Here is a 56,588-nt window from a genome sequence, read left to right on the forward strand (position 1 = left end):
CTCGTGGACCTTGTTTTCGTGCAGCAGCGTCTCGACCGTGATGCGGTGCTGCTGAAGAAAATGGTCACGCAGTCGCTCGGTGGCGCTGACGGCGCGTTTGGCATTCTCCCAGGCAACGGCTCGGCTCGCCTCGAGCATGCGGTTGGCAAGCGCCTTGTGGATCTCGGATTTCGACCCGAAGAACCGGTAGATATTGGCCGGCGACATGCCGAGATCCTTGGCGATGTCGGCCACTGTCGTCTTGGCGTAACCGTAATGCTTGAACAGTCGCTCGGCGGCTTCGAGGATGCGGACCACGTTTTCCTGGCGTGTATCCTCGGGAGTGCTGACGGGAACGTCCATAACGGAATGGCTTTCAATTAACGACTGACGAATTTCATTTTTCGTCACTATTCATCTTTAACCTCATTGTGTCAAGGCACTCGTATTTTTCTGCAATGCAAGGCATGGTGGACCCACTGGCGCCTCGAGACGTAAGCTCGGGGTACATCGCATATTGAGTTTGGGCGGTGGGAAAGTTGAAGACCGTGCAGGAAGGCCATCAGGTATCCCCGTTTAACGAGGAGCGGTATCGGCTTCTGATTGATTCCATCACGGATTACGCGATCTACATGCTGGATCCGAAAGGCCACATTGCCAGCTGGAATCCGGGCGCCCGGCGCTTCAAGGGGTTCGAGGAATCCGAAATCCTCGGCCAGCATTTCTCCAGATTCTATACGGAAGAAGATCGGCTCGACCATCTGCCGGAACGCGCACTGAGGATTGCTGGGGCGGAAGGCCGGTTCGAGAACGAAGGCTGGAGGGTTCGCAAGGACGGCAGCCGTTTCTGGGCGCATGTCATCATCGATCCTATCCGCGACGGCGATGGCCAGCTCCTCGGCTTTGCCAAGGTCACCCGCGATCTCACCGAGCGCAGGAATGCCGAAGCAGACCTGAAACGCAGCGAGCGGCAGTTCGAAGTCCTGGTGCAAGGGGTCAGCGACTACGCGCTCTACATGCTCGATGGCAAGGGCAATGTCAGCAACTGGAACCACGGTGCCGAACGCATCAAGGGCTACCGCGCCGAGGAGATCGTCGGCGAGCATTTCTCGACGTTCTACACGGTAGACGACCGCGCCGCCGGCGAACCGACAAAAAATCTTGCAACGGCTCTGCGGGACGGCCGCTTCGAGGGCGAGGGTTGGCGCCACCGCAAGGACGGCACCCGTTTCTGGGCGCATGTGATCATTGACGCGATCCGCGACGAGACTGGAGAGCTGAAAGGGTTCGCCAAGATCACCCGCGACATCACGGAAAAGGTCGAGGCGCAGAAGGCGCTGACCGTCGCCCGTGAGGACCTGTTCCAGGCGCAGAAACTGGAAGCGATCGGCCAACTGACTGGCGGCATCGCCCATGACTTCAACAACCTGCTGATGGCAGTGCTGGGAAGCCTCGAAATCCTCAAGAAGAGATTGCCGGACGACCCGTCGCTGATGCCGCTTCTGCAAAACGCCATTCAGGGCGCCGAGCGCGGTGCAGCGCTGACGCAGCGCATGCTGGCCTTTTCGAGGCGGCAGGAACTCCACATGGCCCCGATCGGCGTTGCCGGTCTGATCGATGGCATGATGAATTTCTTCGAGCGTTCGCTGAGATCGGACCTCACAATCAGAACCGACATTCCCGACAGCCTGCCCCCGGTTCTAAGTGACGCTGTGCAGCTCGAGAGCGCGCTTCTGAACCTCGTCGTCAATGCCCGTGACGCGATGACAACAGGCGGAACCGTGACGATCACCGCCATTGAAGTGCACTTCGCGCAAGGCGACGACAAGCTCCAGCCGGGTCACTACGTCAAGATCAGCGTTTCCGATACGGGCGAAGGCATGGATCCGGAAACGCTTGCCCGCGCTACCACACCGTTCTTCACCACCAAGGGCGTCGGCAAGGGAACGGGTCTCGGCCTGCCCATGGTGCAGGGCCTGACCGAGCAGTCGGGCGGCCGGCTTTCGATCGACAGCGAAGAGGGCAAGGGAACCACGGTTTCCCTGTTTCTGCCCGTTGCCCGTCTTGAAGACTGCCCGGAGGAGAAGAAGCCCGCCTCGGATCTCTCTGCGGCGCGACCGAAGGAGAGGCTGACGGTGCTGGCCGTCGACGACGACGCGCTGGTGCTGATGAACACATCCCTGATGCTGGAGGATCTCGGCCACACGGTGATCGAAGCTTATAACGGCCGCGAAGCGCTGGCTGCGCTAGCCCGCACGGATACGATCGATCTCGTCGTCACGGACCATTCCATGCCGGGAATGACCGGCAGCGAACTCGCGTCGGAGATCAACCGCCAGTGGCCGGGCCTGCCGGTGGTGCTGGCCACCGGCTATGCCGAACTGCCGCCCGGCGAGGACGACCGCCTGCAACTGCCGCGATTGCCGAAGCCGTTCTCCCAGAACCAGCTGGCGGACGTGATCGCCACCATGCTCGGAAGCGCGAGCTGAACCAACGGCTGTGCGCCGCGTTGTATCTCCTGATGATCCGCAGGTGCCGCTCGAGGGTCGTTTCGCCCTCATCTCCTGCTGGACGCGACGACATCAGGGAGAACGTCACATGGTATTCAAACATCCGCAGTTTAACGAAACCGCGCCGGAGATCGAAGTCGAGTTCCCGGCTTACGCCCAGCTGGAAGGCAAGGTCGCCGACGCGCTTGCCTCGGCGGGCGGCATTGATGCAAGCGAAGTGACCGTCACCGTCACCGGAACCTCCATTGCCCTCGCAGGCCGGGTCGCCGACGCCCGCGAGATCGCCCGCGCCGAGGAAGTGGTCCGCAGCGTTGAAGGCGTGACCGAGGTGCGCAACAGCATCACCGCCGAAGCCGGCAGCCATCTCACCTGAGGGTTCGAAAGCCTTCAATGCAAAAAGCCCGGAAGCTGACGCTTCCGGGCTTTTTTGTTGGCTGAGAGCAGGCCGCCTGAGCGACTGCCGCTTAACGCGGCAGCGCGTAGGCGATGACGTAGTCGCCGGGTGTGGTGCCGACCGAGCCGTGGCCGCCAGCGACCATGACGACGAACTGGCGTCCGTCCTCGACCGCGTAGGTCATCGGCGTCGCCTGACCGCCGGCCGGAAGCCGGGCTTCCCAAAGCGTCTTGCCGTTCTTCAGGTCATAGGCACGCAGGTAGTTGTCGACGGCGGCACCGAGGAAGGCAACGCCACCCTTGGTGATCATCGGGCCACCGATGCCGGGAACGCCAACCTTGAACGGCAGCGGCAGCGGGGTCATGTCGTGGACAGTACCGTTGCGATGCTTGTAGGCGGTCTTGCCGGTGCGAAGATCGACGCCGGCGACATAACCCCATGGCGGTGCCTGGCAAGGAATGTTCAACGGACCGAGGAACGGACCCATCAACACGCCGTAAGGTGCGCCGTCATTGCGGTTGAGGCCCTGTTCCGAACCCTTTTCGTCCTGACCCTTCGCCGGGATATCCGCACGCGGAACCAGCTTGGAGGTAAAGGCGAGATAGGTCGGCATGCCGAACATCACCTGGCGTTCCGGATCGACTGCGACGGAGCCCCAGTTGAACGTGCCGAAATTGCCGGGATAGATGATCGAGCCGTTGAGCGACGGCGGGGTATAGCGACCCTCGTAGTTATACTGGTGGTACCAGATGCGGCACACCATCTGGTCGAGCATCGAAACGCCCCACATGTCGCTTTCCTTCAGCGGCTCCGGCTTGAAGGAGACGGCCGAGGTGGGCTGGGTCGGGGCCGTGAAATCTTCCGGAATGGCACCCTTCGGAGCAGGCTCTTCGGTGATCGGGAAGATCGGCTCGCCGGTGCGACGGTCGAGAACGTAGATGTCGCCCTGCTTGGTGGGGCCAACCAGCGCCGGCACCACGGAATTATCCGGGCGCGACAGGTCGATCAGCACCGGCTGGGCCGGCACGTCCATGTCCCAGAGATCGTGATGCACCGTCTGGCGGACCCAACGGTCGGCACCGGTGTTGATGTCGAGTGCGACGATCGAGGACGAGTATTTCTCGACGCTTTCCGAACGGTTCATGCCGAGCTGGTCGGGCACCTGGTTGCCGAGCGGAATGTAGACGAGGCCGAGTTCCTCATCGACCGAGAACACCGACCAGCTGTTGGGCGAATTGGTCGTGTAGGTCTGGCCCTCGGCAATCGGCTGGGTCTGGCTCGGATTGCCCGAATCCCAGTTCCAGATCAGTGCGCCGGTGTTGACGTCGAAGGCGCGGATGACGCCGGACTGTTCCTGCGTCGAGTAGTTGTCGTTGACGGCGCCGCCGATGATGATCTTGTTGCCGACGATCGCAGGCGGCGATGTGGAATAGTAGTAGCCGGCCGGATTGTGCTGCATGCCGGTTTCCAGACGCAGCGTGCCGTTCTGCGCAAAGGCCGGGCAGACCTGACCGTTGGCCGCATCAAGCGCGATCAAACGGGCATCGGATGTCGGGAGATAGACGCGCTCGGCGCATGCGGAACCGGCAGCGGCCGCCTGGTCCTTGTAATAACTGACGCCGCGGCAGGTCTGGTGCTGGCGGTCCGGGTTCATGCCGGAATTCGGGTCGTAGCGCCACTTCTCCTTGCCGGTCGTCGCATCGAGCGCGATGGCGAGATTGTGCGGCGTGCAGAGATAAAGCGAGCTGCCGACCTTGAGCGGCGTGACCTGATAGGTCGTCTCGCCCACGTCGTCCGGCCGCTTCACGTCACCGGTCTGGTAGCGCCAGACTTCCGTGAGGTTGGCAACGTTGTCCACATTGACCTGGTCGAGCGGCGAATAGCGCTGGCCATAGGGCGTGCGGCCATACTGGTGCCATTCGCCATCCGGCACATCACCGCCGAGCTTCGGGGCGGCTGCGACCGACTGGTCCGGTAGCTCACCGCTCTGGTCGTAGGGGTCAAAGAACATCGAGGCGACGGCGACGACCACGGCAATGACCGAGGCGATGGCCAGCGGTACGGCACTGGCGCTGTATTGCATGCCGGATGGGCTGAGAAAGCCGAGCGGCTTGCGGATCCACGGTGTCAGCAGCCAGAAGCCGAGGACGATGATGAGACCGCCGCGCGGGCCGAGCTGCCACCAGTCGAAACCGACTTCCCAAAGCGCCCAGACGAGCGAAACGATGACAATACCGGCATAGACATGCAGTGCCGCGCGTTTCTTAAGGAAAAGCAGAATGGCGGTCAGCACAAAGGCAAGGCCGCAGATGAGATAATAAACACTACCCCCCAGCATGACGAGCTGTCCGCCGCCGATGGCGAGAGCGAGCCCGAGCAGGGTGAAGATGATGGCGGTGATCTTGAGAGCCATGGTGGTTTCCGTTCCGAACTGAAGACGGGCATTATAGGTGGCAAGCCGGACATTCAGCCGGTGTCGCGTGGTAATCTAGCGCTCTCCGGAGATGTTCAAGATACGATACGGAATGCCAGCCGTGCAGAAGTGCGAGAACAAACGGGCGCTCTGCTCGTTCGGAAAGAGAACGCCGCAGCGATCGACGGCGACCCACTCAAACAGGGATTGCAAGCACAGCCATGGCATATGAACTCTACTACTGGGACGGCCTGCAGGGTCGCGGCGAATTCGTCAGACTGGCGCTGGAAGACGCCGGTGCGGACTATCTCGACGTGGCGAGAACCACGGACGGGTCCGAAAAGATGATGAATTACCTGAAGGGCAGCCAAGCCTATCCCGACCTGCCATTCGCTCCGCCGTTTCTGAGAGACGGCGAGATCGTCGTCTCGCATGTCGCCAACATCCTGCACTATCTCGGCCCGAAGCTCGGGCTTGCTCCCGATGACGAACGGTTGCGTGTTTTTGCGCAGGGTCTGCAGCTGACGATCACCGACTTCGTGGCCGAGGTTCACGACACCCACCATCCGATCAGCACCGGGGACTATTACGAGGATCAGAAGCCGGAGGCCAAGGCGCGCACAAAGGCGTTTCTTGCGCAGCGGATGCCAAAGTTTCTCGGTTATTTCGACGGCGTGATCGGATCAAACCCGACCGGCGAAGGCTGGGCTGTCGGCGGCGCCATCACCTATGTGGACCTGTCGCTCTTCCAGATCGCCGAAGGGTTGACCTACGCTTTCCCGCGAGCGATGGCATCGCTGGACAGCCGGTATCCGAACGTGGCCAGACTTCGCGACGCCGTTGGGAAAAGGCCGAGGGTCGCTGCCTATCTCAAATCGAAGCGCCGCATCGCTTTCAACGAGAGCGGCATCTTTCGACACTATCCCGAACTCGACGAGGATCCGGCGTAGGCGCTTTGGCGCCTTGACGTTTCTGCCTAGATAAATGCGAAGACAGGAGCGACCGTAGCAATCATGATCGCGGTCGCGATCAGTACAAACTTCATGTCCTTGCGCTCCTGGGCATTGATGGCTGCCTCTTCGGGCAGCCGCGTTTGGATGACGAGCGGGGTTATCTTGCTTCCTCCCCCAGTTCCTGAAGGATCTGGTGCCGTGCGCGATTGAGACGGCTCTTTACAGTTCCAACAGCGCAGCCGCAGATTTCGGCTGTTGCCTCGTAGCTCTCACCGAGAATGGCAACCAGCGTCAGTACCTCGCGGTAATGGGGAGGCAGCTTTACGAGAGCGTCGCGAACTTCCTTCGCCCTGATTGCCATTTCCTGCGAAGCAGCTATCGGCGTATCGCCCGACACGTTTTCTTCGAGCCCTGGAGCCTCGCGGCCTAAAATCTTGGATCGGGTATAGAACGTGTTGCGCATGATGGTGAAGAGCCAGGACTTCAGCCGCGTGCCGCGCTCGAACTTGTCGAGGTTGGCCAGCGCCTTCATCAGTGTTTCCTGCACGAGATCGTCGGCATCCGTCGTATTGCGGCAGAACGTACGCGCGAAGGCACGAAGCGCCGGTATAAGCTTCACGATATCTGCCCGCGCAGGATCGCCATTCAACTGTGATTCAGACACCGTTGCCTACCTCTCCCAAGTCTCGACGGCCGGATTGACTTCTGCAAACGCGTGCCCCTTCATTTTGGTTCCGCCCTCTCAACCCCACCCGGAGATTGCCGGCAGATCACCTTGAAAATATGGGGCTCTTGCCGGCCTGCCGGAACAAACTGAAGCAGCAAGCCGTTTTTTCAGCATCATCGGCAACGCCAAGGAGGGAATGTCATGAGCTTTACCGACAAAACCAACGACAACGACCAGAACAGCGCACAGAGCGACGAGTGGAAGGCCAAGAAGGCTGAGCAGTCGGCGCGCGAAAAGGGCAGCGACGCTGACCTCGAACAGCAGCTCGACGAGGGCCTGGAAGATACGTTTCCGGCGAGCGATCCGGTCGCCGCAACAATAACGTCCATTCCGGCCGGCACCCCGGAGCCGCCGAAGAACTGATACCGACCCGGACCATTGGAACAAAGTGGGCGGCCTCCGAATAGGAGGTCGCCCTTTTTCATTCTTCGCTGTGACTTTTTCGGGATATCCGAAATTAATCTTATTGGTATAAGAGGTTTCTAAAGGGCTCGGGAATGCGGGCGAAAGCGTCCGGCAGAGGGTGTTTTCGGTGGCGGTGACGTCAGAGGTCGGAATGAAGAAGCAGAGCAAGCCGGTGGAAGAAAAAGACGCGAGTTTCGGACGCAGCGTCAACCGCAAGGTTTCCGTTCTGTTGGCGGAGATCGAGAAGGAAGACGTGCCCGATCGCCTGCTCGGTCTTGCCCTGCAGCTTCAGAAGGAATTGTCCGAAAAGCTCGACGGTAAAGGCAGCTGACCGCCTGACCTCGAGATGAGCGCCCGCCGGCGCATGCGCGAACATCTGATCTGCGGACCAACCGCAAGCTGTCGCCCCATCTCAACCTTTTTCACAAATATGTGAGGAACTTTCAGCTTCTGCTTTGGTTCATTGGGTGCGAATTCGACTCTCAAGGAGATCCACCATGGCTAAAGACAAAACCCTCGAAGACCTGTTCTACGAAACGCTGAAGGACATCTACTACGCCGAGCGCCAGATCGTGAAAGCGCTGCCGAAAATGGCCCGCGGTGCCCAGGATCCGAAGCTGAAGGCCGCTTTCGAGACCCATAAGGAAGAGACCGAAGGCCAGATCGAACGCTTGAAGCAGGTTTTCGAACTGATCGGCAAGCGCGCTCAGGGCAAGACCTGCGACGCGATCGAAGGCATCCTGTCCGAAGGCGAGGAAATCCTCGAAGAATTCAAGGGCACATCGGCTCTCGACGCCGGCCTTCTGGCCGCTGCGCAGGCAGTCGAACACTATGAGATCAGCCGTTACGGCACGCTGCGCACATGGGCGACCGAACTCGGCCTGAAGGACGTAGCAAAGCTTCTCGACGAGACGCTTGCCGAAGAAAGCAAGACCGACGAAGCGCTGTCTGCACTGGCACAGTCCACCGTCAACGCCGCTGCCAAGAAGGCAGCCTGATCGCCACAGCGACAAACGCCCGGTCACCAGATCGGGCGCTTCTTCGCGAACGTGACGCCAGAAAAACGAAAAGGTCCGGCACATGCCGGACTTTTTTGGATTGAGTTGCGACCAGCGACATCGGCGCCCGGACTATCGCCAAAACAAAACGCTCCGCAGTCCCACAGGATTGCGAAGACGTATGAATGACGTGGCAGCTAGAAAATGGTGTCAATCAACTATGGTAAGCGGCTTTCGGAATGCCGGATTTCGGCAGCATTTCGATCGGAGCCATCTTTCCATCCACACCAAGCCTGCGGAAAACTCCGGCATGGAATCGTCCACGCCGCAGCAGTTGGACCTTCGCCGCCTCCACGGCAAGTTCCACTGTATGGAAGTACGAAGTTGAATGTACCCCGTCAATTACATAGACCCAGCCCGTTGCGTCTGGAACAATATCGCAGTAGTTTTGCATTGCAGCGTCTCCTCCCGGCGGTCTCGAACGCGTAACTCCTCGAATAGTTCCGTCCGGTCGGTTGTTTGTGCCAACACGATTTGAATCAATCGAATTTCTGTCGTGAAATCCATGGAACTTATTCCCAACAAGGTCGTTTCGGCTTTTGGGTGAATGGAGACAAAGATGGCTGATTCCGAACAAGACTGGATCAAGCACCGCGCGTATGCGCTCTGGGAGGAAGAGGGGTATCCTTCAGGCAAAGATACGGAGCACTGGGAGCGCGCCAAACTGGAGTTTGCGACGCTGAAGCCGACTGCGTCGGCACCGGCCGCCCACGAACAGCCTGCAGCATCCGCGCCGAAACTGCCCACCGCAAATGCCAAGGAATCCACCGCCAAAGCAGCTAAGCCTGCCAAGTCAGCGGCGGCGGGGTCCGAAAAATCGAAAAAAGCGCTCGCCTCCGAGGCCTCAAGCGAAAAGAAGTCCGTGCCGGTTTCTCCGGCCCCGGTTCCCGCGGGCAAACAGCCTGCCAAGAAGCGGTCCCGATAGGCCGGGCTGGCCTTTGACGCCAGCCGGGTCACGCAGACAAGAGCGGACATGACGGGCCGCGGCAGTCTCTGCCGCGGGGTAATCATTACATCTGAAAGACGGCAATGGCTTTTGCGTATTCGTGTATTTCTCTGACTGGTTTTCCCATTTCGGCGGTCGCTGACACAGGTCTCCCCTCCGGCACTGATGTGAAATGGCATGGACAAGGGTGGGAGTTGGCATGATGGACGCGTACGGCCCCTTGGATGGCCCCATCGAAATAGCATCAGTTGATGACCCGGTTGCCAGTCAGAGTACTGACCGTTCGCACTCGTCGGACGCCGTTCCCGGGCGTAGCACGCAGCGGAGCCTTGGGGGACGCAGTGGGGAAAATTTCGCGATGAAAGTATTGTCGGTCACCTCGGAAATCTTCCCGCTGGTCAAGACCGGCGGATTGGCCGATGTGACAGGATCGCTGCCGAAGGCGCTTGCTGCCCTCGGGATCGATACCATAACGCTCATTCCGGGTTATCCGAAAGTGATGGCCCAGGTAAGCTCCGGCGTGACGCCGCTTGCTCTGTTCGACGACCTGCTCGGTACCCGCGCGTCGCTGCTGCATGTGAAAATCGAAGGCCTGAACCTGTTCGTGCTCGACGCGCCGGAACTCTATGACCGGCTTGGCGGACCTTATGTCGACGAGCATGGCAACGACCACCACGACAACTGGCGGCGCTTCGCAGCTCTGTCGAAGGCTGCGGCGGAAATCGCCGGTGGGCTTCTCCCGGGTTTCGTACCCGATGTCGTTCATACCCATGACTGGCAATCGGCGATGACGTCGGTCTACATGCGCGAAATGGGCTGCGCCATTCCGAGCGTGATCACCATCCACAACATCGCGTTCCAGGGCCAGTATTCCGCAGACATCCTTCCCGCGATCGGCCTTCCCAGCTCGCTGTTTTCAATCAACGGGATCGAATATTTCGGTGGCATCAGCTACCTGAAGGGCGGATTGCTGACGGCCGACGCGATCACCACGGTCAGCCCCACCTATGCCAGGGAGATCCTCACGCCGCGTTTCGGCATGGGCCTTGACGGTGTCCTGAACGAGCGCGTGACCGTGTTGCGCGGCATCGTCAACGGCACAGACCTCGACATCTGGGACCCGGCAACGGATCCGCATATTCCGCGCAATTACGATGTCTCCTCGCTGAAGCGCAAGCGCGACAACAAGACCGTATTGATGGAAAAGTTCGGGCTCGACCCTGAAGGCAACGGACCGATCTTTTCCGCCGTCAGCCGCCTCACCTGGCAAAAGGGTTTCGACATGTTCGCCGATACGGCGGACGAGGTCATCCACAATGGCGGCCATATCATCGTGTTCGGCCAGGGTGACAAGGATATCGAACAGGCGCTGCTGGATACGGCTGCGCGCTATCCCGGCAAGATGGCCGTCCACATCGGCTACGACGAACCGACCGCGCATCTCATCCATGCCGGTTCGGACGCGATCGTGCAGCCATCGCGGTTCGAGCCCTGCGGCCTGACGCAACTCTACGCGCTTCGCTACGGCACCGTGCCCGTCGTCTCGCGCACCGGCGGGCTGTCGGAAACCATCATCGATGCGAATGATGCGGCGATGTCGGCACGGGTTGCGACCGGCTTCCAGTTCCACCCTGTGACGACCGACGGACTGCGTCTCGCGCTGCGCCGGGCCATGCACGCCTACCAGGAACCAAAAATGTGGGCCCGGTTGCAGAACCAGGCGATGAAGGCGAAATTCTCCTGGGAGCGCAGCGCCCAGCAATACGCCACCGTCTACACCAACCTGGTGCGCAAGGCCGGCAACTCCTCCGCGGATCGACGAGCGAGCTACTGATCCGGCAGGTGCCGTGATCGGCACCTGCGTCGTTTGATTCCTTGACGAACACGGCGCACACAGCGTTCGGCTAACGAGAACCGCAGGTCTCAGACCGACCGCGTCAAACCACCGTCCACCTTCAGGTTCTGCCCGGTGATGTACCCGGCACCTTCGGATGCCAGGAATGCCACGGTTGCGGCGATTTCCTCGCTTGTGCCGTAGCGCTTCATCGGCACGCTGTCGCGCCGGTCATCGGTTGCCGGCAGGCTGTCGATCCATCCGGGCAAAACGTTGTTGATGCGCACATTGTCGGCCGCATAGGTATCTGCAAAGATTTTCGTATAAGCGGCGAGCCCGGCGCGAAACACGGCCGATGTCGGGAACATTGCAGAGGGCTCGAACGCCCAGGCAGTCGAGATATTGACGATAGAGCCCGATTTCTGAGCCTGCATGATCGGCGCCACCAGCCGCACTGGACGGATGACGTTGAGCAGATAGACATCGAGGCCGGTATGCCACTGGTCGTCGGTGATCTCGACGATCTGTGCACGCGGTCCGTGGGCGGCGCTGTTGACCAGCACATCGATCCGTCCCCATGTCTCCATAGTCGCATCAACGAGCCGCTTGAGATCGTCGTTGGACTGGTTGGAGCCGGTGATGCCGAGTCCCCCGAGTTCCTGCGCCAAGACCTCACCCTTACCGGACGAGGAGAGGATCGCTACCTTGAACCCATCGGCCGCGAGCTTCTTCGCAGACGCCGCTCCCATACCGCTTCCGCCCGCTGTGACGATCGCTACCTTTTCTGCCGACATACTGTGCTTCCCTTCCCTGCATCGTGGTGTGAACAGAGACATAGCATGAGGAAAAGCTGTCATCGAATGAGTTCGGCTGAAGGCTGGTGAGTTCTGCCCTTGGGGCATACCACCCAAACGAAAAACCCCGCCGGAGACCGGCGGGGCTTGGAGATCAGAGTATTCAGGCTGCCATCACGGACGGCGGAACAGTGCCAGGCTGCGGCCTTCGAGTTCGAAGTCCCGTTCCTTGGTGATCACGAGACCCTTCTTGGAATAATCCGATGTGGTCATCTCCAGCACCCAGCCACCTTCGCCGAACTGCGGGATCTGGAACGGCACGTTGCCTTCGAACGGGTTGAACAGCAGCAGCACGTCGTGCCAGATGCCTTCCTCTTCCTTCAGGTCGCCACGGCCAATGTACAGACCGATCGTCGAGCCTTCGTCCCACTGTTCGGAGGTCTGGAAACCACCGCCGGCGTTGAACCACTTGATGTCCATGCCATCGCGCCAGTTCTCGCGGCGCAGCAATGGCTGCTCGTGCCGGAGCTTGATGATCTGGCGGGTAAACTCGCGCAGCTGCTCGTTGCTTTCAGGCAGGTTTTCCCAGGCAACCCAGGAGATCTCGCTGTCCTGGCAGTAGCCGTTGTTATTGCCGAGCTGGCTGCGACCGAACTCGTCACCGGCCAGCAGCATCGGCGTGCCGTGCGAGAACATGAGCGTGGCGAGGAAGTTGCGCTTCTGGCGCTCACGCACCGCGTTGATGCCCTCGTCTTCCGTCGGGCCTTCCTCACCGTAATTGTAGCTACGGTTGTCGTTATGGCCGTCGTTATTGTCCTCGCCGTTCTCGTCGTTGTGCTTCTCGTTGTACGAAACCATGTCGTTCAAGGTGAAGCCGTCATGGGCGGTGATAAAGTTGACCGATGCCCAGGGACGACGACCGCGCTGATCGTAGAGATCGCCGGAACCGAGAAGGCGCGCCGCAAAGTCCGTCGAGACGTTGTCGCCCTTCCAGTATTCGCGCACCGTATCGCGGTACTTGTCGTTCCATTCGGCCCAGCCTGGCGGAAAGCCGCCGACCTGGTAGCCGCCCGGACCGATATCCCAGGGCTCGCCGATCAGCTTGACCTTGGAAAGGACCGGATCCTGCGTGATGGCATCGAAGAAGCCACCGCGCTCGTTGAAGCCTTCCGGCTCGCGACCGAGAATGGTGCCAAGATCGAAGCGGAAGCCGTCGATGTGCATGGCTTCAGCCCAGTAGCGCAGCGAGTCGGTGACCATCTGCAGAACGCGCGGATGCGAGGTGTTGACCGTATTACCGGTGCCCGTGTCGTTGATGTAGTAACGATGCTGGTCGGGCATGGTGCGGTAGTAGGAGAAGTTGTCGATGCCCTTGAACGACAGGGTCGGTCCAAGCTCGTTGCCTTCGGCGGTGTGGTTGTAGACCACGTCGAGAATGACCTCGACGCCGGCATCGTGGAAGTTCCGCACCATCTCGCGGAAACCCTGGATGCCCTTCGGCCCGAAGTAGCGCGAGGCCGGCGAGAAGAAGTTAAGGGTGTTGTAGCCCCAGAAATTCTTCAGGCCACGATCGAGCAGGTGCTGGTCATCCGGGAAGGAGTGGACCGGCAGCAGCTCCACCGAGGTGATGCCGAGGTTCTTGATGTAGTCGACCGTCGCCTTGTGCCCCATGCCTTCATACGTGCCGCGCAGATCGATCGGAACGCCGGGATTGAGCTGGGTGAAGCCCTTCACATGCGTTTCATAGAGGACTGTCTGTGGCCAGCTGATCTTCGGACGGTTGTTGTCGTGCCAGTCGAAATTCGGGTCGATGACAACGCCCTTCGGCGTGTAGGGACCGCTGTCGCGTTCGTCGAAGGTCAGGTCCTTGTCTTCGGCAAGGAGATCATAGGCAAAATGTGCCTCGTTCCACTCAACGTCGCCGAACAGTTCGCGTGCATAGGGGTCGATCAGCAGCTTGTTGGGGTTGAAGCGATGGCCGTTTTCCGGGTCATAGGGGCCATGGACGCGGTAGCCGTAGAGGGCGCCGGGCTTCAGGCCGGGGATATAGCCGTGCCAGATCTCGTGGGTGTATTCCGGCAGTTCGAGGCGGGCGATTTCCACCTTGCCGCTCGGGTCGTACAGGCAAAGTTCGACGCGCTCGGCATGCGCCGAGAAAATCGCAAAGTTGACGCCATCGCCGTCGTAATTTGCACCCAGCTGAAGCCAGGAACCCGGGTGAACGACAAAGTGGCTCGATTTCGTATCCATATTTCCCCGCTGGTCATACCAATTGAAACTTTCGCCTATAGAAGGTGCGAGGCTGCAATTCGTTCCAGAGGCCCTGTAATTTAGGAGGTTTCGCAAGTTGCCCGCGAAATTTTGAGGGCGGCACGCGTTTCCGGATGGGCCGCCTCCCCTATCTCTCTAATGGTACCCATAACAGCAGGGAGAAGACCATGACGACCATGCCCCCGGAAGAGCTCGAAGGCCGGCTGAACGCGCATCGCGAACTGATGATCGATTTGATCGCTGCAATGATTGGCGGCGAGCTGACGACCACCCGTTTCGTGCAGCGGCTGCGTGACGACGCCACATTCAAGGACAACGAGGAAGATCCTGGTTTCTCCCCCGATGGTGCCTTCGCGATCGAAAACGCCATGGCCCGCGAAGTGCGCTCGGTGCTGGAAGCTGCACGTGCAAGGGCAGAAGCCGACAAGAGTTAATCAAATTTTATGAATAAGGCCGTTTCGCCGCATTTGTGGCCATTTCGTGGAACCATGATTCCGTATCGCAGTTGATAGGCTTTAGGAGTGTGGCGGGAGGCAATCATGGTCAAGGAATGGATCGAGGCTGCAGGTTTCGTGATGGTCATCGCGGCCTGTTACATGATGGTCGTTCCGATCTAGCGATCGACCGGTCATCCCATTGACTGACACCAGCGACACATGACTGTGGCTGGCCTCTTCGCTGACGCCAACTTTTTATCGGCGAGACTTCCTGTGAGCTTGGCGCGTTCGAGCCGTTCAGTAACGTAACATTACATCGTGTAAGATCTGGAACGAAATGACACCGGTCGGGTTGGACATCCAGTGACCGGGCGAAAAACCTTGTGTTCACGACGGGAGATCCATCATGCATCACGTTCTGACAATGCTGAAGAACCGGTTCCTTTCGCATCGCAGCTTCGGCCATCCAAAGCATCTTGCGGCCAAAAGCCCGCAAGAGCTTAGGGTCCTTGTGCCCGATGCCGTCGTACTGCCGCTTCCCAGAACAGCGCGAGAGGAGATCAGTGTCCCCGCGTCTATCAATGGCAGGGATCTCTCGACTGGCCGCCTTTAACCGGGCCGGCCCACGACAACAGTCCATGACAATAAAAAGGAGTGAAACATGGCTCACATGAAGTCCGCTTCCATCCTGATTCTTGCAACCGACGGCTATGAGCGCTCGGAGCTCCGGTTTCCGCTCGATGAACTGCGCAAACGTGGTGCTGACGTGAAGATCGCTTCGATCAAGTCTGGAGAAATCAGAAGCTGGGACGAGACCGACTGGGGTGACTCTGTCGCGGTCGACCTTGAAGCGAAGGACGTCAAGGCAAGCGATTTCGATGCGCTGGTTCTGCCCGGCGGACAGATCAATCCCGATGTGCTGCGCAAGGATGAAACGGCGATCAGCGTCGTGCGAGATTTTGTGGCGAGCGGCAAGCCTGTTGCTGCCATCTGCCATGGTCCATGGCTGCTGATAGAGGCGGATGCCCTGCGTGGCCGCAAGGCGACCTCCTACCCGTCGATCCGGACCGACGTTCGCAATGCAGGCGCGTCCTGGCAGGACGAAGCCGTGGTCTGCGATAACGGCATCATCACATCGCGGTCGCCCGACGACCTGCAGCAGTTCGTCGACAAGATCGTCGAGGAAGTCAACGAAGGCCGTCACAACAGACAGGCCGCTTGATTGCAGGATGACTGGTAACGAAAGCCCGCTCCGACATGGTCGGTGCGGGCTTTCTCTTGTCTGGGTGACACGAGATCATACGCTGGCTGATGGAGCGAGAACCGGTCCGGTCAGGTCTGTTCCTGCTTCAGGAATGCCAGAAGCCGGCGCTCGTTCATGCGCAGACCACGGCGGCCGTCCGTCGGCAGGGTCTTCGCGTTCATGATCTTTTCGAGCGGCGAGACATCCTCGGCAAGGCCCAGGATCTGCGGATGGATGTAGCTGGTGCGGCAGACGGCAGGCGTGTTGTGCAGCGCTTCGGAAGCCGCGTTGCACAGTGCCTTGATCTTGGGGCGGTGTCCGTCCTCAGCCATTGTATTCCAGGCTGACATGAAGGCTGCGAGGCTTCCGCCCCAGGTGCGGAACGTCTTCGCCGTGACCGGAAAGCCGGCGGCCTTGGCGAGATAGGCGTTAAGCCGGCCAGAATCGATCGGTCGCGGCGTACCGTGTTCATCGGGAAACGAAAACAGCTGGCGTCCCGGAAGGTCGGCGACATCTTCCAGGATACGTTGGAGACGCGGATGTTTCAGCGTGTGCTGCACCCGCTTGCCACCCTTGGCGGTGAATTTCAAAAGGATACCGTCGCCGGACAAAATCATGTGCCGCTTCAGAAGCGTCGTTGCGCCATAGGTGCGGTTTTCCTTGGCATAGGCGCGGTTACCGACCCTCAGATGCGTCATATCCATCAGCGCCACAAGCGCTGCGATCACCGCCTCGGACTTGTCGAGACCATGCGACAGATCGCGGGCAGCTCTGGACCTGATGCGCGGCAAGGCCTCGCCAAACTGGGCAAGCTGGTCGAACTTTCGCTCGCTGCGGAAATTCTGCCAGTCCGTGTGATAGCGATACTGCTTGCGGCCGCGGCTGTCATAGCCGGTTGCCTGGAGATGGCCGCTGGCATCAAGGCAGATCCAGACGTTTTCGTAAGCTGGCGGCAGGCCGAGTGCGGAAATGCGGGTATGGTGGTCATCCTCGACCAGCAAGCCACCATCCGGCAACCGATAACTGAACCCCTTGCCGCGTCGTTCCCGCCGAATGCCGGGTTCGGTATCGTTGACATAGGTGAGGCCGATCGTCTTGAGAGACTCGACGTCAATTTCAATGGTGCTGACTAACGTATCCATAACCGCTAAACTGAGATGGATATCGCTTCGTTCCCAGGCATCGAAACACCCAGAGAACTTAAAGAGGAACGTCGCGCAAGCCTTCCGAAGCGTCCGGGCGCTCCAGGTTGGCACGCGGTACCGTCATCCGCCAGACCAGGCCGCCGGGCCGGAAATCAATATCGACAGTGCCGCTGAATGCAGCGGTCGCGTGGCGCTTGATGATGGTCGTGCCGAACCCGGTGCGGGTGGGCGGCTTTACCGTCGGGCCGCCGCTTTCTTCCCAGACCAGAAGCAGGTTCACACCACGGCTCTCGCCGTCTCCATCCGAGACCGTCTCCTCGGCGATATCGCTCCATGAGATCCGTACCGTACCATGGGGTACAGACAATGCGCCGTATTTGACGGAATTGGTGGCGAGTTCATGCAGCACCAAGCCGAGATTCTGAACTGCTCCCGCCTTCAGCACGAAATCCTCGCCCTGGATCTGGACGCGGTCCGCCGCTTCCGCAAACGTGCTCATGTGGATCTCGACGACCCGATGCATCGGAACACCGCCCCATTGCTCTTCGGCAAGAGCCTCGATCGATTTCCCCAGACCCTGGAGGCGGGTGCTGATTGCCCTCTGGAACTCGTCCATCGGCGTATCCTTGCGTGCCAGCTGGCGCATCATAGCCTGGACAAGCGTGAGGATGTTCTTTGTCCGGTGAACCAGCTCGTGCAGGATGAGATGAATACGGTCTTCCGCCTGGCTCCGGTCGAACGAGGCGTTCGAAAGCGCGACGGCGATCTGGTTCGCCTCGGTGATCTTGGTCTCCACCGGCGAGACGATTTCGCCCTTGCCGATCCGTTCGGCCATGTCGGCGATCTGCCTAATCGGGATCCGCAGCTGCCAGGCGACGAGGTAGGCGACGACCATGGCTATGGCGAGAAAGACGATGCCGCCCGCAACGAGCTGCCGCCAGGTGGAGATAATGTTTTCCTGCGCGGACGCGATCGGCCCCCAGACGACGGTCTTCCAGGCCCAGCCGGTAATCTGCGCATAACCGTACATCTGTTTGCCCGCACCATCGACATCTTCGATCGTGCCGCGAAAACCGGTCATCAGCCGAAGAGTTTCGCTGGGAAACCTGGCGCCCTCCGCCATCTTTGCGGCACCGACCGAGGTGACGACCTGACCGCTGCCATCGAGGACCGCGGCAGACCAGCCATCCGGCAGGCCATCGACGGACAGTAGCTTTTGCAGATCCTCGGCATTCTGCGTGATGATCATCGCAGCGCCCGAGGCGTTTGTCTTCTCAGACAGCGGCATCGCGACGTTGAAGACCCACTTTCCGCTGGTCGTGCCGCGAAACATGCTGGAGGCTTCCGTCAAGCCGCTGCGCAGCATGGATTCGAGCGCTGGCATGTTGGCGGTCTTGCCGAGCGGCGTATCGAAGGGGACGCGGGTATTCAGCCGAAGCTGTCCGTCCCGGTCTGCGACGATCACGAAAAGCTTGGTGGAACGCAGGCTCGACCGGGTCCGCTCGTGGAAGGCGCGAAGGTCACCGGACTCCAGCTCGGGAGAACTGACCAGCAGGCGCAGCGTCGTTGCCATGTCCTGCAGCTCGCGGTCGACCGCACGAGCGATCATCTGGGCGTCTTCTGCCGTATTCGAGGAGAGCATGTCCCGTTCGTGCTCTTCCAGCTGCAGCATGAGAAAGGCGCCGAAGACAAGCAGCGGTAAAGCCACGCCCACGACGAGCGCGATCAGATAAGCCCCGATCGGTGCCGTCGGGAAGAGCCGCGCAAACCTAGCCATCCCGCACGACCGTTGCGCGGGAAGGTTGGCAGGCAGCAGAGCCGCCGCGCTGGTGATCCATTCTTAGCCCCGTCCCTTGGCTTTGAAAGCAACGCCATGAGTTCTAGCGGCTTTTGGAACACTGGCCAAGGACTTGGTGATGCGGCCGTAACCTTTCCGATGAATATTCGAATATTCAGTGCCGCGAAATCGCGGCAAGCAGCGACGTTGCCGGCATGACGAGCGGCCCAGTTCCATCGGCAACGACGGTTTCCGGCACCCGGTGGATCACAAACCCGGAAATGCCGGGTGCTTCGACCTCAGACGCGCTCAGATTGGCACGCAGTTGCACGAGACGATCCGACAGCTGCCAGTCGATTGCAATCGTCTCCGGCGCGGAGGCAAGAACGCGACCGACGCTGTGAGGCATGCCGGAAAGCCCTGGAACCACGTGCTCGCGCCGCTTTCCGATCAGATCCCGGATCTTCCCGTAGGCGGCAGAGCCCTCCGCCGTGTCGCGACGCTCCCAGCGCAGTTTCGATTTCTCGAACGCTTCCGGCGCATTCGGATTGTCCAACTGCCAAGGTTCTGTGACGCCTTCCGGCAGGCCGCCGAATTTTTCCGCCTCGATCAACCGGTTGGCCCAGGTGGTCATGGCGATGTCGCCCTCGTAATCGGCAAAGAACGCGAACGGCTGCACTTCCCCATATTCCTCGCCCATGAACATCATCGGCACCTGCGGCGACAGAAGCAGCATTGAAGTCATGACGTCGAGAAGCCCCGGCTCCGACAGGGAGATCAATCGTTCGCCATGGGCGCGATTGCCCACATGATCATGGTTCTGCAGGAAGTGGATATACGAGGTAAGCGGCGAAGATCCGCCCGCGTCTGACCTCGCGTCTTGCTCGTCATCGTCCTGCGACGGCATGCCGCCATGCGCAAGGCAAGCGGCGAGCTTGGCGACCGGCTGCGCGGCGAAAGGTGCGGCATGGCCCACGGCCTCGCCTGTCGCGATCACATGTGCGGCGTGGTAGGCGTCGTTGTTCCATCCGGCCACAAACGCATCCGGTGTCCCGCCACGTTCCGGGTTGCGCAGGATGGCGCGATGGTCCTCCATCACGAGATGGCGCCGCCGACCCGTCGTTTCGGAATGAACGCGCTCTGCCAGTTCGACCAGAATGTGCTTCTCGGACGTTTCATCCAGGATCTCGTCCACCGCATCGATGCGAAGGCCATCGAGATTGAACTCTTCCAGCCAGTAGAGCGCGTTTTCGATGAAGAAAGCACGCACGGCTGGTTGGGCAAAGTTGATCGACGGACCCCACGGCGTGATAAACTGCGGATCGAAGAAAGACGGGATGTTCGAGACGATCAGGTTTCCAGCCGGGCCGAAGTGGTTGTAGACGACATCCAGCATGACCGACAGGCCGACCCGGTGGGCGGCATCGACGAAAGCCTTCATGTCATCAGGCGAACCGTAGGTGTGATGCGGGGCATAGGGAAGCGCGCTGTCATAGCCCCAGCCGCGATCGCCCGGAAATTCGCTGACCGGCATCAGCTGAATGACAGTGAAGCCGAGATCGGCAAGATCGGCGAGACGCGACGCTGCGGCGCGAAACGTGCCCTCGGACGTGAAGGTGCCGATATGCATCTCGTAAATCACAGCCTCTTCCCAGGCATGCCCCTTCCAGGCCGGCATGTTCCAGCGGTAGAAGGCCGGATCGACGATCATCGAGTGGCCATCGACGCCCCCGTCCTGCGCCCGCGATGCGGGGTCCGCGAACGCCTTACCGTCGGGCATGACGAACTGGTAGGGCGTGCCGGGCTCGACGCCTTCGACGGTCAGCGTGAACCAGCCCTGCCCGGCCGGCAGCATTTCGCGGTTGCGGCCGGCGATGCGGAGGCGCAGGCGCTCGATGTCCGCTGCCCAGAGGCGGAACAGAACGCTGTTTTCGCCGACATGTTCGGCACCCCAGGATTTGGGGAAGGATCGGCGCACGGGCGCGCCGGACGAGACGTGGCCGGAAGCGGTCCGGCGCGAATCGTAGGGCGTGAAATCGCGGGTCAGCGACATGGCATCTCTCCCTTGTTTCAGTCACAAGGGAAACACGGGGCGGACAGGAATAGTTCCCTATTGCCCCGTAACGACCGGATTCGGGATAGGAAAATTGTCTTTTGTCAAGTCAATTTTCTGGCCCGATCATGGACTTAGCCGATGCGGTTGCCGCTTTCCGGATCAAACACGACGGCCTTGTCGAGATTGAAGGCGAAGCGGAATGTCTGGCCAAGCGTGACCGGTACTTCGGCGCGAGCGCGTCCCGTGAAATTCACCCCGTCCATCCGACCGGTCACGAACGTGTCGGAGCCCGTCGGCTCGACCATAGTTACCTGCGCATCAACGAATGCAATCGCATGCGCCGTCGGATCGGCAAGGCCGGAATCGGTGATCGCTTCGGGGCGCAGGCCGAGAATGACATCCTTGCCCGCGGGCAAAGCAGACGTCACTGTTGGCGGCACGGCAACCGTCGTCGAACCGCCGAAAAGGGCGACGCCGCCGGAGACGACCTTGCCCTTCAGCATGTTCATTGCCGGCGAGCCCATGAAATCGGCGACAAACAGATTGGCCGGCAGATTGTAGATTTCGGCAGGCGTTCCGACCTGCTGTACGATGCCTTCCTTGAGGACGACGATCTTGGTCGCAAGCGTCATCGCCTCGATCTGGTCGTGGGTGACGTAGACGATCGTGGCGTTGGTGTTCTGGTGCAGCGCCTTGATTTCCGCCCGCACCTCGACGCGCAGCTTCGCATCAAGGTTGGAAAGCGGTTCGTCGAACAGGAACACGCGCGGCTTGCGAACCAGCGCCCGGCCCATGGCGACGCGCTGCCGCTGGCCGCCGGAAAGCTGGCTCGGCCGGCGCTTCAGAAGATGCTCGATCTGCAGGGTCTTTGCCACGCTTGCGACGGCCGTTTCCCGCTCCGCCTTGTCGATGCCGCGCATCTCCAGCGCAAACGCGATGTTCTCCTCCACCGTCATGTTCGGATAGAGCGCGTAGGACTGGAACACCATGGCGATGTCGCGCTTGGACGGATGCAGGTCCGTCACCACCTCGCCATCGATGACGATGTCACCGGATGTCGGTGGCAGCAGGCCGGCAATGGCGTTGAGCAGCGTGGACTTGCCGCAGCCGGACGGGCCGACCAGCACCAGAAAGCCGCCCTTTTCCAGATCGATGTCGATGCCCTTGAGGATCTCGACATTGCCGATCTTCTTGCGGATATTCTTGATCTCGAGAAAGCTCATGTTGGATCAACCCTTGACTGCGCCGGCCATCAGGCCACGCACGAAATAACGTCCGGCGACGACGTAGACGAACAGCGTCGGCAATGCCGCAAACACGGCGGCGGCCATGTCGACATTGTATTCCTTGACGCCGGTGGAAGACGAAACGAGGTTGTTGAGCGCCACCGTCATCGGCGATGCCTCGCCCGACGAGAACGAGACGCCGAACAGGAAGTCGTTCCAGATATTGGTGAACTGGTAGATGACCGTGACGACGATGATCGGGCCGGAGCTTGGCAGAAGAATGCGCCAGAAGATCTTGAAGAAGCCGGCGCCATCCATCATCGCAGCCTTGACCAGCTCGTCCGGAAACGCCTCGTAATAGTTGCGGAAGAACAGCGTGGTGAAGCCGAGGCCGTAGACCACATGGACGAAGACGAGGCCGGCGGTGGAGTTCGACATGCCCATCGCACCCAGCAGACGCGCCATCGGGATCAACACCGCCTGGAACGGGATGAAGCAGGCAAACAGCATCATCCCGAACACCAGCTTGTGGCCGGGAAAGCGCCACTTGGTCAGAACATAGCCGTTGAGCGCGCCGAGCAGCGTGGAGATGGCGACAGCCGGAACCACCATTTTCAGCGAGTTCCAGAAATATCCCTTGATGCCGACGCAGGAGACGCCGATGCAGGCCTCGCCCCAGGCCTTGACCCAGGCGGCCATGGACGGATCGGACGGCAGTGCGAGCATGTCGCCGCCGCGGATCTCATCCAGCGACTTCAGCGACGTGGTAAGCATCACATAGAGCGGTAGCAGATAGACGGCGGCAAGGATGATCAGTGCGCCATAGATGAAATAGCGGACGGTGCGGACCGACCCGGCGCTGACATTTTCAGGGATCGCGCTCAATGGTTCTTCTCCCGAAGCTCGGAATAGAGATAGGGGACGATGATCGCGGTAATGCCCATCAGCATCATCACGGCGCTGGCCGAGCCCACATTCATCTGGTTGCGGGTAAACGTGTAGGAATACATGAAGGTGGACGGCAGTTCGGTGGCATTGCCCGGCCCGCCGCCCGTGAGCGCGATGACGAGGTCATAGGACTTGATCGCCATATGCGCGAGCACGATGAAGGCCGACAGGAAGACCGGACGCAGCATGGGAATGATGATGCGGCGATAGATCGACACGGTTGACGCGCCATCGATCTGGGCGGCCTTGACGATCTCGCCGTCGATACCGCGAAGACCCGCCAGAAACATCGCCATGATAAAGCCCGAGGCCTGCCAGACGCCGGCGATGACGACGGTGTAGATCGCCATCTTGGGGTTCACCAGCCAGTCGAACTTGAAGCTTTCCCAGCCGAGATTGTGCATTGTGTTCTCAAGCCCGAGGCCCGGGTTGAGGAACCACTTCCAGGCCGTGCCTGTCACGACGAAGGACAGCGCCATCGGATAGAGAAAGATCGGCCGAAGGACGCCTTCGGCGCGGATGCGCTGATCCATCAGGATCGCGATGAAAAGCCCGATCGCGGTGCAGAGCACGATATAGAGCACGCCGAATATGGCGAGGTTCTGCATCGCCACATACCAGTTGGGCTGCGACCAGAGCCGGTAATAGGCATCGAACCCGCCCCACTTGTAGATCGGCATCATCTTCGACGTGGTGAACGACAGATAGACTGTCCACAGAATGAAGCCGTAGACGAACACCAGAATGATGGCAAAGGACGGCGCCAGAACGAGCTTCGGCAAGCCATTGCGCAAGCCATCGGCCATGGACCGCCGCGGCCTGGTCGGCGTCACCATCGGAGCCGGTTCGATTGTCGTCATGGGGGATCTCCGGATGCGAATAGAGACGTTTGAAGGTGCGCCAACAAAAAAGCCCCCTCTGGCCTGCCGGCCATCTCCCCCACAAGGGGGGAGAAAACCTGTGGGCACCCACCGACCAAATCGGGCCCAGACAGTGCGGCTGGGTTAAGTCCCTCCCCCTTGTGGGGAGGGGTTTGGGGCGGGGTTTTTTTGACTACTTCGCGGCAGCAACCGCTTCCGGCAGGCGCTTCAGCGCGGCATCCGTTGTCAGCTGGCCATTCAGATGCTGGGTGATGACGTCAAGCATGGCTTCCTTGACAGCGGCCGGCTGCGCATAACCATGAGCAAGCGAGCCCATCAGCGTGCCCTTGGACGAGGCTTCCGCCAGATCCTTCATGCCCTTCTTGGCGCAATCGTCGAACTTTTCGTCCGAGACGTCGGTCCGGGCAGGCACGGAACCCTTGACCGTGTTGAAGGCGATCTGGAACGCGGGATCTTCGACGGCGGATGCCATCTTCATCTGTGCGTCCTTCTGCTCTTCACCCACGTCGAACATCATGAACTGGTCGGCGTTGAACAGGACGGAGCCCTGCGTGCCGGGGAAGCGCATGCAGACGAAATCGGTGCCGGGGGTCTTCTTGGCGCGCAGCCATTCGCCCTTCGACCAGTCGCCCATTTCCTGAGCGCCGGCCTTGCCTTCGATGACGAGCGCGGTGGAGAGGTTCCATTCGCGGCCGGAGAAGTTCGGGTCGAAATAGGTGCGAAGCTTCGACATATCGTCGAACACCTTCTTCATCGTATCACCCGACAGCGCCGTCGGATCGGCGTCAAGCACGGCCTTCTTGTAGAAGTCAGGACCGCCGACGGAGAGAACCACGGCTTCCCAGAGCGTGCCGTCCTGCCACGGAACGCCGCCATGGGCGAGCGCGGTGATGCCCTGCGCCTTGAAGGCGTCGAGCATGGTGAACAGCTCGTCCATATTCGTCGGCTGCTTGCCGCCGGCCTTGTCGAAGGCAGCCTTGTTCAGCCACAGCCAGTTGGTGGAGTGGATGTTGACGGGGGCAGCAACCCAGTGGCCATCATACTTGGAAAACGCCTGCAGCGCTTCCGGAATGACCTTGTCCCAGCCTTCCTTGGCGGCGAGATCGTCAAGATTGGCGGCAACGCCCATCTCGGACCAGTCGCGCAGGTCGAAACCGAGCAGCTGGACGGCGGTCGGCGGATCGCCGGCGGTCACACGGGCGCGCAGCGCCGTCATCGCGGCAGAACCGGCACCACCGGCAACCGGCATGTCTTTCCAGCCGATACCCTGCTTGGCCAGGTTTTCCTTGAGCACGTTGAGCGCCGCGGCTTCGCCGCCGGACGTCCACCAGTGCAGAACTTCAACCTGTTCGGCTGCCTTTGCGGCGCCAGCGGTCAGCGCAATCATAGCCGCACCGGCGGCCAGTTTGCCGATCAAACGAATAGTCATTGAAATATCTCCCTCAAAGCCGGGCTCCTCTCCGGACATCGATTTATAACGATATAACTGATGTAAGTGTCAACCCCGTAGGGGACAGAATTTCGGTGATGCTAAATATCCGGCATCAACCTGTTATAAAACGATAAAAGCGATCTTTCCCGTTTGCGACGGTGAAGAGTTGATTTGCACTTGCCGAATTTGCGGCGTTTTGCAACGATACAAACGGGGCGCCTGGAGGGGTGCTGGAGGAGACAGGAATGCCGCTTGACGACCGGGATGACCGGGGTGAGGACATCGACCCGGATACGCTGCAGCAGGGACGCCCGGCGCGGCCGCACGCGAACCGCTTGCCCCGCGATACAGCCCAGAAGAAACCGACGCTGAAGACCGTCGCCGAACTGACCGAGCTTGCGGTCACGACCGTGTCGAGGGCGCTCTCCGACGATCCCCAGATTGCGCTCGAAACCCGCATCCGCGTGCGCCAAGCGGCCGAAGATGTCGGCTATCTGCCGGATCGCGCGGCGCAGCGGTTGCGCACCGGACGCACCAACGTGATCAGCCTCGTCCTTGATCCGCACGAGGAAATCCTCGGCTACGGCACATCGATGATCCGCGGCATGAGTGCGGCACTGCGCGGCACCAGGTACCACTTGGTGATCACGCCGCATTTTTCAGACACGCCGCAGATCGATCCGGTCAAGCATATCGTCCGCAACCGGATGGCCGACGGCATCCTGTTCAGCCGCACCGAAGCCGCCGACGAGCGGGTGAAATTCCTGATGGAACAGGGTTTTCCCTTCGTGTGCCACGGCCGCACCGAGCTTGCGACGCCGCATCCTTACGTGGATTACGACAATTACGCCTTTAGCTATCGTGCCGCGAAAAGCCTGATCAATGCTGGCTGTCGGCGGCTGTTCATCATCCTGCCGCCCGCCCAGTTCACCTTCGCCCATCACATGCGCCACGGCTTCATGACGGCGGTGCGCGAGGAAGGCGTCGCCTTCGAGATTTCCGACCGTGTCTCGCTCGACAGCAAGTCCGACGCGATCCGCGACCATGTGGCGGAACGACTGGCGGCCGACGACGCGCCCGACGGCTTCATCTGCGGCGGCGAGGTCTCCGCCATGGCCGTGATGTCGGCAGCCTACGACACCGGCCGCATCATCGGCCAAGATGTGCGCCTGGTCGCCAAACAGACGTCCGGCCTGTTCGACCAGGTCCGCCCCCGCATCGAAACGATCTACGAGGACCTCGCGGAGGCGGGTCGTCTTATGGCCGCGCTGCTTCTGAAGCAGATGGGTGGAGAGGTGCCGGTCGAGGAACTGCAGGCGCTGCAGACGGTGTGATGAAGGGGACTTCGGCAGCCCCAACCTCCCCTCATTTTTGTGCTCGCCACAGGAACCCAGCCGACGCGTCCGCAACCCCCACCCCCCTCATTCCTGTGCTTGTCACAGGAATCCAGTAGCGCCGCGTCTGCGGCGCAGATGGGTCTTCTCACGCGAAGGACTTCGCGTGGCTGGATCCCTGTGACAGGCACAGGGATGGGGAGGAGAGGAAACGATTCCCCTCCTCCCCCAAGATCTACCGGCAACTCTTACTCGTCCGCGACGGCCTGTAAGAGCCGCCACCCTTCAATCCTCTTCGACAAACACCTCTTCGCGCTTCTTGCGGACGCTGGGCAGGAAGACGACGATGAGCACGAGTGCGGCAAGCGCGAGCAGGCCGGCGCTGATGGGGCGGGTGATGAAGGTGGTGGCGTCGCCGCGCGAGAGGATCATTGCGCGTCGCAGGTTTTCTTCCAGGAGCGGGCCGAGCACGAAGCCGAGCAGAAGCGGTGCTGGCTCGCAGCGCAATTTCAAGAGCACGTATCCGAGCAGGCCGAAGAAGGCGACGGCGTAGAGATCGTAGACGTTGGAATTAACGCTGTAGACCCCGATGGCGCAGAACGCCATGATGATCGGGAAGAGCACGTAATAGGGGATCGTCAGAAGCTTTACCCACAACCCGATCAGCGGCAGGTTGAGGATCACAAGCATCAGGTTGCCGATCCACATGGACGCGATGATGCCCCAGAACAGCGCCGGCTGTTCGACGGCAACGTTCGGACCTGGAACGATGCCCTGGATGATCATCGCGCCGACCATCAGCGCCATGACCGGGTTGGCCGGAATGCCGAGCGTCAGGAGCGGGATGAACGAGGTCTGTGCACCCGCATTGTTGGCCGATTCCGGCCCGGCAACGCCGGCGACCGCGCCGTGGCCGAATTCTTCCGGATGTTTCGATACCTTCTTCTCGACCGTATAGGACGCAAATGCCGCAAGGATCGCGCCGCCGCCCGGCAGGATGCCGAGGATGGAGCCGATCGCCGTGCCGCGCAGAACGGGGCCGACCATCGCCTTGAAGTCCTCGCGCGACGGCATCAGGTTGGATACCTTCGCCATCAGCACGGTGCGGGTCTTTTCGCTTTCGAGATTGCGCAGGATTTCAGCGATACCGAAGACGCCGACCGCGACCGCGACGAAGTTCAGACCGTCGGCATATTCCCGGATTCCGAGCGTGAAGCGCGGCGTGCCGGTGTAGATATCGGTGCCGACGAGGCCAAGCAGCAGGCCAAGGCAGACCATGGCGAGCGCCTTGATGATCGACCCGTGAGCAAGCGCGATCGACGAGACGAGACCGACGACCATCAGCGAGAAATATTCCGCCGCACCGAACTGCAGGGCGATCGAGGTCAGCGGCGGCGCGAAGATCGCCACAAGAAAGGTGGAAACCGTGCCGGCAAAGAACGATCCGATGGCAGCGATGGCCAGCGCCGGTCCCGCCTTGCCCTTGCGCGCCATCTGGTAACCGTCGATGGCGGTGACCGCCGACGAAGATTCGCCGGGCATATTGATGAGGATGGCCGTGGTGGAGCCGCCATACTGCGCGCCGTAATAGATGCCGGCCAGCATGATCAGCGACGACACGGGTTCGAGCTGGAAGGTGATCGGCAACAGCATGGCGATCGTCGCCGTTGCGCCGATGCCGGGCAGGACGCCGATAAGCGTGCCAAGCAGCACCCCGATGAGGCAGAAGAACAGGTTCTCGATCGACGTGGCGGTGGAGAAACCGAGGGCGAGATTTGCAAATAATTCCATGAACCGAGCCCCTTACATGCCCAGCCACGGCCCGAACCGCCGGAACGGCAGGCCAAGACCATAGCTGAAGACGAGAACCGAAAAGACTGTGAGCAGAGCCGACAGGATGACGGCCATCAGCGGCTTCATCTTGTGCGAGGCGAATGCCGCAATCAGCGCCGTGAAAAAGATCGCCGGCACGAAGCCCAAACCGCGCACGGTGAGACCGAAGAAGATCGGTGCCGGCAGAATGAAGGCCATCCCGCGCCAGGCAATCGCCCCGACCGCTTCGCCCTCAACGCGAATGGCCTGAAAGACGATCACGCCGCCCAAGAGCATAAGCACGCAAGCGAGGATGAACGGAAAATAGCCCGGCCCCATGCGAAGCGCGGTGCCGAGTTCCAGTTCGATCGATTGATAGGCAAAGAACAGACCGGTCAGGATGAGCGCCAGCCCGCAGACCAGATTGGTCCTGTCGATATTGAGTGAATTCATGATGGCTCCGAAATATTGGAAGAGCTCTGCGGATCTGCGCCGCGGGTCGGCATGGTCGCTAGCAGGAGTGTCGCTTGCCGGTGGGGTCCTTGCAGACGTTCGCGCCGATCAGCGGTCGATCTGAGCGATCAGCTTGCCGGCAATTTCTCCCCCGCGGGGGAGAAGGACGAAAGGTTGCGGGCTCCAAGGCCGATCGAGCAGAACCCCTCACCCTGCCCAGAGAGGGGCCAGGGTGAGGGGCAGTGCCGTGACGAGAGATCAGTCGGCGTACTGGCCGGCTGCCTCGATGACCGGCTTCCAGCGGGCGATTTCGCTTTCCAGCTTGGTCTTCAGCGCCTCAGGCGTGGCGTCGGCTTCCGGTGAAGGCTTGGTGCCGAGTTCACCGAAACGGGCAACGACGTTCGGGTCTTTCAGTGCGACTTTAAGCGCCGCAGACAGCTTGTCGTTGGCTTCCTTCGGCGTGCCCTTCGGCGTGTAGATGCCGTGCCAGATGCCCACTTCCATCTGCGGATAACCGGCTTCCTTGACGGTCGGCAGGTCCTTCAGGATGTCGAGGCGGTCAGCGGAGGTGACGGCGTAGGCCTTTACCGTGCCGCCCTGGATCTGCTTTGTCGTATTGGTGGTCTGGTCGCACATGATATCGACCTGTCCGCCGAGGAGATCGGTCATGGCCGGGCCGGTGCCCTTGTAAGGAACGGTCACGAGCGGCGTTTCGATCGAGCTCATGAACAGCATGCCGCACAGATGCGAGGCAGCGCCGATGCCGGCATTGGCGACCGTCACCTTGTCCTTGTTCGCCTTGGCGTATTCGATCAGTCCCTTGAAATCGGTCGCTTCCATGTCCTTGCGGGCGAGAAGCGTCATCGGCACTTCCGTGACGAGACCGACATATTCGAACGCGTTCAGCGTGTCATAGGCAAGCTTGCGATAAAGCGTGGCGCTGGTCGCCATGCCGATATGGTGCAGAAGCACGGTGTAACCGTCCGCTTCCGCATTGGCGACGCGGCCGGCACCGAGCGAACCGCCGGCACCGCCGACATTTTCGACGACGATCTGCTGACCGAGATCGCGCGACATCGATTCGGCCACGAGACGCGCAACCGTATCGGTCGGGCCACCGGCCGCAAACGGTACGATCATCGTGATCTGGCGATCCGGATAGCCCTGCGCATTGGCAGAAGCCGAAAACAGCGAAATGGCGGCAAGAGCCGTTGCGCCGATCATGGCGTTGACGATTTTCATGAATTGTCCTCCCGAGCGTGAAAATCAGCATGCAAACTGAGTGCTGGCGACAGTCCTCCCTCGCCAGCGTGGTGCCATTTGCAGTGGTGATTTCGCTGGCCGCAATCGGGCGGGAGGCAGCACCGCTAAGTTTATCGCTGGCGTGCAATGCAGCATGGGTGGATTAGGGAACAATCGCGCCAAAGCCTGGGTGGAAATCCACCCAGCACGGGGTTTCGCAGGTGTTTCGTCACCCGTTCAATCGTCCTGCAGCATCTGGTCGGCCGAGATAAGGCGCTTGTCGAGCCCGTGTTTCTGCATCTTTTCGTAGAGCGTCTTGCGCGAGATGCCGAGCGATTCGTAGACGGGACGCAGCGCGCCGCCATGGGCCGCAATTTCGCCGGCGATCAGATTGCGCTCGAATGCCGCCACCTTGTCGGCTAGCCGTCCGGCCGGATCACGAAGCCTGCCGTTGGAATCCGTCGACGGAAGATCGAGACCCAGCACCAGCCGATCGGCGGCGTTGCGCAATTCGCGGACGTTGCCGGGCCAGGCCTGGTCGCCGATCGTCGCGATCACATCGACGGGAACGTCGAGATCGTCACGGCCGTAGCGGGCGGAGGCTTCGCGGACCAGCTGAAGAAACAGGAGCGCGATATCGGCCCGGCGCTCGCGCAAGGACGGGACATGGATGGTTGCGACGTTGAGACGGTAGAGGAGATCGGCCCGGAACCGGCCGGCTGCGACCTCCGCCTCCAGATCCACCTTGCTGGTGGCAATAAAGCGGACGTCGAGGGCCACGGTTTCGTTCGAGCCGAGCCGGGTGATCACACGCTCCTGAAGGACGCGCAGGAATTTCGCCTGCAGGTCGAAGGGCATGGAGCCGATCTCGTCGAGCAGGATCGTGCCGCCGCGGCCATGTTCGAACTTGCCGTAGCGCGGCCTGATCGCGCCCGGAAAAGCGCCCGCCTCGTGGCCGAACAGTTCGCTTTCGATCAGCGTTTCCGGAAGGGCTGCGCAATTGATGGCGATAAACGGCCGGTTGGCCCGCGGGCTGACATCGTGCAGCGCTCGCGCCACCACTTCCTTGCCGGCACCGGTCTCGCCGATAATCAGCGTATCGGCATCGGTGGCGCCGATCGCGCGGATCCGGTAGCGCAGATCAACCATCACCTGAGTGCGGCCGGGCATGCGGGTTTCCAGATCGTCGCGCTTGCCGGCCACCGCCTTCAGTCGGCGGTTTTCCATGACCAGCGCGCGGCGATCGAGCGCCCTGCGGATGACACCGGCCAGATGCTGCGGCGTGAACGGCTTTTCCAGAAAATCATAGGCGCCCTCGCGCATCGCCTTCACCGCCAGCTGCACATCGCCGTGGCCGGTGACGAGAATGATCGGGATCTCCGCATCGAGCTCACGCACCCGCTGCAACAGCGTCATGCCGTCTGTTCCGGGCATGCGGATATCGCTGACGATAACGCCCTCGAAGCCGAAACCGGCGAGTTCGAGAACATGATCGGCATTGGAAAAGGTCTGCACCGAGAGCCCGAACAGTTCCAGCGCCTGAGCGGTGGACCGGCGCAGCTCCTCTTCGTCGTCAACCAGCAAAACCCTTTGCGCCGCATCCCTTGCTTCGCTCACTCGGCAGCCTCCATCAGGTTTTCGTCGGCAATGTCGAGCTCGATGGTGAACACGGCACCCCCATCGGGATCATCGGTGACGGAAAGGCTACCACCGAAATCCTTGACGATGTTGTAGGAGATCGACAACCCGAGGCCGAGACCCTTGCCGATGCCCTTGGTGGTAAAGAAGGGATCGAAGATGCGCTCGCGGATCGACGCCGGCACACCCGGCCCGCCATCGCGCACCTGCACCGTGATGGTATCGTGGGTTCTTGACGCCGAAACGGCGATGCGCCGGTCGGCTAGTCCCTCGACGGCATCTGCCGCATTGCCGATGACATTGACCAGAACCTGCTGCAACCGGATCGAACCGGCCCGCACCTTCGGCAGGTTCGCCGGGATGTCGACGACGAGATCCGCATCGGCCGCCTTCAGCCGCGCCGCGACGATTTCCAGCGTGTCGTCCATCACCTCCTGCAGCGAAACGGCACCGAGCTTTTCGTTCGGCTTGCGGGCGAAGTTGCGCAAATGCTTGCTGATCGAGGCCATGCGATCGATCAGCGCCGAAATGCGTCTAACGTTGTCGCGGGCCTCTTCCGTGCGGTTAAGGTCCATCAGCACGCCGGCCGTCTCCGCATAGGTTTTCGCGGCCGCAAGCGGCTGGTTGAGCTCGTGCGACAGTGCTGCCGACATCTGGCCGAGACCGGCAAGCTTGCCGGCCTGGATGAGATCGGCCTGGGTCTGGCGCAACCGCTGTTCGGTCGCCCGGCGCTCGGCCACCTCCTCCTCGATCTGGGCGTTGACGCGGGCAAGATCGGCGGTGCGCTCTGCAACCCGGTGTTCGAGCGCATTCTGCGCTTCCGCTTGGAGATGCATGCGCTCGGCAAGCCGCGCCCGGCGCTGCAGGATGACCGCAAGCCCGAGGACGGCGAGACACAAGGATAGAAGCAGGGCAGCGACGGTGGTCTTTGCCTGGGCATGCACGGACCCGGTATCCATCAGCACGCTGACGGTCCAGCCGGCGTCGGGCATCGGTTGCGAGACGACGAGATATTCCCGGTCGCCACCGTTGTCGGCAATCGTCATCACCTCGTGACCGGCGAATTCGCCGCGCCGCACCGGCAGCTCGCGCAGTTTCGCATCCGCATAGCGCCGCGAGGTCTGGGTGCGGGCGATGCGCCCCGGCGACAGCGGCAGGGTCGTGGCATAGAGCCATTCCGGCCGGCTGGTCATGAAGATGATGCCCTCGGGGTCGGCAACGAAGATGCGGTCTTCGGTGCCTTGAGCGGTCCCCTTCCCCCAGCTGTCCTCGACCAGATCGATATCGACCTTGAAGACGATGACTCCGCGGATCACCCCGGCGATCTCGATCGGCGACGAGAAGTAGTAGCCGCGTTTGAGCGACGTGGTGCCGAGCGCATAAAAGCGCGACTGGCGGCCCTTCGCGGCTTCCTGGAAGTAGGGACGGTAGGAAAAATTCTCGCCGACGAAACTGACGTCGCTGTCGTAGTTGCTGGCTGCAATGGTCTGCCCGTCCATCGTCATCAGATAGATGTCGGAGGATTTGAGGAGCGCGTTGGTGTCTTTCAAATAGGCGTTGGTGGCGGCCTGCAGGGTTGTGTTAGACGGATCGAGCACGAAAGCCTCGACATTCTGCTGGTCGGCGATCAGCGCCGGCAGCGCCTCGTAGCGCTTCAGGTGCCCGTCGAGACCGGAAACGGCAAGCCTCAGCGTGGTGTTGGCCTGCGCCTTCGCCTCCTCCATGTAGCCGCTCGCGATCATGCCGGCGCCCTGGACATAGATGCCCAGACCGATCATGACCGCCACGCCCGCCGCTGCAAGGATTGCGTATCTCACCAGATGCCGGGCTCCTCCTCCCAACTCGTCCTCGGTCGTCACCTTAAAATCCGGCACTGGCGAATTCCACTAAAACTTGCGAAGACTTGTTTTCACCGGCATCCGTCGGCGGCGGCAAAGGGAATCATCATGAGTTACATGCTTGCACTCGTCATCGGCGCGGTGGCCGGACTTCGCGCCATGACGGCACCGGCGATCGTCAGCTGGGCGGCCAGTCTCGGCTGGCTCGATCTCTCCGGCACCTGGCTCGCCTTCATGGGCTCCAAATGGGCCGTGCTGATCCTCACGCTGATCGCCATCGTCGAATTCATCACCGACCAGTTGCCCTCGACGCCGAGCCGCAAGGTGCCGCAGCAATTCGGTGCGCGCATCTTGACCGGCGCGCTCTCGGGTGCTGCGATTGGAATGCCCTACGGCTACTGGCTGGCCGGCCTCGTCTCCGGCATTATCGGCGCCGTGATCGGAACGCTGGGTGGCGCCGCAGTGCGGGCAAAGCTTGCCGCCCATTTCGGCAAGGATGCACCGGCAGCCTTTATCGAGGACGGCGTGGCCGTCGTCGCAGCCCTGATTGTCATCCTGCTTTTGCCGGGAACGCCGGCCGCCTAACGGAGATCTGAGCATCATGCAGACATTCGACGCGATCATCATCGGCGCCGGCCAGGCCGGGCCATCGCTTGCCGGACGCTTCAACGACGCGGGCAAGACCGTCGCCATCGTCGAGCGCAAGCATGTGGGCGGCACCTGCGTCAACACCGGCTGCAAGCCGACCAAGACGCTGGTGGCCAGCGCCTATGCGGCGCATCTCGCGCGCCGCAGCGCCGATTACGGCATCGGCATCGGCGGCGACGTGACGATCGACATGCCGGCTGTGATGCGGCGGGCGTTGAAAGTGACGATGGACAGCCGCGGCAGCAACGAAAGCTGGCTGGAGAAGATGCCCCACTGCACGCTGATCCGCGGCCATGCGCGCTTTGAGAGCGCCGAGACGATCCGCGTCGGCGACGAATTGCTGACGGCGCCGCAGATTTTCCTGAATGTCGGCGCCCGCGCCACCATTCCGGATTTCGAGGGCGTCGACGACATCCCCTATATGACCAACAGCGACATCGTCGGGCTGGACAGGGTGCCGGAGCATCTGGTGATCATCGGCGGCAGTTATATCGGGCTTGAATATGCGCAGATGTATCGCCGCTTCGGCGCGAAGGTAACCGTCGTGGAGCGCGGCGAGCGTATCGTCAGCCGCGAGGATGCGGAGATCTCGCAATCCATCCATGAGATGCTGGAAGCCGAAGGGATCGTCATCAGAACCGGCGCCGACTGCATCCGCTTCAAAAAGACGGACGACGGCATAGCAGTCGGCCTCAGTTGCGACGAAGGCGAGCCTGAAGTCATCGGCTCCGACGTGCTGCTGGCGGTCGGACGCCGCCCCAACACCGACGATCTCGGGCTCGACAAGGCAGGCGTAACGCTCGACGAGCGCGGCTATATTGAGGTGGGCGACGATCTGTCGACCAGCGTCGCGGGCATCTGGGCGCTGGGTGACTGCAACGGCCGCGGCGCCTTCACCCACACCGCCTACAACGATTTCGAGATCGTTGCGGCCAATCTGTTCGATGGCGAGAGCCGCAAGGTCTCCGACCGCCTGCTCGGGTATGCGCTCTATACCGACCCGCCGCTCGGCCGGGTCGGGATGACCGAACACCAGGCGGTGAAGGCAGGCCACAAGGTTCTCGTCGGCACGCGGCCGATGAGCCAGGTGGGACGCGCCGTGGAAAAGGGCGAGACGATCGGCCTGATGAAGATCGTCGCCGATGCGGAGACGAAAAAGATCTTGGGCGCCGCCCTTCTCGGCACCGGCGGCGACGAGGCGATCCACGGCGTGCTGGACATGATGAATGCCGGCGCGACTTATGATGCCCTGCGCTGGGCCGTGCCTATCCACCCCACCGTTTCGGAACTGTGGCCGACCGTGGTCCAGTCGATGAAGCCGGCAGGCTGACGAAACCATCCGGAATGACGGGCGTTCACGCGCTGCGGCGCGCTCGCTGACAATCCCGTCATTACAGGAATTTAACCTTCTCCCTCCCTTTGCAACGAGGGGGAGTTTGCTTAGACTTGACCCATCGTCGGCACAATCGAAGGCCGCCGGCGACGGGAAGACATCAGAGCGATCTCCCCCAACATCCATTCCACGACGGGAGGCCACAGATGAATACACCTGCATTCAATGCGGCGATGGAACCGCGGGAACTGGATTTCCTGCAGCACGTCTTCGATGCCGCCTGCGCCGAACGCGGCTTGTCTGGCGAAAGCACGGCGGCAAAGAACCTCGCGGCCGAGATCATCGATCTCTACCAGCACGGCGCCTGCGACGAAGGCGCCCTGCAGCATCGGCTGGACTTGTCAGGTCTTCTGAAAAGTCAGGACTGAAGCAGAGGCGTCTACTACCGCTTCGCCTGGAGATCCCGCTCGTCGCGCATCAGGAATATCCGCGTGATGCTGTCGATATTGTCGTTCAGCCATTCCGCCATGTCTTCTTCCTCGGACAGGATGTGTTCGAAGACGGCGACGGCTTCCGGTTCGTCCAGTTCGTCGGCAGCGGCTATCAGCACCTTGTAGGTCGCGATTTCCGTGTGCTCGAATGCGAAGGCAGTCGTCATCGTCTTGATGACCTCGTCGCTGACCAGCAATCCGCCGACACCTTGGGCCGTCGCGGCAAGCTTGGCGGTCATGTCCTTGAAGGTCGGCGTCGTCACGGCGAACTTCTCCAGCATCTCGGTCAGCGCCGCGACGTGGCCGCGGGTTTCCTCGAGATGCTCCAGAACGCGGTCCTTGAGATCCGGGTAGCTTTCGATCCGGCGTGCCTGCGCTGTCAGAAGCGTGACTGCCTGTTCCTCCATCGCATGGGCATTGCGTAGCCAAGTAATGAAATTGTCCCGCGCATGCGTCATGTTCACGTCCTCCTCGTTACGTCTTCCCCCGGGTCGATTTGGTACGCAACGACTGTAAACCCGTCAACGTCCGCGATGTTCCAGCGTCCCTGGAACATCTTGCAGCTTAGCGCGTTAATGGGCCACGCAATTGACGGGGGTCAAAAGGTGGACGTGTCTAATTTTTCTTCAAAAACTTCGCCGAGCCAGACAGGCTCTTCCGCACTTTCGTCCTGGCGCCGGTCGGAGCCATCCGGCCGTGCGATCATTCGACCCGGCCGCAACGTCTGGCGCAGCGCCGAGGCCGAGCGCGTCGGCTTCCTGATCGATGGCGAGGAATACTACCAGCGCCTGGACGACGTGTTGAAGCAGGCCGAACGGTCCGTGATGATCCTCGGCTGGGACTTCAACCCTGGTATCAAGCTGCGCCCGCGCGACCCTGATTGCCCGACGCTTGGTGCTACGCTGCGCCGCATGGTCGAGGAAAAGCCGGAACTGGAAATCCGCATTCTCGTCTGGGGCATGGGCCCGGTCTATTCCGGCAAGAGCCTGAAGATGTTCGGCAAGATGGACTGGAACGACCATCCGCGCATCGAATTGCGCTTCGATTTCGAGCATCCGCTGCGTGCCAGCCATCACCAGAAAATCGTCGTGGTCGACGACAGGACCGCCTTTGTCGGCGGCATCGATCTGACCGCGCGCCGCTGGGACGACCGTGGGCATGCCTGCATCAACCCGGCCCGCACCTCCCCCGACGGCACAACCTATGGTCCCGTTCACGACATGCAGACGATCGTCACCGGCGATATCGCCCGGCTGATCGGCGACGTGACGCGCTTGCGCTGGAAGAAGGTGACGAAGATCGCGCTCGAACCGGTCACGGTTGCAGGCGAAGCCGCCTGGCCGCAGGATCTCGAACCCAATCTCACCAATTGCCGTAGTGGACTTGCGCTGACCGAACCCTGGAAATGGAAGGGTCGCCGCGGCCATCGCGAGGCGATCAAGCTCACCCATGATGCGCTCAAAGCTGCCGAGCGGCACCTCTATATCGAAACGCAGTATCTCGCGTCCTTCGGCGTGGCGCGCACGCTTGCCCGCAAGCTCAAGGCAGCGCAGGGCCCGGAAATCGTCATCATCGTGACGCGCGAATCCCACGGCTTCCTCGAAAAGCTGATGATGGGTAACAACCGCACCCGCCTGATTCGCCGCCTGAAGCGCGCCGATCGCTACGGCCGGCTGCGGATCTACTACGCCACGACGCCGGATGCCGATGGCAACGATCGCGAGATCATTGTCCATTCCAAGCTGATCGTCGTCGACGACCGCTTCGTGCGGGTCGGCTCGTCCAATCTTAACAACCGGTCGGAAGGGCTCGATACGGAATGCGATATCGCGCTCGAGACCGTCGAAGCCGCGTCGCAAAAAGCAATCCTCGACCTGCGCGACGATCTTCTGGCCGAGCATCTTTGCGCCAACAAGGAAGATGTCTCGCGCATCATTCAGCAAACCGGATCGATGCTGGCGGCGATCGACATCCTGAACGTCAACCCACGTTGCCTGCGGCCTTTCGAGGTGGATACGCTGAAGGGCGAGATCACCTCGCTGATCGGCACCGGCATTGTCGATCCGAAACAGCCGTTCTGGCCGATCCCGGAGATCAAGTCCGGGATCAGGAAGCTGTTTTCACGCCTTTCCTTCCGCCGCGCGGCCTGAATAGGCACTTCCCTGACGCCGGTAATAGGCCTCGCTTGCGATCAGCACCGGTACGCCGATCGCGAGCGGCACGAAGAAGTAGAGGACGCGGAAGGCGATCAGTGCCCCGATCGCCGATGTGCCCGGCAACAGGTTCAGCATGACCGCTTCCAGCACGCCGAGACCGCCCGGCACGTGGCTAACCAGCGCGCCGAGATTTGCGGTCACGTAGGCGCTGGCGACCTGCAGGAATCCGACATCGGTAAACGCAAGCAGCAGCTGGCGGATCGCGGAGGCGACACAGAGGAAATTCAGTGTGCCGACGATGATCTGGCCGATCGCGAGCGACAGATCCGGCGGCGTGAAACGCCAGGAGCGGACGGGCAACGGCCGGCGCACGAAAGCGCAAAGCAGTAGATAGGCAGCCGGCACGGCCAGACAGGCGACGCCGATGGCGGCCCTCTCTCCCCTGCCAAGGCCGAAGAAGTCGTCCGATCCATTGACATCGAGCAGCATGGCAATGCCGCCCAGTGTGGCAAGCCCCAACCCAACAGTCGCGCCGCAAAACACGATGACCTTGGCGATGTCCTGAGGCTGAAGGCCCCAGCGGGAGTAGAACCGGTAACGGACCGCGCCGCTGCTGAGCGCTGCCATGCCGACATTGTGGCCGATCGACAGGCTTGTGAAGGATGCGAGTGCCGTCTTATAGTAGGCAAGCGGCTTGCCCGCATAGCGCACGCCAAGCGCATCGAACATGCCAAGGCAGGCATAGGAGAGAATGACGAAGCCGAACGCGGCCACCAACCGAATGCCGGCGATGGACAGCACGGACTCCTCGATTTCGTCCCATGTGTAGCGTTGCAGGCTGCGGTAGACGAGGAGTGCGGCAAGGCAGACCGCGGCAACCACAAGACATTTGATGAGGGGCCGCCAGATCTTCATTCCATCTCCATTCATGCTGTGCAGGGTGGAACGAAATGACTGTCCAAGGTGTTCCCGCGCTATGATCGATGCGCTTCCCAAACCGCCCTCCGACACCTCGCCTCAAACTTCCTCCCGGCGCCGCCTGAAAATTCTGAGCTACAACGTGCATAGCTGCATCGGCACCGATCGACGGCTCGATCCCGCGCGGATCGCCGACGTCATCTCGGAGTTGAAGCCTGATATTATCGGCCTGCAGGAACTGGATGTCGGCCGCTCGCGCACCGGCGGCGTCGATCAGGTCGATATCATCGCCCGCGAGGTGGAGATGAACTACCATTTTCACGCGGCGCTGCATGTGGCCGAGGAACGTTACGGCGACGCCATTCTAACATCCCTGCCGCTGAAAGTGATCAAGGCCGACATGCTTTCCTCGATCGGGGAGCAGCGCGGCGCAGTCTGGGTGGAAATCGACGTCGGTGGCAAACCGCTGCAGGTCTTCAACACCCATCTCGGACTCCGCGGTAAAGACCGGATGGCGCAGATGACGGAGCTGACGGGCCCGGACTGGCTCGGCGGCCTCGAGAAGGAAAACCCGGCGCGCATTCTGATCGGCGACTTCAACTCGACACCGATCACGAGGACCTACCGGCATGCGGCCAAGCGCCTGACCGATGTGCAGACGGCGCTTGTCAAACCTTGGCGGGCAACGTTTCCGTCCCGCTTTCCGCTGCTTCGGCTCGACCACATTTTTGTTTCCGACAGCATCAAGGTCATCGATGCGGAAGTGATCTCGACACCGCTGACGCGGCGGGCATCCGACCACTTGCCGTTGTTGGCGACGATTGAAATCTAGTTGAGCAACCGCTCCGACCGTTTGGCTTCCTTGAGCAGCCGGACGACGTCCTGATCGGTGGTTTCCGGGAAATCCTCGTAGTGGTCACCGACATCGCCGAATGATGGCGGGATCGACAGGCAGACCACGTCTTCAACCTTGTCCCTGATTGCATCGAGCGTGTCCTGCGAGGCGACCGGTACGGCAAGGGTAATGATCGCGACACCCAGCTGCCTGAGCGCGTGGATGCTGACCTCCATCGACCCGGCATCGGAAAGCCCCTCATCGATCAGAATGACGTGACGCCCGGCAAGATCGTGCTCGTCGGCGTGATCCTCGCCGAAATACATCCGGTGATGGCGGTCGACCTCGGCGATCTGATGCTGCCGCTCCTCGTTAAGATAGCCAGGAGGCAGGGGAAAGCGCCGCACGCTTGCCTCGTCGATATGGACGATTGGTTCTTTGGCGTCGACAACGGCGCCGATGTTAAATTCCGTGTGGCCGGGGGCAGCGATCCTGCGCAGGATCAAGAGATCGAGATGCAGTCCAAGCCGCTGCGCCACTTCGAACGCCACCGGCACGCCGCCGCGCGGCACGGCGACCACCACGGGATCGCCGGCGACAGAGGACAAGGCTTGTGAGATTTGCAGTGCCTCGGCCAGCTGCCGGCCGGCATCACTGCGATCGGCAAACTCAGGCGTTGCCGTTTCCGCCTTGCGGGCCTGCACCCGTTTCCAGAAATGACCCAATCCCAGCATCGCATCCTCCTCCCAGGCTTCGATCCGTTCTTGCGGTGTAACCGACAGGATATCGGATCGTTCCGGGCAAGAAAAGGATTTCACACTTTCTGCGGGAACAAACCGCCAGGGGTTCGTGTTCACGGACTTGTAGGTCGCATCCATCAGCGCGACCGGCAAAGTCACAATCTCCCCAACTGGCGCTTCCTTCGGGAAGCGCCTTTTTCACGTCTGCCGTTCTGCTCCGTTACCTTCGGGAAAGCGCCACAACGTAACGCGCCGGGACCTTACCGGGATTGAAGAATACGCAGTCGGCGGGCGGCCCCAGCATCAGACAATCGCCCTCCCTCAGAGAATGACGCACCGTTCCTTCGGTAAAGTCGAGCGCGCCAGCGAGAAGCCAGATCTGCTGATGCTGGAAGGCGAAGGCGGAGGCCGGATAGGGAACGCGCACGGCAGGCGGCAGCAGAACCTCGATCAGTTCGAGCGGCGCATTGGGCGGCGACAGGGCCCGGCGGGTATAGCCGGTCTCGGGATCGGTCCAGACCGGCTGGCCCGACTGGACGCGCAGCCGCTCCTCCCCGCCTTCCGCCAGTGCCAGAAGCACCGACAGCGGCAGGCCGAAAGCGCCGGACAGCCGGCCGAGCACGGCGGCCGATGGACTGGCCTCGCTGCGCTCGATCTTGCTGATCATCGCCTTCGACACGCCGGAGCGTTCGGCGAGTTCCGCAAGCGACCATTTGCGTGTCTCGCGTTCCGTTCTGAGCCGCGATGCGATGGCATCTCCAACATCTGCTTCCATGGCTTTATCCGCTTGCCTCCGAACGATCGTCTTCTATAGTGGACGATAGGAACTTATAAGAGACGCACCAGATCTGCAACGCGGGGGAATGCTCTTTGCGCGAAATCCGATTCAACGCCTTCGACATGAACTGTGTCAGCCATATCCAACACGGATTGTGGACGCATCCGCGCGACCAGTCCAACCGTTACACCGAACTCGCCTACTGGACGGATTACGCCAAACGGCTGGAGGCCGGCCTGTTTGACGGGATTTTCCTGGCCGACGTGGTGGGCGTCTACGACGTCTACGGCGAAAGCCCGGATGCGGCCTTGAGGGGCGCCGTCCAGGTTCCGGTCAACGATCCGATGCTGCTGGTGCCGGCGATGGCCGCCGTGACCAAGCACCTCTCCTTCGGTGTGACCGCGAACCTCACCTACGAGCAGCCCTTCCTGTTTGCGCGGCGCATGTCGACGCTCGATCACCTAACCGGAGGGCGGATCGGCTGGAACATCGTGACCGGCTATCTCGACAGCGCGGCCAAGGCGATCGGGCTCGACGCGCAGATGGCGCATGACGATCGCTACGACCTCGCCGACGAATATATGGACGTGATCTACAAGCTGCTGGAAGGCAGCTGGGACGACGATGCCGTCGTGTTCGACCGCGCCGCCGGTGTCTACGCCGACCCGGCCAAGGTTCGAAAGATCAGCCACGAAGGCCGGCAGTACCGGCTGGACGCGATGCATCTTTCCGCCCCCTCCCCGCAGAGAACGCCGGTTCTCTATCAGGCCGGCTCTTCCACCCGCGGCCGCGCCTTTGCCGCAACCCATGCAGAATGCGTCTTCGTCAACGGCCAGAAGATGGAGGGTGTGCGCGACCTCGTCGACGACATCCGCGCCCGGGCGATCAGCGGCGGCCGCGTGACGGAAGACCTGAAGGTGTTCGTCGGCGCGACGATCATCACCGGCCGCACGGAAAAGGAAGCGCAGGAGAAGTTCGAGGATTATCGCAGCCATGCCAGTTCCGAGGCGGCCCTTGTGCATGCCAGCGCATCGCTCGGCATCGATTTTGCGCGCTATGATCTCGACGAACCGATCCAGACCGGCAAAAGCGATGCCATCGTCTCCAATGTCGAGGCGATGACACGCAGCGCCGGACCGCAATGGACGAAGCGCAAGCTGCTCGACCAGATGATTCTCGGCAGCCGCCAGATGCCGATGGTGGGCTCCGCCGAGCAGATCGCCGACCGTCTCCAGGAGTGGATGGAAAAGGCCGATGTCGACGGTTTCAACCTGTCGCGCACCGTGGTGCCCGAATGTTTCGACGACGTGATCGAGCTGGTGATCCCCATCCTGCAGGAACGCGGTGTCTATAAGACCGGCTATCGCGAGGGCACACTGCGCGAAAAACTGTTCGGTGCACCGCGATTGCCGGCCCGGCATGTCGGCGGTCGTTACCGGACGGGAAACCGCGATTGACGGCCATCACGCATGCCGCGCCATTTGCTCCGGCGCGGCGTATTTGCTAGAGGCGGCCCATCCTAATCCTCGAACATGAGGCCTATCCATGCGCTATGCCACGATCACCGACCGTCTCGCCCATCTCGGTTCAGGCCGCTGGGCGCTGCATCTGACTGCAAGGCGCATGAAGGCCGAGGGCGAGGACGTGGTCGAGCTGACGATCGGCGAGCCTGACGTGGTGCCCGACAAGGCGCTGCTGGATGAAGCCGCGCGCGCCATGTATGCCGGCCGCACCCGCTATTCCAACGGTCGCGGCGAGCCGGATACGCTCAAGGCGCTTGTGGCCAAATACTCCAAACGCCGCAGCAACGTGACGGAAAAGAACTTCCTCTGCTTTCCAGGCACCCAGAGCGCGCTCTACTGCGTCATGACCGGTCTGGTTGGCGCTGGCGATGGCGTGCTGGTCGGCGATCCGCTTTACGCGACCTATGAAGGCGTGATTGCCTCCACCGGCGCCCATATGATCCCCGTGCCGCTTCGGCCGGAGAAGAAATTCCACATGCAGCCGGACGATCTGGAACGGGCCGTGACGCCGGAAGCACGCGTGCTGCTTCTGAACACGCCGCACAACCCGACCGGTGCCGTTCTGTCAGCCTCCGAAATCGCAAGGATCGGCGAGATCTGCCGCAAGCACGATCTCTGGATCATCTGCGACGAGGTTTATGAACAGCTGATCTTCGACGGCACCAGCTTTGCCTCACCCTTTGACATGGCGGAACTGGCGGAGCGCACGATCGTGGTCTCGTCCATCTCCAAGTCGCATGCGGCACCCGGTTTCCGATCCGGCTGGGCAGCCGGCCCGGAGGAATTTTGCGAACGTCTGCTGCCGGTGTCTGAAATCATGCTGTTCGGCGTGCAGCCCTTCATTGCCGACATGACCGCCATGGCGCTGTCTCAAAACTTCCCGACAGCCGACGTGATGCGCGCCAATTATCACAGGCGCGCCGCGATCGTCGAAACTGTGCTGAAGGGCAACAATCTGGTCAAGCCGATGATGCCGGAAGGTGGAATGTTCATCCTGCTCGACGTGACGGCAACAGGCCTCGGTGGCGAGGAGTTTGCCTGGGAACTGCTGCGCGAGGAAAAGGTGGCAGTCATGCCCGGCACATCCTTCGGCGATCAGGCGGCAGGCTTTCTACGCGTATCGCTGACGGTGCCTGATGATGTGCTGGAGGGAGCGATCCGCCGCATCGGCGAACTCGCCGGTCGGATCGCGGCGCGCGAAGAAGCGCCGCCGCATATCCAGTAGTCTCTCACCCGCGGCGACCGCGGGTGGAAGTCTCAGCCGCCGATGTCGCCGGCGTCGGCCTCATGATCGCTCGGGACGCCGGAGCCCTCGGCGCCAGCCGCCTTGCGGGCGCGATTGAGTTCGACGGTTGCCGCATCCGTCTTGCGCACTGACCCATCCTCGCCGGTACCAAAGCTCTTCTCGACCTTGTGGTCAGCCTGTACATCCTCAGCCGCATCGGCGGCCGGGTGGATGCTATCCCTTGACTGTTCGGAAACCTTGGGCTGGCTGCTGCCGAACCGGGTCGCTTCCTTGGAAGCCGTATCGGCTGCGGGGTCGACGTCTTTTTGGTCTGACATAGCAAGTCTCCCTTGTTCCCAAGGAGAACACGGTCCGGCCACCATCGTTCCATCCGAACTGGGAGGCCCAATCCCTGATCTAGGCTCCCTCGCCCTTCTTCGCTTTGAGCGCGTCCAGCGCATCGGCATTGTCTCGACCCCAACCGTAGAGCAGATCGATCAACTCGACGAAGCGCTTGCCAAGCGGGGTCAGCGTATAATCGACTGCCGGCGGCACCGTGCCATAGACGCGCCTGATGACAAGACCCGAGGCTTCCATGTCACGCAGGGTCTGGGTCAGCATTTTCTTGGAAATGCCGGGCAGGCTGCGCAGGAGAACGCCGGTGCGCGCACAGCCCTCCAGCCGCGTATCGAGCACATGCAGGATCATGCTCGTCCATTTCGAGGAGAAAAGGTCGAGGACGCGGCGCGGTGCGCAGTCTTCGCGCCATTCGTTATCAGGTGTGCCGGGCTGCATGATCTGTTCCCCATCTGGTTACGTCAGGGTGCCTATGTCCCATTCGGGTGCCTTCTGGCACAGTCTGCCGCAAGACACTAGATCACCGTCAGAACGACAGGAGCAATTATGACGAAAAAAGCATTGATCGTGGGCGCAAGCGGCATTGTCGGCAGCGCAACAGCAAAGGTTCTGGGTGACGACGGCTGGCAGGTTCTCGGCCTTTCGCGCACACCGCAGCAGCAGACCAACGTGACACCGGTGGCCGCGGATCTTCTCGATCCGGCCTCGCTTTCGAAAGCGCTGGCGGGTCTTGATCCCTCGCATGTGTTCATCTCGAGCTGGCTGCGACAGTCGACCGAAGCCGAAAACATCCGCGTCAATTCGTCGATGGTACGCAACGTCCTCGACGCGCTGTCTCCGGCCGGTTCGGTGAAGCACGTGGCGCTGGTGACGGGCCTCAAGCATTACCTCGGCCCGTTCGAGAACTACGGCAAGGGCGCCCTGCCGCAGACGCCGTTCCGCGAGGAACAGGGCCGGCTTGAGGTTGATAATTTCTACTACGCCCAGGAAGACGAAGTGTTTGCGGCAGCCGCCCGCGACGGCTTTACCTGGAGCGTCCATCGCCCGCACACGATCGTCGGCAAGGCTGTCGGCAATGCCATGAACATGGGCACGACGCTTGCCGTCTACGCTGCCATCTGCAAGCACACCGGCCGTCCGTTCCGCTTCCCGGGCGTCGAGATGCAGTGGGAGGGGCTGACCGACATGACCAGCGCCAACCTTCTCGCCCGCCATCTCCTCTGGGCTTCCACGACACCGGGTGCAGCCAACGGCGAATTCAACGTCGTCAATGGCGATGTCTTCCGCTGGAAGTGGATGTGGAGCCGCATCGCCGCCTGGTTCGAGCTGGAACCCGCTACCTTCGATGGCACCGTACAGCCGCTCGAAAAGCAGATGGCCGAGGATGCCGCGATCTGGCGCGAGATTGCAGAACGCCACAATCTGGCCGAACCGGACATGAACCGCCTCGTCTCGCCGTGGCATACGGATGCCGATCTCGGACGCCCGATCGAAGTCGTCACCGACATGTCGAAAAGCCGTCGTCTCGGCTTCCTTGAATACCAGCCGACCGACGATGCCTTCTTCGATCTGTTTGAAGATCTGCGCGCAAACCGTCTGATCCCGTAAGGGAGCGAGCGCCGATAGAATCATGTGCCCGGGCGTTCTTCCCGGGCGCATTCACGTGTTGAGCGACATTGGCTTCGTTCCGCCCGGCGACAGACCGAAGCGGCGCCTGATGAAGTTGAGGAAGGCTCCGTAGGGCCGACCCGATGCCAGCATGATCACGATCACACCCAGTGTTCCCCGCAAAAGCTCAGCGCTATCAGCCCCGGTGATGGCGAGGATTGCGGCATAGAGCGGCACCTGGAAGCTGACGAGCGCGAGCGTATCCCACAGGATCTGCGACATGCGCCCGGGGCCGGCAAAGCGCATCACCCAGTCTCGCCAGAGCCCGTATGGACGTCCCGACGGAACCATCAGCACGGCACCGAGAAGGCGCGCGTCAAAAACCTGCTCCCAGCTCATTCCTGCAACGAACCGCTCGTTGATGATGCCGGTCGTGGTGAAGAACAGGATGAGGGCTAACGTATCGGCCGCGAACGATCGCCACCCGGCGCTTCGCGTCTCCGTTTCATGCGTCAAATTGCTGGTCTCCCGGCCATCTCTGGAACGAGGCGCCTTCGTGTTGAGGTCGATATGGGACGATGACCGTCGACGGCAAGCGCACTTACCCCGTCCGTTTATCGTCTTCCGCCTCCGGCTCCCAGCCGAACACGCTGCGTCCACCCCATTCGTGCGAGCGGGAAAATTCGCCGGCGACGATTTCCTTGAGGTCGGGGCCGGTCACGTATTTTTCGAGCTGGCGGGCCTGGTCGTCTAGGCGGCGCAGTGCCTGCATTTCCTCGTCGCGGCCAAGCCTTGCCTTGCCGACGGCCGATTTCATCACCCGGATCGTCTCGTCATAGACACGGATCGGCACCGGGAACGGATGCCGGTCCTTGCCGCCATGGGCGAGTGAAAACCGCGCCGGATCGGAAAAACGGCAGGGTGCGCCGTGCACGACTTCGGCGACCATGGCGAGCGCCGACACCGTGCGGGCTCCGACGCCAGGCGTCAGAAGCAGATCCTCGAAATCCTTCGGGCCACGATCGGCAGCGGCGGCAAGCGTGCCATGCAGGCGCTTCATGTTGACGTCTTCTTCGCGGACGTCGTGATGATCAGGCATGATCAGATGCGGCAGCATCGGCTGCGACAGATCCTTCTTGCGCTGCCGGCCCGGATCGATCGCGATCACTTCGCGGACAATGCGGTCGGGACCGAGCGATGCGAGCAGATCGAGCTGGCCGTGGCGCGAGGCCTCTGCCCGGTGATCGGCGAGGTTGACGATGTCGCCCTGGCCGCGGCCCTCGATCGCCGCATGCGGCGAATCCACGAAGCTTTTCAGGCCCTGCGACTGCCAGTGATAGCGTCGCGCCTGCTTCCGGTCACCGTTCATGCCCTGCTGGACGACGACCCATTTGCCATCGTCGGTGACGATGAAACCGTGCAGATAGAGATCGAAACCATCCTGAACGGCGGCGCTGTCGACCTTGGCGACGAGCCGGCTGGTCTTGGCAAGCGCCAAACCATCGATGCCGACGCGGTTGCCGATGGCGATCAGTTCGTCCGGCGTCTGCCGCGAATTGCGGCCGCGACCGCCGCAGACATGAATGCCGAGTTCGCCCGACATCGGCGTCAGCCCGCGTTTGAGCGCGCCGATGACGCTGGTGGTGATGCCGGACGAATGCCAGTCCATGCCCATCACCGACCCGAAGGATTGAAACCAGAACGGATGCGCCAACCGGCTGAGCAATTCGTCACGGCCGTAATGCAGGACGATGGCTTCGGTAATGACGGCACCGAGCTTGGTCATGCGGTCGCCCAGCCACCGGGGAACCCGGCCACCATGAAGCGGAAGATCGGCGCTGCCTGCTCGTTGAACCATGGTTCCTTATAGAGCCGGTCGGGCCGTTACGACAGCGAAAAGTTCCGCAAACGTTCTTCCAGAAGACCGATGGTTTCGACATCCGCATTGGCGAAGGCAAACCGCAAATAGCCATCCTGGCCTTGCCCGAAATAGACGCCGGGGATGCAGCTGATGCCGGCGCGTTTGGCAAGCTGTTCGGCCACTTCCGCCGAGCCCCTGCCCGGAAAAGGATGCCGAACGAAGGCGAAATAGGCACCGATCGCATCGAGCTTCCAACCGGACACGCTGCGCAGGACCGTTTTCAGCGCTTCGGCGCGGCGGCCGATTTCCTGGCGGTTTTCCTCGCGCCAGGCAGTCAGCAGCGGCAGTGCTTCGGCAACGGCTGCCTGGGCGGCTCGCGGCGCGCAGATCTGCAGATTGTCCATGATCTTGGCGATCTGACCGATCGCCTCTTCGCCGGCCGTGATGGCGCCGAGACGATGGCCGGGAATGCAGAAGGATTTGGAAAAGCTGTAGAGGCTGATCAGCGTTTCTTCCCAGCCGGACTGCGAAAACAGGCTATGGGCCCGGCTTCCGGCTTGCGGCAAGAAATCGCGATAGGTTTCGTCGAGGATCAGCCAGATGCCCTTTTCCTGGCATAACCTAAAGATCGCCTCGAGCAATGACGCCGGATAGATGGCACCGGTCGGATTGTTGGGCGACACCAGCGCCAGCGCCTTCACCCCATCCGTGATCGCCGCTTCGAGCGACACCAGATCCGGCAGGAACCCGTTTTCGGCAGAACAGGGCACAAAGGCGGTGCCGATGCCCATCATGGCAAGCGTCGTTTCATGGTTGAAATAGAACGGCTCGGTCATCAGGATGGTGCTGCCGGGACCCGCAACCGTCATTGCCGCGCAGACGAAAGCCTGATTGCAGCCGGAGGTGATGTGGATGTTTGTCTCGCCAAGCGCTGCGCCATAGACTTCCGCGACGTGGCTTGCATAGGCGGTGCGCAGAACCGTCTCGCCCTCGATCGGGCCGTAGCCGGTATAGGCCTTGGACGACGCCGCCTCGCCGAGGAGCCGCAGCATGTCCGGATGGGCGGGGTAGCCGGGCACCGCCTGCGACAGGTCGATCAGCGGCCCCAGAGCCTTGTCATAGGCACGCCCCCAGGCCGCGACGGCTGGAACCGGTGGCAGGGACAGCTGTTCGATCAAGGGGTTGAAGCGGGCATTCAGGCGCGGATGGGTGGCGGGCATGGGGTCTCGACGAAATCTCGGGAGGGGGCGTCAGGAATTGATTGCCCTTGTTGTTTATCAGATTATCCTCGGAGGCAAGGAGAACCACTTATGGACGACAATCTTCCGCAGGATTCCAAGCTCACCAGCACCAAGCGCAAATGGGCCGATGAGGGGAAATTCCTGACAGGCCGGCATGCGCGGCCCGATACGGACCGCCTGCCGCCGGGCCAACACCTGGTCAAGAACTGGCCGGTTCTCGATCTCGGCCAGCAGCCCAGCATTTCACCGTCGCAGTGGAAGCTCGACATCTACGGCCTCGTCAACAAGCCGACGACTTTCAACTGGGACAGTTTCCAGGCACTGCCGCAGAGCGAGATGCGCTCCGATATCCACTGCGTGACGACCTGGTCGCGCTACGACAACGACTGGAAGGGCGTGTCCACCCGCGACCTGCTCGATGCCGTGGAGCCGACCGACAAGGCGACCGCGGTGATGCTGACCGCCTATGACGGCTACACGACCAACGTCCTCCTCTCCGATTTCGCAGTCCCCGACGCGCTCATCGTGACCCACTGGGAGGGAAAGCCGCTGACGGAAGAGCATGGCGGACCGGTGCGCCTCGTCGTGCCGCATCTCTACTTCTGGAAAAGCGCGAAATGGCTGAAACGGATCGACTTCCTCGGCATCGACAATGCCGGCTTCTGGGAAAAGAACGGCTACCACATGCGCGGTGATCCCTGGGCCGAGGAGCGGTATTCGGAGGATTGAGCGGCTGCAGCCTATCCCGTTGCTTTGCCTTGAAGAATATGCAACGGAAAGTTGATCACCCTTCCGTTGCTCCAGGAATTTTCATGCGTCCGATAGCCCTAGTCTTACTGAGCTTTCTCGTTGTCGGCTGCAGTCCTGGTGAACGAATTGGAGAGGTCATGATCAGGACAGATGCGGCGGGAAAAATGGCGACAGTTTCCATGAGGAAATCGACTGGAAATCCCAAGGCAGATGCCCGCCTCATGCTATTTGCACGTACTACGTTTCCCGCCAGAAAGCCGGATGCGAAGCCGAACTTTAGCTATATCTACCCTGTCCTGGGTGATCCGAAAACAAGTTCTGGCGACGTAAGGGTGTGGGGACCGCTCGGGTTGAGGTAACGCCGCAAGCGACGTTCAAGCCAACCGAACCGCAAAGTGTGAGAAAGGCTGCCGCCAGAGGCGACAGCCCATAAGATCACATCAGTTTTTCCAGCGTGATCGGCAGGTCGCGGATGCGTTTGCCGGTCGCGTGGAAGACGGCGTTGGCGATTGCCGGGGCGACGCCGACGATGCCGACTTCGCCAACTCCTTTGCCGCCGAGCGTGGATGCGTCGAGATCCGGCACGCCCACCGAGATCACCTCGATATCCGGAATGTCGGCATTGGTCGGCACCAGATAGTCGGCCATGTTGCTGTTGATGGTGCGGCCGTTGCGCGGATCGACGACACCTTCCTCCAGCAGCGCCTGGCCGATGCCCATGATGATGCCGCCCTTCCACTGGCTTTCCACCAGCTTCGGATTGTAGAGACGGCCGCAATCGAAGGCAGAGACCATGCGCGACACCCGGATCGTCCCGAAATCCTCATCGATGCGGACTTCGACGAAATGGGCAGCCCAGCTGTGCATGGAGAGGTCGCCCGAGGTCGGCCCCTGCACTTTCGACATGGTGGTCCAGGCCTGTTTCTGATCATCAGGCGTCTGCGCGTTTTCGGCAAGCGTGTTGCGGCGGATCTCCAGCTCATTGCGGCCGACCGCCTGCATCAGCTCCTGCAGCGACAGCGAAGGTCCACCGCCACGCGATGCCTCGATACGCCCGCCAACCATCGAAAGCGTGTTGGCGCCGGTATCGCGGAACGGCGATCCGGTCTCGTTGAGCGCAAGGCCGATCAACTCGTCGCGCGCTGCGATCGCTGCCTTGTGGACGGCACCGGTGATGGATCCCGCCAGCATCGATCCGCCGGCGATCGACGAACCCGGCATGCGGCTGTCACCGAGGAGCACGTCGACCTCTGAAACCGGCACGCCGAGCGCTTCGGCTGCCGTCTGGGCAAGGATCGTATAAGTGCCCTGCCCCATGTCGATCGAGCCGCTGACCACCTCGACGCGGCCGTTCGCGAGAACGCGGATCATCGCTTCGGACGGTGCCCGGATGACTGGGAACGTGCCGCAACCGATGCCCCAACCGATCAGCGTCTTGCCGTCCCGCATCGAGCGGGGCTGGTGGCTGCGCTTCTCCCAGCCGAAGGCGGCAGCCCCTTGCGTCAGGGCTTCGCGCAGCATCCGCGTCGACCACGGCTTGCCCGACTGATAGTCGTGATCGGCATAGTTCTTCAGCCGCAGTTCCAGCGGATCCATATCGAGCTTGTAGGCAAGCTCTTCCATGGCGCTTTCAATGCCATAGGCGCTGGGGTTCTTGCCTGGTCCCCGAAGCGCGCCGGGTGTGACGGTGTTGACCGGCACGACGCGCGACTGGGAGGAGAAGTTTTCCACCTTGTAGAGGATGGGCGTCGCCGCCCCCGTCTGTTCCGGGTAATCCATATAGACGGATGTCTCGGTCCTGCCGCGGTGGACGATCGCCTGCAACACGCCGTCTTCGGAAGCGCCGAGCGCGATCGTCTGGCGAGTTGCCGCACGACCGCCATAGCTGGTGAAGTTCTGCGGCCGTGTGACGGCAAGCTGGACCGGTCGGCCGAGCTTTCTCGCCGCCGCAACCGCCACCGCGCCATAAGCGAGCGGCTGGCCCTTGGAGCCGAAACCGCCGCCGATATAGGGCGAGATGATCCGCACCTTTTCATAGTCCATGGCGAACCATTCGGCATACATGCGGGCCATGCCGTGCGACCACTGGCTCGGTTCCCAGATCGTCAGCTCGTCGCCGTCCCACTTGGCCGTCAGCCCGTGCGGCTCCATGGCGCAATGGTATTCGCGCGGCGTGCTGTATTCGCTTTCGATCCGGACCGGCGATGCCGCAAGGGCCGCTTCCGCATCTCCCCAGCCGATGGTGAGATTGTCCATCAGCTTGCCTTCGCCAGCCGCCGGATCGTCGATGCTCATGACCGGCGACGTTTCTTCATAAGTGACGACAACAAGCTTTGCGGCTTCTGTCGCCTGTTCGCGGCTTTCGGCAATCACGGCTGCAATCGACTGGCCGTTGAACTGCACCTCGCGCGGCAGCGGATGATAGGGCTTGTCTTCCGGCCGGTTGCCCTGCCAGTCGGCGGACACGCGCAGTCCGAGATCGTCTTCCGGTGTCAGCACCATCAGGACGCCGGGCGAGGCGAGCGCTCTGGTCGCATCGACGCTGACGACGCGGCCCGCAGCGATCGTGCTCTGCACGAGGGCCGCGTGGGCAAGGTTGTCGATCGGGTATTCCAGCGCATAGGTGGCAGCACCTGTGAGCTTGAGGCTGCCTTCGAACCGGGTCAGACGTCCGCCGACCATGCCGTCTGAGGCATCGCCGTGTTTGCGGGGGGGCATAATAGTCATGCGAGACCTCCAGATTTGTCCGTCGAGACCGTCTCGATCGCCCGGGCAACGACCCGCGGCACAAGATCGATCTTGTATTGATTGTCGCCCTGGGCAACGGCGCCCTCCATGGCAAGCAGGCTTGCCGTCTTGATGGTGGCATCGTCGAGCACTTTGCCGATCAGCGCCTGTTCGACGGCGCGCGCCCGCCATGGCTTGGTGGCAACGCCGCCGAGCCCAACGCGGATATCCTTCACCGTGCGACCATCGTCTTCCAGTTCCAGACCGACGGCCGCGCTTGCGGCTGCAAACTCGTAGGACTGGCGATCGCGGACCTTCAGATAGGTGGAGTTTTTCGCGGCAGCGCTTTTCGGGATCGACAGGCCGACGATCATCTCGCCGGGCTGAAGCACTGTTTCCCTGTCCGGGGTATCGCCGGGCAGGAGGAAGAACTCGTCGAATGGAACCGTGCGGGAACCGAGATCGACGACGGCATCGAAGGCGACAAGCGCCACAGCCAGATCGCCGGGATTGGAGGCGAGACAGTGCTCGCTGGTGCCGAGAACCGCATGGTTGCGGGTGATGCCGCCAAGCGCCGAACAGCCAGAGCCGGGATTGCGCTTGTTGCAGGCTGGAAACGTGCCGGGATCGCGGAAATACGGACAGCGCGTGCGCTGCATCACGTTACCGCCGATCGTCGCCATGTTGCGCAGCTGCGCCGACGCCGCCAGCAGCAGCGATTCCGAGACAGCCGGGAGTTCCGACTTGATCCCCGCATGATCGGCGACGTCAGACATGCGCGAAAGCGCGCCGATGGTGACCGAGCTGGGTGTGACCTCGATGCCGGAGAGACCTTCGAGATGGGAGATATCGACGACCGTCTCCGGCTCGGCAACGGCGCATTTGGCAAGGTCGATCAGGGTCGTGCCGCCGGCCAGGATGGAGGCCCCTGCCTGCAGCACCGCCTGGCGGGCCTCATCGAGGGTGGCTGCACGAATATAGGAAAAATCACGCATCGGCCATCTCCTGAGTTGCAGGAACGACGGCCTGCGCCGCCTGGCGCACCGCGGCCACGATGCTGTTGTAGGCGCCGCAGCGACAGAGATTGCCGGACATATATTCGCGGATTTCCGCATCCGATCCCGCATGGCCCTCACGGATGCAGGCGACTGCCGACATGATTTGGCCCGGCGTGCAATAGCCGCACTGGAAAGCGTCCTGCTCCAGGAAGGCAGCCTGAACCGCATGCAGGGTTCCGTCGGCCCCGGACAGTCCTTCGATCGTTTCTACCTGACGGCCTTCGACCTGGGCCGCCAGGGTGAGACAGGATAACACCCGTCTGCCATCCACATGGCACGTGCAGGCGCCGCACTGGCCCTGGTCGCAACCCTTTTTGGTGCCGGTGAGAACAAGATGGTCGCGCAGCGCATCGAGCAGCGTCACGCGCGGCTCGACATCGAGGTCGTGACCCTTGCCGTTGATATCGAGGTTGAGGTGAATGGTTCGTGTCATGACAGGCTCCTGCAATCTTCACGAAGAGAATTTCAAAGAATTAGGCTGGACCGGCCGTCTGGGGAGGGCATGGGTCGATGATATCGTGTAAACGTCCGCCGCCGATCGCGGTCGATAAGGCGGGACGCCATCTTTCGACATGACATCCGGCCGCCTTCTGATCTAAAAAGACATAAGCGCCACCTCAAACGGAGGCAACTCCGTTTAAACTAGCCGCTCGCTGATATCAGTCAAGGCTGGATTTCGAAAACATCCATGTCAGGATGCCGGAAATCAGGATTACGACCTCAGAGAGCCTAACCACTGGAACAGGATTTCGGGCTTTGGCCACGCCGAAAAATGCACAGACCCCGGCTCCGAAACTTCGCGCGGACGCTCGCCGCAACCGCGACAAGCTGGTCGAGGTGGCAGCGCAGGCCTTCGCGGAAAAGGGCGTCGAAACCTCTCTGGAAGACATCGCCCGCAAGGCCGGCGTCGGCATCGGCACGCTCTACCGGCATTTCCCGACCCGCGAACATCTGGTGGAACTCGTCTATCGCCGCGAGTTGACGGCACTGGCGGCAGCAGCGGACGAACTTGCCGCCACCCACCCGGCCGACAAGGCACTGGAGCTCTGGATGCTGCGCTTCGTGGGCTATACGGCGACCAAGCGTGGCATGGCCAACAGCCTGAAGATTATCGCCAGTTCCAACACGACACTGTTTGCGGAGGGGTTCGGGACCATACGGCAGGCGCTCGACCGGCTTCTCGTAAACGGCCGCGAGGCAAATCTCATCCGCAGCGATATAGGCCAGGCGGATCTGATGCACGCCATGTCGAGCATCTATTCCATTCCGGATTCGCCCGAATGGCGCGCCAGCGGCAATCGGCTGATTATGCTTTTGATGGACGGTCTTCGGGTGCGCAACTGACGGCGTGAAGCGCGCGCAAAACAACTGTTGACGCGATGAACAGTTGTTTATAAACCGTGATCCTTCACGGGAAGCCACGATGGACGATCTGACCAGCCAGGAAGCCGCCGTTCTCGGCATTATCAGGGACAATCCTTTTGCGGGACAGCAGGAGATTGCCGAGATGCTGGGGCTCGCCCGCTCCACGGTGGCAGCCCATATCGTGCAGCTGATGCAGAAGGGCCATGTTCTCGGCCGCGGCTATGTGATGCCGCAGCCGTCACGCGCGATCTGTCTCGGCGGCGCCGTTCTCGACCGGAAATACCACGCGAAGCAGGAAATCGTTCAGGGCACGTCCAACCCCGTCGACAGCACCCGCTCGATGGGTGGCGTTGCCCGCAACGTGGCCGAAAACCTCGCCCGTCTTGGTACCGAAACCGGTTTCATCTCGATCGTCGGTGACGACGAGGGCGGCCGCACGCTGATGACCTATATGCGCGAGCGCGGCATCGACGTCAGTCAGATGATCATCAGCACCGAGCGGCCGACCGCCGAATATGCGGCCATCCTCGATCCGCACGGCGATCTTTCGCTCGGCATTGCCGACATGGGCATATTCGACCTGCTGCGGCCCGAACATCTCGACCGGGTCTGGCCGCATCTTGCTTCCGCAAGCTTCGTGTTCTCCGACTGCAACCCACCAGCCGAAACACTGGCGGCGCTGATCACGAGGAGACGCGACGCACGCTTCCGGCTGGCGATCGACGCCGTCTCCACCGTCAAAGCCATGCGCCTGCCGAAGGACCTCTCCGGTATCGACCTGCTGTTCATGAATATCGACGAGGCGAACGCCATTCTCGGACTGTCGGCCCGTGATACGATCGACGACGCACTGAAGGCGGCACGTGGCCTGCAGGCGGCCGGCGCCCGCGAGGCAGTGGTGACGATGGGTGCGGCCGGCATTGCCGTTGCCGGCATCGATGCGTCAGCCAGTTTCGAAGCAGTCGAAGCAAAAGCGATCGACATGACCGGCGCCGGCGACGCGATGATTGCCGGAACCCTGCACCGGGTGATTGCCGGCGACGACATCCACACCGCTGCCCGCATCGGCGCACTGGTTGCGACGCTCACCACCGAAAGTGCGGCAAGCGTCCACCCCGAACTCTCCGAAGCCTTTTTGCAGGCCCATATGCACCGTTTGTCCTGAAGTACGCGAGTGCTTCCAGTGTTTAATCCCAACGCAGGTCCAGACGCAAAACCGCTCCACGGC

Annotated in this window: 52 protein-coding genes (1 of these 52 cut by a window edge); 22 read left to right on the top strand and 30 right to left on the bottom strand. The window is 61.5% G+C overall.

The annotated features are described in order from the left end of the window. Positions 1-342: the 5' portion of a TetR/AcrR family transcriptional regulator gene (locus tag ACQY1P_RS19800; RefSeq protein WP_062461428.1), read on the bottom strand. Its footprint begins 261 nt before the window's first position; only the first 342 of its 603 coding nucleotides appear in the window; its start codon is at positions 340-342; the stop codon falls past the left edge of the window. Positions 343-527: 185 nt separating this feature from the next. Here ACQY1P_RS19800 and ACQY1P_RS19805 point away from each other — a divergent pair, with 185 nt between their 5' ends. Beyond that, entirely contained in the window at positions 528-2,468 is a 1,941-nt protein-coding gene (locus ACQY1P_RS19805; protein ID WP_430256747.1) for a PAS domain S-box protein, read from the top strand. A gap of 109 nt (positions 2,469-2,577) precedes the next feature. Then, entirely contained in the window at positions 2,578-2,862 is a 285-nt protein-coding gene (locus ACQY1P_RS19810; RefSeq protein ID WP_062461431.1) for a BON domain-containing protein, read from the top strand. 91 nt (positions 2,863-2,953) lie between these two features. On the opposite strand, the gene ACQY1P_RS19815 is transcribed toward ACQY1P_RS19810, so the two are convergent. Continuing rightward, positions 2,954-5,296: a glucose/quinate/shikimate family membrane-bound PQQ-dependent dehydrogenase gene (locus ACQY1P_RS19815; RefSeq protein WP_430255063.1), complete on the bottom strand. Its 2,343-nt coding sequence runs from the start codon at positions 5,294-5,296 to the stop codon at positions 2,954-2,956. Between the two features lie 221 nt (positions 5,297-5,517). Here ACQY1P_RS19815 and ACQY1P_RS19820 point away from each other — a divergent pair, with 221 nt between their 5' ends. Next, positions 5,518-6,246 (top strand): glutathione S-transferase, encoded by a 729-nt coding sequence (locus ACQY1P_RS19820; protein ID WP_430255065.1) that lies wholly within the window; start codon positions 5,518-5,520, stop codon positions 6,244-6,246. 160 nt (positions 6,247-6,406) lie between these two features. Here the strand turns inward: ACQY1P_RS19820 and ACQY1P_RS19825 are convergent, their stop codons facing one another. After that, positions 6,407-6,913, bottom strand: coding sequence for a sigma-70 family RNA polymerase sigma factor (locus tag ACQY1P_RS19825; RefSeq protein WP_244474083.1), 507 nt, complete (start codon positions 6,911-6,913; stop codon positions 6,407-6,409). A 204-nt stretch (positions 6,914-7,117) separates the two neighbouring features. Here ACQY1P_RS19825 and ACQY1P_RS19830 point away from each other — a divergent pair, with 204 nt between their 5' ends. The 3 genes from ACQY1P_RS19830 to ACQY1P_RS19840 all read left to right on the top strand — a co-directional run bounded on the left by ACQY1P_RS19830 (position 7,118) and on the right by ACQY1P_RS19840 (position 8,379). Then, positions 7,118-7,339: a hypothetical protein gene (locus ACQY1P_RS19830; protein ID WP_062581961.1), complete on the top strand. Its 222-nt coding sequence runs from the start codon at positions 7,118-7,120 to the stop codon at positions 7,337-7,339. Between the two features lie 193 nt (positions 7,340-7,532). Then, entirely contained in the window at positions 7,533-7,712 is a 180-nt protein-coding gene (locus ACQY1P_RS19835; RefSeq protein WP_062461446.1) for a hypothetical protein, read from the top strand. 166 nt (positions 7,713-7,878) lie between these two features. Continuing rightward, positions 7,879-8,379, top strand: coding sequence for a ferritin-like domain-containing protein (locus tag ACQY1P_RS19840; protein ID WP_062461448.1), 501 nt, complete (start codon positions 7,879-7,881; stop codon positions 8,377-8,379). A gap of 214 nt (positions 8,380-8,593) precedes the next feature. On the opposite strand, the gene ACQY1P_RS19845 is transcribed toward ACQY1P_RS19840, so the two are convergent. Continuing rightward, positions 8,594-8,833: a hypothetical protein gene (locus tag ACQY1P_RS19845; protein ID WP_139283771.1), complete on the bottom strand. Its 240-nt coding sequence runs from the start codon at positions 8,831-8,833 to the stop codon at positions 8,594-8,596. Positions 8,834-8,998: 165 nt separating this feature from the next. Between ACQY1P_RS19845 and ACQY1P_RS19850 the strand changes: the two genes are divergently transcribed. Together ACQY1P_RS19850 and glgA are read left to right on the top strand one after the other, a co-directional pair. After that, positions 8,999-9,364, top strand: a complete 366-nt coding sequence (locus ACQY1P_RS19850; protein ID WP_430255067.1) for a DUF2934 domain-containing protein — start codon at positions 8,999-9,001, stop codon at positions 9,362-9,364. A gap of 379 nt (positions 9,365-9,743) precedes the next feature. Next, a complete protein-coding gene (glgA, locus tag ACQY1P_RS19855) occupies positions 9,744-11,219 on the top strand; it encodes a glycogen synthase GlgA (RefSeq protein ID WP_430255069.1) in 1,476 nt (491 codons plus the stop codon). 89 nt (positions 11,220-11,308) lie between these two features. Here the strand turns inward: glgA and ACQY1P_RS19860 are convergent, their stop codons facing one another. Both ACQY1P_RS19860 and glgX read right to left on the bottom strand, forming a co-directional pair. Further along, positions 11,309-12,013: an SDR family oxidoreductase gene (locus ACQY1P_RS19860; protein WP_184654490.1), complete on the bottom strand. Its 705-nt coding sequence runs from the start codon at positions 12,011-12,013 to the stop codon at positions 11,309-11,311. A 174-nt stretch (positions 12,014-12,187) separates the two neighbouring features. Continuing rightward, positions 12,188-14,263, bottom strand: coding sequence for a glycogen debranching protein GlgX (gene glgX, locus ACQY1P_RS19865; RefSeq protein ID WP_062461460.1), 2,076 nt, complete (start codon positions 14,261-14,263; stop codon positions 12,188-12,190). Positions 14,264-14,451: 188 nt separating this feature from the next. On the opposite strand from glgX, the gene ACQY1P_RS19870 reads away from it, so the two are divergent. Together ACQY1P_RS19870 and ACQY1P_RS19875 are read left to right on the top strand one after the other, a co-directional pair. Further along, positions 14,452-14,718 carry a hypothetical protein gene (locus tag ACQY1P_RS19870; RefSeq protein WP_192077734.1) on the top strand — a complete coding sequence of 89 codons (267 nt, stop codon included), beginning with the start codon at positions 14,452-14,454 and terminating at the stop codon, positions 14,716-14,718. 664 nt (positions 14,719-15,382) lie between these two features. Then, entirely contained in the window at positions 15,383-15,943 is a 561-nt protein-coding gene (locus ACQY1P_RS19875) for a type 1 glutamine amidotransferase domain-containing protein (RefSeq protein ID WP_430255071.1), read from the top strand. Between the two features lie 110 nt (positions 15,944-16,053). Here the strand turns inward: ACQY1P_RS19875 and ACQY1P_RS19880 are convergent, their stop codons facing one another. The 7 genes from ACQY1P_RS19880 to ACQY1P_RS19910 all read right to left on the bottom strand — a co-directional run bounded on the left by ACQY1P_RS19880 (position 16,054) and on the right by ACQY1P_RS19910 (position 25,426). Further along, entirely contained in the window at positions 16,054-17,079 is a 1,026-nt protein-coding gene (locus ACQY1P_RS19880; RefSeq protein WP_430256749.1) for a DNA topoisomerase IB, read from the bottom strand. 85 nt (positions 17,080-17,164) lie between these two features. After that, positions 17,165-18,886 (bottom strand): sensor histidine kinase, encoded by a 1,722-nt coding sequence (locus ACQY1P_RS19885; protein ID WP_062581949.1) that lies wholly within the window; start codon positions 18,884-18,886, stop codon positions 17,165-17,167. Positions 18,887-19,061: 175 nt separating this feature from the next. Next, positions 19,062-20,939 carry a malto-oligosyltrehalose trehalohydrolase gene (treZ, locus tag ACQY1P_RS19890; protein WP_430255073.1) on the bottom strand — a complete coding sequence of 626 codons (1,878 nt, stop codon included), beginning with the start codon at positions 20,937-20,939 and terminating at the stop codon, positions 19,062-19,064. Between the two features lie 134 nt (positions 20,940-21,073). Beyond that, the gene (locus tag ACQY1P_RS19895; protein WP_092659538.1) at positions 21,074-22,165 is read right to left on the bottom strand and encodes an ABC transporter ATP-binding protein; all 1,092 of its coding nucleotides are present in this window, start codon (positions 22,163-22,165) and stop codon (positions 21,074-21,076) included. A 6-nt stretch (positions 22,166-22,171) separates the two neighbouring features. Then, entirely contained in the window at positions 22,172-23,053 is an 882-nt protein-coding gene (locus ACQY1P_RS19900; protein WP_430255075.1) for a carbohydrate ABC transporter permease, read from the bottom strand. Next, entirely contained in the window at positions 23,050-23,976 is a 927-nt protein-coding gene (locus ACQY1P_RS19905) for a carbohydrate ABC transporter permease (protein WP_082471979.1), read from the bottom strand. Before ACQY1P_RS19905 ends, ACQY1P_RS19900 begins: the two co-directional genes overlap by 4 nt. 193 nt (positions 23,977-24,169) lie before the next feature. Beyond that, positions 24,170-25,426 (bottom strand): ABC transporter substrate-binding protein, encoded by a 1,257-nt coding sequence (locus ACQY1P_RS19910; protein WP_062581941.1) that lies wholly within the window; start codon positions 25,424-25,426, stop codon positions 24,170-24,172. Positions 25,427-25,674: 248 nt separating this feature from the next. Here ACQY1P_RS19910 and ACQY1P_RS19915 point away from each other — a divergent pair, with 248 nt between their 5' ends. Continuing rightward, positions 25,675-26,763 carry a LacI family transcriptional regulator gene (locus ACQY1P_RS19915; protein ID WP_113111850.1) on the top strand — a complete coding sequence of 363 codons (1,089 nt, stop codon included), beginning with the start codon at positions 25,675-25,677 and terminating at the stop codon, positions 26,761-26,763. Between the two features lie 285 nt (positions 26,764-27,048). On the opposite strand, the gene ACQY1P_RS19920 is transcribed toward ACQY1P_RS19915, so the two are convergent. The 5 genes from ACQY1P_RS19920 to ACQY1P_RS19940 form a co-directional block, all read right to left on the bottom strand. Further along, entirely contained in the window at positions 27,049-28,554 is a 1,506-nt protein-coding gene (locus ACQY1P_RS19920; protein ID WP_430255077.1) for a tripartite tricarboxylate transporter permease, read from the bottom strand. Between the two features lie 12 nt (positions 28,555-28,566). Then, positions 28,567-29,028 carry a tripartite tricarboxylate transporter TctB family protein gene (locus ACQY1P_RS19925; protein WP_430255079.1) on the bottom strand — a complete coding sequence of 154 codons (462 nt, stop codon included), beginning with the start codon at positions 29,026-29,028 and terminating at the stop codon, positions 28,567-28,569. A gap of 258 nt (positions 29,029-29,286) precedes the next feature. Next, complete coding sequence (locus ACQY1P_RS19930; RefSeq protein ID WP_430255081.1) at positions 29,287-30,270, bottom strand: tripartite tricarboxylate transporter substrate-binding protein; 984 nt, start codon at positions 30,268-30,270, stop codon at positions 29,287-29,289. A 237-nt stretch (positions 30,271-30,507) separates the two neighbouring features. Then, positions 30,508-31,887 carry a sigma-54-dependent transcriptional regulator gene (locus ACQY1P_RS19935; RefSeq protein WP_062581936.1) on the bottom strand — a complete coding sequence of 460 codons (1,380 nt, stop codon included), beginning with the start codon at positions 31,885-31,887 and terminating at the stop codon, positions 30,508-30,510. Continuing rightward, positions 31,884-33,725, bottom strand: coding sequence for a sensor histidine kinase (locus ACQY1P_RS19940; protein WP_430255084.1), 1,842 nt, complete (start codon positions 33,723-33,725; stop codon positions 31,884-31,886). The genes ACQY1P_RS19935 and ACQY1P_RS19940 overlap by 4 nt, the downstream gene beginning before the upstream one ends. 129 nt (positions 33,726-33,854) lie before the next feature. Here ACQY1P_RS19940 and ACQY1P_RS19945 point away from each other — a divergent pair, with 129 nt between their 5' ends. The 3 genes from ACQY1P_RS19945 (at position 33,855) to ACQY1P_RS19955 (ending at position 36,155) form a co-directional block, all read left to right on the top strand. Beyond that, entirely contained in the window at positions 33,855-34,331 is a 477-nt protein-coding gene (locus ACQY1P_RS19945; RefSeq protein ID WP_430255086.1) for a DUF4126 family protein, read from the top strand. Positions 34,332-34,344: 13 nt separating this feature from the next. Continuing rightward, on the top strand, positions 34,345-35,724 hold the full coding sequence (locus ACQY1P_RS19950; protein WP_430256750.1) for an FAD-containing oxidoreductase: 1,380 nt from the start codon (positions 34,345-34,347) through the stop codon (positions 35,722-35,724). A gap of 209 nt (positions 35,725-35,933) precedes the next feature. Next, positions 35,934-36,155, top strand: coding sequence for a hypothetical protein (locus ACQY1P_RS19955; protein WP_062461504.1), 222 nt, complete (start codon positions 35,934-35,936; stop codon positions 36,153-36,155). A gap of 14 nt (positions 36,156-36,169) precedes the next feature. On the opposite strand, the gene ACQY1P_RS19960 is transcribed toward ACQY1P_RS19955, so the two are convergent. Continuing rightward, the gene (locus tag ACQY1P_RS19960) at positions 36,170-36,676 is read right to left on the bottom strand and encodes a ferritin-like domain-containing protein (RefSeq protein ID WP_062461507.1); all 507 of its coding nucleotides are present in this window, start codon (positions 36,674-36,676) and stop codon (positions 36,170-36,172) included. A 153-nt stretch (positions 36,677-36,829) separates the two neighbouring features. On the opposite strand from ACQY1P_RS19960, the gene ACQY1P_RS19965 reads away from it, so the two are divergent. Next, entirely contained in the window at positions 36,830-38,368 is a 1,539-nt protein-coding gene (locus ACQY1P_RS19965; protein ID WP_430255088.1) for a phospholipase D-like domain-containing protein, read from the top strand. On the opposite strand, the gene ACQY1P_RS19970 is transcribed toward ACQY1P_RS19965, so the two are convergent. Continuing rightward, entirely contained in the window at positions 38,339-39,289 is a 951-nt protein-coding gene (locus ACQY1P_RS19970; RefSeq protein ID WP_430255090.1) for a UPF0104 family protein, read from the bottom strand. The two genes, ACQY1P_RS19965 and ACQY1P_RS19970, sit on opposite strands and share 30 nt — an antisense overlap. 61 nt (positions 39,290-39,350) lie before the next feature. Here ACQY1P_RS19970 and ACQY1P_RS19975 point away from each other — a divergent pair, with 61 nt between their 5' ends. Next, positions 39,351-40,124 carry an endonuclease/exonuclease/phosphatase family protein gene (locus ACQY1P_RS19975; protein ID WP_430255092.1) on the top strand — a complete coding sequence of 258 codons (774 nt, stop codon included), beginning with the start codon at positions 39,351-39,353 and terminating at the stop codon, positions 40,122-40,124. On the opposite strand, the gene ACQY1P_RS19980 is transcribed toward ACQY1P_RS19975, so the two are convergent. Both ACQY1P_RS19980 and ACQY1P_RS19985 read right to left on the bottom strand, forming a co-directional pair. Further along, positions 40,121-41,026: a phosphoribosyltransferase gene (locus tag ACQY1P_RS19980; protein WP_430255094.1), complete on the bottom strand. Its 906-nt coding sequence runs from the start codon at positions 41,024-41,026 to the stop codon at positions 40,121-40,123. The two genes, ACQY1P_RS19975 and ACQY1P_RS19980, sit on opposite strands and share 4 nt — an antisense overlap. 61 nt (positions 41,027-41,087) lie before the next feature. Beyond that, the gene (locus tag ACQY1P_RS19985) at positions 41,088-41,642 is read right to left on the bottom strand and encodes a helix-turn-helix domain-containing protein (protein WP_430255096.1); all 555 of its coding nucleotides are present in this window, start codon (positions 41,640-41,642) and stop codon (positions 41,088-41,090) included. 95 nt (positions 41,643-41,737) lie between these two features. On the opposite strand from ACQY1P_RS19985, the gene ACQY1P_RS19990 reads away from it, so the two are divergent. Beyond that, positions 41,738-43,102, top strand: a complete 1,365-nt coding sequence (locus tag ACQY1P_RS19990; protein ID WP_430255098.1) for an LLM class flavin-dependent oxidoreductase — start codon at positions 41,738-41,740, stop codon at positions 43,100-43,102. Positions 43,103-43,190: 88 nt separating this feature from the next. Continuing rightward, positions 43,191-44,393, top strand: a complete 1,203-nt coding sequence (locus ACQY1P_RS19995) for a pyridoxal phosphate-dependent aminotransferase (protein ID WP_430255100.1) — start codon at positions 43,191-43,193, stop codon at positions 44,391-44,393. Positions 44,394-44,425: 32 nt separating this feature from the next. Here ACQY1P_RS19995 and ACQY1P_RS20000 read toward each other — a convergent pair whose 3' ends face one another. Together ACQY1P_RS20000 and ACQY1P_RS20005 are read right to left on the bottom strand one after the other, a co-directional pair. Next, the gene (locus ACQY1P_RS20000) at positions 44,426-44,731 is read right to left on the bottom strand and encodes a hypothetical protein (RefSeq protein ID WP_062461521.1); all 306 of its coding nucleotides are present in this window, start codon (positions 44,729-44,731) and stop codon (positions 44,426-44,428) included. A 79-nt stretch (positions 44,732-44,810) separates the two neighbouring features. Continuing rightward, positions 44,811-45,188 (bottom strand): winged helix-turn-helix transcriptional regulator, encoded by a 378-nt coding sequence (locus ACQY1P_RS20005; protein WP_113111845.1) that lies wholly within the window; start codon positions 45,186-45,188, stop codon positions 44,811-44,813. Between the two features lie 108 nt (positions 45,189-45,296). Between ACQY1P_RS20005 and ACQY1P_RS20010 the strand changes: the two genes are divergently transcribed. Continuing rightward, positions 45,297-46,358 carry an SDR family oxidoreductase gene (locus tag ACQY1P_RS20010; protein WP_062581917.1) on the top strand — a complete coding sequence of 354 codons (1,062 nt, stop codon included), beginning with the start codon at positions 45,297-45,299 and terminating at the stop codon, positions 46,356-46,358. Between the two features lie 51 nt (positions 46,359-46,409). On the opposite strand, the gene alaE is transcribed toward ACQY1P_RS20010, so the two are convergent. The 3 genes from alaE to ACQY1P_RS20025 all read right to left on the bottom strand — a co-directional run bounded on the left by alaE (position 46,410) and on the right by ACQY1P_RS20025 (position 49,439). Further along, positions 46,410-46,874, bottom strand: a complete 465-nt coding sequence (alaE, locus tag ACQY1P_RS20015) for an L-alanine exporter AlaE (RefSeq protein WP_113111843.1) — start codon at positions 46,872-46,874, stop codon at positions 46,410-46,412. A gap of 85 nt (positions 46,875-46,959) precedes the next feature. After that, positions 46,960-48,216 carry a DUF763 domain-containing protein gene (locus tag ACQY1P_RS20020; RefSeq protein WP_430255103.1) on the bottom strand — a complete coding sequence of 419 codons (1,257 nt, stop codon included), beginning with the start codon at positions 48,214-48,216 and terminating at the stop codon, positions 46,960-46,962. 26 nt (positions 48,217-48,242) lie between these two features. Then, a complete protein-coding gene (locus ACQY1P_RS20025; protein ID WP_430255105.1) occupies positions 48,243-49,439 on the bottom strand; it encodes an aminotransferase in 1,197 nt (398 codons plus the stop codon). Positions 49,440-49,529: 90 nt separating this feature from the next. Here ACQY1P_RS20025 and ACQY1P_RS20030 point away from each other — a divergent pair, with 90 nt between their 5' ends. Beyond that, positions 49,530-50,189 carry a sulfite oxidase-like oxidoreductase gene (locus ACQY1P_RS20030; protein ID WP_184654507.1) on the top strand — a complete coding sequence of 220 codons (660 nt, stop codon included), beginning with the start codon at positions 49,530-49,532 and terminating at the stop codon, positions 50,187-50,189. Positions 50,190-50,645: 456 nt separating this feature from the next. Here ACQY1P_RS20030 and ACQY1P_RS20035 read toward each other — a convergent pair whose 3' ends face one another. Genes ACQY1P_RS20035 through ACQY1P_RS20045 form a run of 3 tightly spaced genes read right to left on the bottom strand, consistent with a single transcriptional unit; the run spans position 50,646 to position 54,428 of the window. Then, positions 50,646-52,937, bottom strand: coding sequence for a xanthine dehydrogenase family protein molybdopterin-binding subunit (locus ACQY1P_RS20035; RefSeq protein WP_430255107.1), 2,292 nt, complete (start codon positions 52,935-52,937; stop codon positions 50,646-50,648). After that, the gene (locus ACQY1P_RS20040; RefSeq protein WP_430255109.1) at positions 52,934-53,932 is read right to left on the bottom strand and encodes an FAD binding domain-containing protein; all 999 of its coding nucleotides are present in this window, start codon (positions 53,930-53,932) and stop codon (positions 52,934-52,936) included. The genes ACQY1P_RS20035 and ACQY1P_RS20040 overlap by 4 nt, the downstream gene beginning before the upstream one ends. After that, positions 53,925-54,428, bottom strand: a complete 504-nt coding sequence (locus ACQY1P_RS20045; RefSeq protein ID WP_430255111.1) for a (2Fe-2S)-binding protein — start codon at positions 54,426-54,428, stop codon at positions 53,925-53,927. Before ACQY1P_RS20045 ends, ACQY1P_RS20040 begins: the two co-directional genes overlap by 8 nt. A gap of 263 nt (positions 54,429-54,691) precedes the next feature. Between ACQY1P_RS20045 and ACQY1P_RS20050 the strand changes: the two genes are divergently transcribed. Both ACQY1P_RS20050 and ACQY1P_RS20055 read left to right on the top strand, forming a co-directional pair. After that, the gene (locus tag ACQY1P_RS20050) at positions 54,692-55,339 is read left to right on the top strand and encodes a TetR/AcrR family transcriptional regulator (protein WP_430255113.1); all 648 of its coding nucleotides are present in this window, start codon (positions 54,692-54,694) and stop codon (positions 55,337-55,339) included. Between the two features lie 79 nt (positions 55,340-55,418). Continuing rightward, complete coding sequence (locus ACQY1P_RS20055) at positions 55,419-56,525, top strand: carbohydrate kinase (protein WP_430255115.1); 1,107 nt, start codon at positions 55,419-55,421, stop codon at positions 56,523-56,525. Positions 56,526-56,588 lie beyond the last annotated feature (63 nt).

It is taken from the genome of Neorhizobium sp. DAR64872/K0K18 (assembly GCF_050500175.1).
GTDB classification, from domain to species: Bacteria; Pseudomonadota; Alphaproteobacteria; order Rhizobiales; family Rhizobiaceae; genus Neorhizobium; species Neorhizobium soli.

What these genes read in the sequence shown, in the direction of transcription:
- ACQY1P_RS19985 (WP_430255096.1), bottom strand. Translation starts at nt 41,642, where the DNA reads ATGGAAGCAGATGTTGGAGATGCCATCGCATCGCGGCTCAGAACGGAA.
- ACQY1P_RS19850 (WP_430255067.1), top strand. Translation starts at nt 8,999, where the DNA reads ATGGCTGATTCCGAACAAGACTGGATCAAGCACCGCGCGTATGCGCTC.
- ACQY1P_RS20040 (WP_430255109.1), bottom strand. Translation starts at nt 53,932, where the DNA reads ATGCGTGATTTTTCCTATATTCGTGCAGCCACCCTCGATGAGGCCCGC.
- ACQY1P_RS20045 (WP_430255111.1), bottom strand. Translation starts at nt 54,428, where the DNA reads ATGACACGAACCATTCACCTCAACCTCGATATCAACGGCAAGGGTCAC.
- ACQY1P_RS19945 (WP_430255086.1), top strand. Translation starts at nt 33,855, where the DNA reads ATGAGTTACATGCTTGCACTCGTCATCGGCGCGGTGGCCGGACTTCGC.
- ACQY1P_RS20030 (WP_184654507.1), top strand. Translation starts at nt 49,530, where the DNA reads ATGGACGACAATCTTCCGCAGGATTCCAAGCTCACCAGCACCAAGCGC.
- ACQY1P_RS20005 (WP_113111845.1), bottom strand. Translation starts at nt 45,188, where the DNA reads ATGCAGCCCGGCACACCTGATAACGAATGGCGCGAAGACTGCGCACCG.
- ACQY1P_RS20000 (WP_062461521.1), bottom strand. Translation starts at nt 44,731, where the DNA reads ATGTCAGACCAAAAAGACGTCGACCCCGCAGCCGATACGGCTTCCAAG.
- ACQY1P_RS19840 (WP_062461448.1), top strand. Translation starts at nt 7,879, where the DNA reads ATGGCTAAAGACAAAACCCTCGAAGACCTGTTCTACGAAACGCTGAAG.
- ACQY1P_RS19920 (WP_430255077.1), bottom strand. Translation starts at nt 28,554, where the DNA reads ATGGAATTATTTGCAAATCTCGCCCTCGGTTTCTCCACCGCCACGTCG.
- ACQY1P_RS20035 (WP_430255107.1), bottom strand. Translation starts at nt 52,937, where the DNA reads ATGACTATTATGCCCCCCCGCAAACACGGCGATGCCTCAGACGGCATG.
- ACQY1P_RS19845 (WP_139283771.1), bottom strand. Translation starts at nt 8,833, where the DNA reads ATGCAAAACTACTGCGATATTGTTCCAGACGCAACGGGCTGGGTCTAT.
- ACQY1P_RS19830 (WP_062581961.1), top strand. Translation starts at nt 7,118, where the DNA reads ATGAGCTTTACCGACAAAACCAACGACAACGACCAGAACAGCGCACAG.
- ACQY1P_RS19970 (WP_430255090.1), bottom strand. Translation starts at nt 39,289, where the DNA reads ATGAAGATCTGGCGGCCCCTCATCAAATGTCTTGTGGTTGCCGCGGTC.
- ACQY1P_RS19925 (WP_430255079.1), bottom strand. Translation starts at nt 29,028, where the DNA reads ATGAATTCACTCAATATCGACAGGACCAATCTGGTCTGCGGGCTGGCG.
- ACQY1P_RS19875 (WP_430255071.1), top strand. Translation starts at nt 15,383, where the DNA reads ATGGCTCACATGAAGTCCGCTTCCATCCTGATTCTTGCAACCGACGGC.
- ACQY1P_RS19895 (WP_092659538.1), bottom strand. Translation starts at nt 22,165, where the DNA reads ATGAGCTTTCTCGAGATCAAGAATATCCGCAAGAAGATCGGCAATGTC.
- ACQY1P_RS19915 (WP_113111850.1), top strand. Translation starts at nt 25,675, where the DNA reads ATGCCGCTTGACGACCGGGATGACCGGGGTGAGGACATCGACCCGGAT.
- ACQY1P_RS20020 (WP_430255103.1), bottom strand. Translation starts at nt 48,216, where the DNA reads ATGGTTCAACGAGCAGGCAGCGCCGATCTTCCGCTTCATGGTGGCCGG.
- ACQY1P_RS19870 (WP_192077734.1), top strand. Translation starts at nt 14,452, where the DNA reads ATGACGACCATGCCCCCGGAAGAGCTCGAAGGCCGGCTGAACGCGCAT.
- ACQY1P_RS19905 (WP_082471979.1), bottom strand. Translation starts at nt 23,976, where the DNA reads ATGACGACAATCGAACCGGCTCCGATGGTGACGCCGACCAGGCCGCGG.
- glgA (WP_430255069.1), top strand. Translation starts at nt 9,744, where the DNA reads ATGAAAGTATTGTCGGTCACCTCGGAAATCTTCCCGCTGGTCAAGACC.
- ACQY1P_RS19975 (WP_430255092.1), top strand. Translation starts at nt 39,351, where the DNA reads ATGATCGATGCGCTTCCCAAACCGCCCTCCGACACCTCGCCTCAAACT.
- ACQY1P_RS19820 (WP_430255065.1), top strand. Translation starts at nt 5,518, where the DNA reads ATGGCATATGAACTCTACTACTGGGACGGCCTGCAGGGTCGCGGCGAA.
- ACQY1P_RS19860 (WP_184654490.1), bottom strand. Translation starts at nt 12,013, where the DNA reads ATGTCGGCAGAAAAGGTAGCGATCGTCACAGCGGGCGGAAGCGGTATG.
- ACQY1P_RS20055 (WP_430255115.1), top strand. Translation starts at nt 55,419, where the DNA reads ATGGACGATCTGACCAGCCAGGAAGCCGCCGTTCTCGGCATTATCAGG.
- ACQY1P_RS19810 (WP_062461431.1), top strand. Translation starts at nt 2,578, where the DNA reads ATGGTATTCAAACATCCGCAGTTTAACGAAACCGCGCCGGAGATCGAA.
- ACQY1P_RS20025 (WP_430255105.1), bottom strand. Translation starts at nt 49,439, where the DNA reads ATGCCCGCCACCCATCCGCGCCTGAATGCCCGCTTCAACCCCTTGATC.
- ACQY1P_RS19930 (WP_430255081.1), bottom strand. Translation starts at nt 30,270, where the DNA reads ATGAAAATCGTCAACGCCATGATCGGCGCAACGGCTCTTGCCGCCATT.
- ACQY1P_RS19910 (WP_062581941.1), bottom strand. Translation starts at nt 25,426, where the DNA reads ATGACTATTCGTTTGATCGGCAAACTGGCCGCCGGTGCGGCTATGATT.
- ACQY1P_RS19995 (WP_430255100.1), top strand. Translation starts at nt 43,191, where the DNA reads ATGCGCTATGCCACGATCACCGACCGTCTCGCCCATCTCGGTTCAGGC.
- ACQY1P_RS19885 (WP_062581949.1), bottom strand. Translation starts at nt 18,886, where the DNA reads ATGGCTAGGTTTGCGCGGCTCTTCCCGACGGCACCGATCGGGGCTTAT.
- ACQY1P_RS19815 (WP_430255063.1), bottom strand. Translation starts at nt 5,296, where the DNA reads ATGGCTCTCAAGATCACCGCCATCATCTTCACCCTGCTCGGGCTCGCT.
- ACQY1P_RS19835 (WP_062461446.1), top strand. Translation starts at nt 7,533, where the DNA reads ATGAAGAAGCAGAGCAAGCCGGTGGAAGAAAAAGACGCGAGTTTCGGA.
- ACQY1P_RS19960 (WP_062461507.1), bottom strand. Translation starts at nt 36,676, where the DNA reads ATGACGCATGCGCGGGACAATTTCATTACTTGGCTACGCAATGCCCAT.
- ACQY1P_RS19955 (WP_062461504.1), top strand. Translation starts at nt 35,934, where the DNA reads ATGAATACACCTGCATTCAATGCGGCGATGGAACCGCGGGAACTGGAT.
- treZ (WP_430255073.1), bottom strand. Translation starts at nt 20,939, where the DNA reads ATGTCGCTGACCCGCGATTTCACGCCCTACGATTCGCGCCGGACCGCT.
- glgX (WP_062461460.1), bottom strand. Translation starts at nt 14,263, where the DNA reads ATGGATACGAAATCGAGCCACTTTGTCGTTCACCCGGGTTCCTGGCTT.
- ACQY1P_RS20010 (WP_062581917.1), top strand. Translation starts at nt 45,297, where the DNA reads ATGACGAAAAAAGCATTGATCGTGGGCGCAAGCGGCATTGTCGGCAGC.
- ACQY1P_RS20050 (WP_430255113.1), top strand. Translation starts at nt 54,692, where the DNA reads ATGCCGGAAATCAGGATTACGACCTCAGAGAGCCTAACCACTGGAACA.